At 70.8% G+C, this 55,404-nt stretch carries 46 protein-coding genes and 1 pseudogene; 24 read left to right on the top strand and 23 right to left on the bottom strand.

What is annotated here, in order from left to right; translation table 11 throughout:
- From SSOG_RS28760 to SSOG_RS28785, 6 genes and pseudogenes are all read left to right on the top strand, one after another.
- Positions 1-252: pseudogene (locus SSOG_RS28760) on the top strand (hypothetical protein); the annotation flags it as partial.
- Positions 249-2,045: a hypothetical protein gene (locus SSOG_RS28765; RefSeq protein ID WP_009717775.1), complete on the top strand. Its 1,797-nt coding sequence runs from the start codon at positions 249-251 to the stop codon at positions 2,043-2,045. The pseudogene SSOG_RS28760 and the gene SSOG_RS28765, both read left to right, overlap by 4 nt.
- A 158-nt stretch (positions 2,046-2,203) precedes the next feature.
- Positions 2,204-3,364 (top strand): Gfo/Idh/MocA family protein, encoded by a 1,161-nt coding sequence (locus SSOG_RS28770; protein ID WP_039938932.1) that lies wholly within the window; start codon positions 2,204-2,206, stop codon positions 3,362-3,364.
- Positions 3,361-4,518, top strand: a complete 1,158-nt coding sequence (locus tag SSOG_RS28775; protein WP_009717777.1) for a dihydrodipicolinate synthase family protein — start codon at positions 3,361-3,363, stop codon at positions 4,516-4,518. Before SSOG_RS28770 ends, SSOG_RS28775 begins: the two co-directional genes overlap by 4 nt.
- Complete coding sequence (locus SSOG_RS28780) at positions 4,515-5,345, top strand: sugar phosphate isomerase/epimerase family protein (protein WP_009717778.1); 831 nt, start codon at positions 4,515-4,517, stop codon at positions 5,343-5,345. Before SSOG_RS28775 ends, SSOG_RS28780 begins: the two co-directional genes overlap by 4 nt.
- Positions 5,346-5,368: 23 nt before the next feature.
- Positions 5,369-5,776 (top strand): DUF6336 family protein, encoded by a 408-nt coding sequence (locus tag SSOG_RS28785; RefSeq protein ID WP_009717779.1) that lies wholly within the window; start codon positions 5,369-5,371, stop codon positions 5,774-5,776.
- On the opposite strand, the gene SSOG_RS28790 is transcribed toward SSOG_RS28785, so the two are convergent.
- Positions 5,764-6,162 carry a cupin domain-containing protein gene (locus SSOG_RS28790; RefSeq protein ID WP_039941891.1) on the bottom strand — a complete coding sequence of 133 codons (399 nt, stop codon included), beginning with the start codon at positions 6,160-6,162 and terminating at the stop codon, positions 5,764-5,766. The two genes, SSOG_RS28785 and SSOG_RS28790, sit on opposite strands and share 13 nt — an antisense overlap.
- A gap of 95 nt (positions 6,163-6,257) precedes the next feature.
- Here SSOG_RS28790 and SSOG_RS28795 point away from each other — a divergent pair, with 95 nt between their 5' ends.
- Complete coding sequence (locus SSOG_RS28795; protein ID WP_039938934.1) at positions 6,258-7,133, top strand: hypothetical protein; 876 nt, start codon at positions 6,258-6,260, stop codon at positions 7,131-7,133.
- 179 nt (positions 7,134-7,312) lie between these two features.
- Complete coding sequence (locus tag SSOG_RS28800) at positions 7,313-7,828, top strand: GNAT family N-acetyltransferase (RefSeq protein WP_009717782.1); 516 nt, start codon at positions 7,313-7,315, stop codon at positions 7,826-7,828.
- 6 nt (positions 7,829-7,834) lie between these two features.
- Here the strand turns inward: SSOG_RS28800 and SSOG_RS28805 are convergent, their stop codons facing one another.
- The 3 genes from SSOG_RS28805 to SSOG_RS28815 form a co-directional block, all read right to left on the bottom strand.
- Positions 7,835-8,176 (bottom strand): hypothetical protein, encoded by a 342-nt coding sequence (locus tag SSOG_RS28805; protein WP_009717783.1) that lies wholly within the window; start codon positions 8,174-8,176, stop codon positions 7,835-7,837.
- Positions 8,173-8,772: a SigE family RNA polymerase sigma factor gene (locus tag SSOG_RS28810; RefSeq protein ID WP_009717784.1), complete on the bottom strand. Its 600-nt coding sequence runs from the start codon at positions 8,770-8,772 to the stop codon at positions 8,173-8,175. The genes SSOG_RS28805 and SSOG_RS28810 overlap by 4 nt, the downstream gene beginning before the upstream one ends.
- A gap of 101 nt (positions 8,773-8,873) precedes the next feature.
- Positions 8,874-9,074 carry a hypothetical protein gene (locus tag SSOG_RS28815; RefSeq protein ID WP_009717785.1) on the bottom strand — a complete coding sequence of 67 codons (201 nt, stop codon included), beginning with the start codon at positions 9,072-9,074 and terminating at the stop codon, positions 8,874-8,876.
- A gap of 366 nt (positions 9,075-9,440) precedes the next feature.
- Between SSOG_RS28815 and SSOG_RS28820 the strand changes: the two genes are divergently transcribed.
- Positions 9,441-10,631 carry a serine hydrolase domain-containing protein gene (locus SSOG_RS28820; RefSeq protein ID WP_009717786.1) on the top strand — a complete coding sequence of 397 codons (1,191 nt, stop codon included), beginning with the start codon at positions 9,441-9,443 and terminating at the stop codon, positions 10,629-10,631.
- Between the two features lie 160 nt (positions 10,632-10,791).
- On the opposite strand, the gene SSOG_RS28825 is transcribed toward SSOG_RS28820, so the two are convergent.
- The 7 genes from SSOG_RS28825 to SSOG_RS28855 form a co-directional block, all read right to left on the bottom strand.
- Positions 10,792-12,117: an LCP family protein gene (locus tag SSOG_RS28825; protein WP_009717787.1), complete on the bottom strand. Its 1,326-nt coding sequence runs from the start codon at positions 12,115-12,117 to the stop codon at positions 10,792-10,794.
- A gap of 33 nt (positions 12,118-12,150) precedes the next feature.
- Complete coding sequence (locus tag SSOG_RS28830) at positions 12,151-14,253, bottom strand: bifunctional polysaccharide deacetylase/glycosyltransferase family 2 protein (RefSeq protein WP_009717788.1); 2,103 nt, start codon at positions 14,251-14,253, stop codon at positions 12,151-12,153.
- 409 nt (positions 14,254-14,662) lie between these two features.
- Complete coding sequence (gene rbsD, locus SSOG_RS28835) at positions 14,663-15,061, bottom strand: D-ribose pyranase (RefSeq protein ID WP_009717789.1); 399 nt, start codon at positions 15,059-15,061, stop codon at positions 14,663-14,665.
- A complete protein-coding gene (locus SSOG_RS28840) occupies positions 15,058-15,984 on the bottom strand; it encodes a ribokinase (RefSeq protein ID WP_009717790.1) in 927 nt (308 codons plus the stop codon). The genes rbsD and SSOG_RS28840 overlap by 4 nt, the downstream gene beginning before the upstream one ends.
- Before the next feature lie 154 nt (positions 15,985-16,138).
- Complete coding sequence (locus tag SSOG_RS28845; protein ID WP_009717791.1) at positions 16,139-18,088, bottom strand: ABC transporter permease/substrate-binding protein; 1,950 nt, start codon at positions 18,086-18,088, stop codon at positions 16,139-16,141.
- Entirely contained in the window at positions 18,078-19,637 is a 1,560-nt protein-coding gene (locus tag SSOG_RS28850) for a sugar ABC transporter ATP-binding protein (protein ID WP_050800359.1), read from the bottom strand. Before SSOG_RS28850 ends, SSOG_RS28845 begins: the two co-directional genes overlap by 11 nt.
- Before the next feature lie 89 nt (positions 19,638-19,726).
- Positions 19,727-20,743, bottom strand: a complete 1,017-nt coding sequence (locus tag SSOG_RS28855; protein ID WP_009717793.1) for a LacI family DNA-binding transcriptional regulator — start codon at positions 20,741-20,743, stop codon at positions 19,727-19,729.
- Between the two features lie 210 nt (positions 20,744-20,953).
- Between SSOG_RS28855 and recD2 the strand changes: the two genes are divergently transcribed.
- Both recD2 and SSOG_RS28865 read left to right on the top strand, forming a co-directional pair.
- The gene (gene recD2, locus SSOG_RS28860) at positions 20,954-23,161 is read left to right on the top strand and encodes an SF1B family DNA helicase RecD2 (protein ID WP_039938935.1); all 2,208 of its coding nucleotides are present in this window, start codon (positions 20,954-20,956) and stop codon (positions 23,159-23,161) included.
- A 174-nt stretch (positions 23,162-23,335) separates the two neighbouring features.
- Positions 23,336-24,640, top strand: coding sequence for a citrate synthase (locus tag SSOG_RS28865; protein ID WP_199844216.1), 1,305 nt, complete (start codon positions 23,336-23,338; stop codon positions 24,638-24,640).
- A 394-nt stretch (positions 24,641-25,034) separates the two neighbouring features.
- On the opposite strand, the gene SSOG_RS28870 is transcribed toward SSOG_RS28865, so the two are convergent.
- The 3 genes from SSOG_RS28870 to SSOG_RS28880 all read right to left on the bottom strand — a co-directional run bounded on the left by SSOG_RS28870 (position 25,035) and on the right by SSOG_RS28880 (position 28,331).
- Positions 25,035-27,323: a heavy metal translocating P-type ATPase gene (locus SSOG_RS28870; RefSeq protein ID WP_009717796.1), complete on the bottom strand. Its 2,289-nt coding sequence runs from the start codon at positions 27,321-27,323 to the stop codon at positions 25,035-25,037.
- Entirely contained in the window at positions 27,320-27,541 is a 222-nt protein-coding gene (locus SSOG_RS28875) for a heavy-metal-associated domain-containing protein (RefSeq protein ID WP_039938936.1), read from the bottom strand. The genes SSOG_RS28870 and SSOG_RS28875 overlap by 4 nt, the downstream gene beginning before the upstream one ends.
- A gap of 139 nt (positions 27,542-27,680) precedes the next feature.
- Entirely contained in the window at positions 27,681-28,331 is a 651-nt protein-coding gene (locus SSOG_RS28880; RefSeq protein ID WP_039938937.1) for a TetR/AcrR family transcriptional regulator, read from the bottom strand.
- A 176-nt stretch (positions 28,332-28,507) separates the two neighbouring features.
- On the opposite strand from SSOG_RS28880, the gene SSOG_RS28885 reads away from it, so the two are divergent.
- A complete protein-coding gene (locus tag SSOG_RS28885) occupies positions 28,508-30,919 on the top strand; it encodes an MMPL family transporter (RefSeq protein WP_009717799.1) in 2,412 nt (803 codons plus the stop codon).
- Here SSOG_RS28885 and SSOG_RS28890 read toward each other — a convergent pair.
- The 7 genes from SSOG_RS28890 to SSOG_RS28920 form a co-directional block, all read right to left on the bottom strand.
- Positions 30,916-31,125: a helix-turn-helix transcriptional regulator gene (locus tag SSOG_RS28890; RefSeq protein ID WP_039938938.1), complete on the bottom strand. Its 210-nt coding sequence runs from the start codon at positions 31,123-31,125 to the stop codon at positions 30,916-30,918. The genes SSOG_RS28885 and SSOG_RS28890 overlap by 4 nt on opposite strands.
- A 157-nt stretch (positions 31,126-31,282) precedes the next feature.
- Positions 31,283-32,140 carry a sugar phosphate isomerase/epimerase family protein gene (locus tag SSOG_RS28895; protein ID WP_009717801.1) on the bottom strand — a complete coding sequence of 286 codons (858 nt, stop codon included), beginning with the start codon at positions 32,138-32,140 and terminating at the stop codon, positions 31,283-31,285.
- Positions 32,141-32,235: 95 nt separating this feature from the next.
- Positions 32,236-33,255 carry a Gfo/Idh/MocA family protein gene (locus SSOG_RS28900; protein ID WP_009717802.1) on the bottom strand — a complete coding sequence of 340 codons (1,020 nt, stop codon included), beginning with the start codon at positions 33,253-33,255 and terminating at the stop codon, positions 32,236-32,238.
- A gap of 71 nt (positions 33,256-33,326) precedes the next feature.
- Positions 33,327-34,247, bottom strand: a complete 921-nt coding sequence (locus tag SSOG_RS28905) for a sugar phosphate isomerase/epimerase family protein (RefSeq protein ID WP_009717803.1) — start codon at positions 34,245-34,247, stop codon at positions 33,327-33,329.
- A 228-nt stretch (positions 34,248-34,475) separates the two neighbouring features.
- Entirely contained in the window at positions 34,476-35,348 is an 873-nt protein-coding gene (locus tag SSOG_RS28910) for an ATP-binding cassette domain-containing protein (RefSeq protein ID WP_039938942.1), read from the bottom strand.
- 5 nt (positions 35,349-35,353) lie between these two features.
- On the bottom strand, positions 35,354-36,424 hold the full coding sequence (locus tag SSOG_RS28915) for an ABC transporter permease (RefSeq protein ID WP_009717805.1): 1,071 nt from the start codon (positions 36,422-36,424) through the stop codon (positions 35,354-35,356).
- A 7-nt stretch (positions 36,425-36,431) separates the two neighbouring features.
- Positions 36,432-37,442, bottom strand: a complete 1,011-nt coding sequence (locus tag SSOG_RS28920; protein WP_039941895.1) for a sugar ABC transporter substrate-binding protein — start codon at positions 37,440-37,442, stop codon at positions 36,432-36,434.
- Positions 37,443-37,734: 292 nt separating this feature from the next.
- Here SSOG_RS28920 and iolC point away from each other — a divergent pair, with 292 nt between their 5' ends.
- The 9 genes from iolC (at position 37,735) to SSOG_RS28965 (ending at position 50,619) form a co-directional block, all read left to right on the top strand.
- Positions 37,735-38,679: a 5-dehydro-2-deoxygluconokinase gene (gene iolC, locus SSOG_RS28925; protein WP_009717807.1), complete on the top strand. Its 945-nt coding sequence runs from the start codon at positions 37,735-37,737 to the stop codon at positions 38,677-38,679.
- Positions 38,680-38,732: 53 nt separating this feature from the next.
- Complete coding sequence (locus tag SSOG_RS28930) at positions 38,733-39,611, top strand: Cgl0159 family (beta/alpha)8-fold protein (RefSeq protein ID WP_009717808.1); 879 nt, start codon at positions 38,733-38,735, stop codon at positions 39,609-39,611.
- A 76-nt stretch (positions 39,612-39,687) separates the two neighbouring features.
- A complete protein-coding gene (iolB, locus tag SSOG_RS28935) occupies positions 39,688-40,602 on the top strand; it encodes a 5-deoxy-glucuronate isomerase (RefSeq protein WP_009717809.1) in 915 nt (304 codons plus the stop codon).
- Complete coding sequence (iolD, locus tag SSOG_RS28940) at positions 40,599-42,476, top strand: 3D-(3,5/4)-trihydroxycyclohexane-1,2-dione acylhydrolase (decyclizing) (protein ID WP_009717810.1); 1,878 nt, start codon at positions 40,599-40,601, stop codon at positions 42,474-42,476. The genes iolB and iolD overlap by 4 nt, the downstream gene beginning before the upstream one ends.
- A gap of 28 nt (positions 42,477-42,504) precedes the next feature.
- Positions 42,505-44,001, top strand: coding sequence for a CoA-acylating methylmalonate-semialdehyde dehydrogenase (locus SSOG_RS28945; RefSeq protein ID WP_009717811.1), 1,497 nt, complete (start codon positions 42,505-42,507; stop codon positions 43,999-44,001).
- 142 nt (positions 44,002-44,143) lie between these two features.
- Positions 44,144-44,596, top strand: coding sequence for a hypothetical protein (locus SSOG_RS28950; RefSeq protein ID WP_009717812.1), 453 nt, complete (start codon positions 44,144-44,146; stop codon positions 44,594-44,596).
- An 83-nt stretch (positions 44,597-44,679) separates the two neighbouring features.
- Positions 44,680-46,800: an FUSC family protein gene (locus SSOG_RS28955; protein WP_009717813.1), complete on the top strand. Its 2,121-nt coding sequence runs from the start codon at positions 44,680-44,682 to the stop codon at positions 46,798-46,800.
- Between the two features lie 146 nt (positions 46,801-46,946).
- On the top strand, positions 46,947-47,708 hold the full coding sequence (locus SSOG_RS28960; RefSeq protein ID WP_009717814.1) for a thioesterase II family protein: 762 nt from the start codon (positions 46,947-46,949) through the stop codon (positions 47,706-47,708).
- Between the two features lie 85 nt (positions 47,709-47,793).
- Entirely contained in the window at positions 47,794-50,619 is a 2,826-nt protein-coding gene (locus tag SSOG_RS28965; RefSeq protein WP_039938943.1) for a helix-turn-helix transcriptional regulator, read from the top strand.
- 23 nt (positions 50,620-50,642) lie between these two features.
- Here the strand turns inward: SSOG_RS28965 and SSOG_RS28970 are convergent, their stop codons facing one another.
- Both SSOG_RS28970 and SSOG_RS28975 read right to left on the bottom strand, forming a co-directional pair.
- Positions 50,643-51,272, bottom strand: a complete 630-nt coding sequence (locus tag SSOG_RS28970) for a response regulator transcription factor (RefSeq protein ID WP_009717816.1) — start codon at positions 51,270-51,272, stop codon at positions 50,643-50,645.
- Positions 51,265-52,509, bottom strand: a complete 1,245-nt coding sequence (locus SSOG_RS28975) for a sensor histidine kinase (RefSeq protein WP_063631601.1) — start codon at positions 52,507-52,509, stop codon at positions 51,265-51,267. The genes SSOG_RS28970 and SSOG_RS28975 overlap by 8 nt, the downstream gene beginning before the upstream one ends.
- 191 nt (positions 52,510-52,700) lie before the next feature.
- Here SSOG_RS28975 and SSOG_RS28980 point away from each other — a divergent pair, with 191 nt between their 5' ends.
- The 3 genes from SSOG_RS28980 to SSOG_RS28990 all read left to right on the top strand — a co-directional run bounded on the left by SSOG_RS28980 (position 52,701) and on the right by SSOG_RS28990 (position 55,378).
- Positions 52,701-53,246: a hypothetical protein gene (locus SSOG_RS28980; protein WP_009717818.1), complete on the top strand. Its 546-nt coding sequence runs from the start codon at positions 52,701-52,703 to the stop codon at positions 53,244-53,246.
- A 78-nt stretch (positions 53,247-53,324) separates the two neighbouring features.
- Positions 53,325-53,825: a PH domain-containing protein gene (locus SSOG_RS28985; protein WP_009717819.1), complete on the top strand. Its 501-nt coding sequence runs from the start codon at positions 53,325-53,327 to the stop codon at positions 53,823-53,825.
- Positions 53,822-55,378, top strand: a complete 1,557-nt coding sequence (locus tag SSOG_RS28990; protein WP_106516471.1) for a PH domain-containing protein — start codon at positions 53,822-53,824, stop codon at positions 55,376-55,378. The genes SSOG_RS28985 and SSOG_RS28990 overlap by 4 nt, the downstream gene beginning before the upstream one ends.
- Positions 55,379-55,404: the final 26 nt, after the last annotated feature.

Consider the following 55,404-nt stretch of genomic DNA (forward strand, 5'->3'; position numbering starts at 1 on the left):
GCGCTGCTCGTCGTGGGCGGACTGCTCACGGTCGTCCTGCTGCGCGCCTGCGCCCGCCCCGAATCGGCGACGAGCTGGCGCACGGCGCTACGCTCGGCCGCGTACGCCAGCGTGCGCACGCCCCGCGCGAGCCTCGTCCTGCTGCTGGCCGTGGCCACCGCCGCCGTCTGCGCCTGGGCCTACCCGCCCCTCCTCTTCCTCGTCCCCGGCCCGCTCGCGATCGCCGCCAGAGCCACGGAGCACCACCTATGAGCCTGCTTCGCCGTCACCTCCTCGCCGGAACCGCCATCGTGAGCGGGTTGCTCGCCTCCGGTGTGCCCCAGGCCACGGCCGCCGCCAGCGGCCGTACCGACAAGCCGTTCCTGGATCTGCTCACCAAGGCCGCCGACAAGCGGGTGGCCGAGGTGGTGGACGGGCTCGACGCCACCCTCGCCCAGCTGAACAACCTCGGCCAGGCCCGCCCCGCCGCCCGCAGCCTGCGGCTGCTCACCTCGGTCCATGTGTGGGCCGACGCCGAGCACCACCACGACGCGGCGCTCATCGCGCCCATGACCCGGCTCGCCGACGCGCTGGCCGCCGCCCAGTTCGACGACGGCCTCTTCGACCAGGGCGCGGTGCACTCCCCGCCCGACACCGCGTTCTCGATCGTCGACCTGGGCCTGCTGTACGGCCTGCTGGACGATGACGACCACGCGTCCACCGCGAAGCTCCGCGCCACCCTGAAGAAGATCCTCCGCAAGGCCGGGGCGGGGCTGTCCACCGGCGGACTGCACACCCCCAACCACCGCTGGAAGGTGTGCGCCGCGCTCGCCCGTATCAACTCCTTCTGGCCCGACGCCCGCTACACCCGCCGCATCGACGCCTGGCTGGCCGAGGGCATCGACCAGTACGAGCGCGGCCAGTACAGCGAGCGCAGCGCCACCTACGCGCCCATCGTCACCAACCCCGCGCTGCTGACCCTCGCCCGGCTCACCGACCGGCCGAAGCTCTACGACAACGTGCGCCGCAACCTGGAGGCCACGCTCCACCTCGTGGAGCCCAACGGCGATGTGGAGACGGTGCATTCGCGCCGCCAGGACCAGAAGACGGTCAAGCATCTGTCCGAGTACTGGCTCCAGTACCGGGCGCTGGCGCTGCGCGACAAGGACGGGCGCTTCGCGGCCATGGCCGAGACGGTCCAGCGGCGCGGGGCGGACCAGACCTTCGACGAGACCCCGCTCGGGGACTTCCTCGCCGAGGTGCTGGACGAACCGGAGCTGGCCGCGCCGCTGCCCAAGGCCACCGCGGCGCCGTCGGAGTTCACCTGGCACGACAAGGACAGCGGGCTGGTGCGGATCGGCCGGGGCGCCACCCGTACGTCCCTCTTCGGCGGCACGGACTTCCCCGACGTCCACGCCATCTCCTCGGGCCTGTCCACCAACCCGACCTTCTTCAAATGGCGCAAGGGCGCGGCCATCCTGGACTCGCTGCGGCTGTCCCCGCAGTTCTTCTCGCTCGGCCACTTCCGCGCCGAGAACGTCGAGCGCACGGCGGACGGCTGGCGGCTGTGGGCGGACGTCCGCGCCGGATACCATCTGCCGCTGCCGCCGCAGCACCGCCGCCCCGACGGGCGCTACCCGCTGACCGACGACGGCCGCTTCTGGTCCGCGATGGACTTCCCGCACCGCCCCAAGGAGTGGCGCACCCTGCACACCGAGGTGCGCGCGGCCGAGGCCGACGGCGGCTGGAACCTGGACGTCGAGGTCGGCGAGTCCGCCGTCCCGCTCGCCCTCGAACTCTGCTTCCGGGGCGGCGGCACCCTCACCGGGGTCGAGCCCGTGCCCGGCCAGAAGGATACGTACCAGCTGGTCAAGGGGTACGGGACGTACACCTCGGGCGATGACGTGATCACCTTCGGCCCGGGCAACGGCAGCGGCCCGCGCCAGCCTGCCGTGGTGGACCCGGGGGAGCGCTACACCTGGATGGGCGGCGATCTGCCGGTGTCCGGGCTGCGCGTGCTGATCACCGGTCGTTCGCCCCTCGCCTATCGCTTGACTCTGCGATGAAGCGCTGACTGTCCCTGTGCCGCCCCTGTGTCCGCCCTGTACAGGGGCGGCCGGGGCGGCTAGCGTAGCTATTAGTAAGCGCTTACTGTGAAGCGCTTACTGCGAGACCTTTGGTGAATACGAGACCTCTGGTGACTCTGGTGAGGAGACGAAGCCACGTGACACGCAAGACCGTGCGGATCGCCATGAACGGTGTGACCGGCCGGATGGGATACCGCCAACACCTCGTCCGGTCGCTCCTCGCCATCCGCGAACAAGGCGGCATCGACCTCGGCGACGGCAGCGTGCTGTGGCCCGAACCGCTGCTCGTCGGCCGCCGCGAGCACGCCCTGAAGGACATGGCCGAGCGCCACGGCCTCGACCCGGTCGCCGACGTCTCCACCGACCTGGACGCCGTGCTCGCCGACGACAGCGTCGACATCTACTTCGACGCCCAGGTCACCGCCGCCCGCGAGGACGCCCTCAAGAAGGCCATCGCGGCGGGCAAGCACATCTACACCGAGAAGCCGACCGCCACCGGCCTCGACGGCGCCCTCGAACTGGCCCGGCTCGCCCAGGCCGCGGGCATCAAGCACGGCGTCGTCCAGGACAAGATCTTCCTGCCGGGGCTGCTGAAGCTGAAGCGGCTCATCGACGGCGGCTTCTTCGGGAAGATCCTCTCCATCCGCGGCGAGTTCGGCTACTGGGTCTTCGAGGGCGACTGGCAGAGCGCCCAGCGCCCCTCCTGGAACTACCGCGCCGAGGACGGCGGCGGCATCGTCGTCGACATGTTCCCGCACTGGGAGTACGTCCTGCACGAGCTGTTCGGCCCCGTCCGCACGGTCCAGGCCCAGGCCACCACCCACATCCCGAACCGCTGGGACGAGCAGGGCAAGCCGTACGACGCCACCGCCGACGACGCCGCGTACGGCATCTTCCAGCTCGAAGGCGGCGCCATCGCCCAGATCAACTCCTCCTGGGCGGTCCGCGTCAACCGCGACGAGCTGGTCGAGTTCCAGGTCGACGGCACCGAGGGCTCCGCCGTCGCGGGCCTGCGCAACTGCCGCGTCCAGCACCGCTCGGCCACCCCCAAGCCGGTCTGGAACCCCGACCTCCCGGCCACCGAGTCCTTCCGCGACCAGTGGCAGGAGATCCCGGACAACGACGCGTTCGACAACGGCTTCAAGGCCCAGTGGGAGCTGTTCCTGCGCCACGTCGCCCTCGACGAGCCCTGGCGCTGGGACCTGCTGGCCGGCGCCCGCGGCGTCCAGCTCGCCGAGCTGGGCCTCGCCTCGTCGGCCGAGGGCCGCCGCCTCGACGTCCCGGAGCTGAACCTGTGACCCTCCACCTCCCCGGGCCGGGCGGCGCGACCCGCCCCTACGAGCCCCGCACCGAGCCGCTCTCCCTGACCACGGGAGCCCCGCTGACCTCCCGCGTCGTGTTCTCGGCCGCCCATGTGGTCGCCGACCCGTACGCCGACGTCAGCCCCGACAGCCCCGCCGCCGTCGACTGGGACGCCACCCTCGCCTTCCGCCGCCACCTGTGGTCCCACGGGCTCGGTGTCGCCGAGGCCATGGACACCGCGCAGCGCGGCATGGGGCTGGACTGGGCGGGCGCCGCCGAGCTGATCCGCCGTTCGGCGGCCGAGGCCAAGGCCGTCGGCGGCCGCATCGCGTGCGGCGTCGGCACCGACCAGCTGGCCCCCGGCGACCGTACGACGGCCGAGGTGCGGACCGCGTACGAGGAACAGCTCGCCGTCGTCGAGGAGTCCGGCGCCCAGGCGATCCTGATGGCCTCCCGCGCCCTGTGCGCCGCCGCCAAGACCCCGGACGACTACCTCGACGTCTACGGCCATCTGCTGCGCCAGGCGCGCGAGCCGGTCATCCTGCACTGGCTGGGCCCCATGTTCGACCCGGCGCTGGAGGGCTACTGGGGCAGCTCCGACCTGGACGCCGCCACCGACACGTTCCTCGACGTGATCGCCGCCCACCCCGACAAGGTCGACGGCATCAAGGTCTCCCTGCTCGACGCCCAGCGCGAGATCGACCTGCGCCGCCGCCTCCCGGACGGGGTGCGCTGCTACACCGGCGACGACTTCAACTACCCCGAGCTGATCGCGGGCGACGACCGCGGCTTCAGCCACGCCCTGCTCGGCATTTTCGACCCGCTGGGCCCGCTCGCCGCCGAGGCCGTACGCCGCCTCGACACCGGCGATACGGAGGCGTTCCGCGCCCTGCTCGACCCCACGGTGGAACTCTCCCGCCACCTCTTCCAGACCCCGACCCGCTACTACAAGACGGGCGTGGTCTTCCTGGCCTGGCTGGCGGGCCACCAGTCGCACTTCACGATGGTGGGCGGCCTCCAGTCGGCCCGTTCGCTGCCGCACCTGGCGCGGGCGTACGAACTGGCCGACGGGCTGGGCCTGTTCCCGGACCCGGCGCTGGCGGAGTCCCGTATGAAGCACCTGCTGTCCGTCCATGGAGTGGCCCAGTGAATGCAGTACCGCGTCTCAGCCTCAACCAGGAGACCATCAAGCAGTGGTCGCTGCCGGAGCTGGCGGAGGGCTGCGTCAAGGCGGGCGTCACGGGCGTCGGCCTGTGGCGCGAACCGGTCCAGAAGTACGGCGTGGAGGCCGCCGCCCGGCTCATCCGGGACGCGGGGCTGACCGTCACGTCGCTGTGCCGCGGCGGCTTCTTCACCGCGACCGACCCCGGCGAACGCGCCGCCGCCCTCGCCGACAACCGCGCCGCCATCGACGAGGCCGCCACCCTCGGCACCGACACCCTGGTCCTGGTCTCCGGCGGCCTCCCGTCCGGCAGCCGCGACCTGTTCGCCGCCCGCGAGCGCATCGCCGACGCGCTGGGCGAGCTGGGCCCGTACGCCGCCGAGCGCGGCGTCCGCCTGGCCATCGAGCCCCTGCACCCGATGTACGCCTCCGACCGCTGTGTCGTCTCGACCCTCGCCCAGGCCCTCGACCTGGCGGAACGCTTCCCGGCCGACCAGGTCGGCGTCGTCGTGGACACCTACCACCTGTGGTGGGACGACACCGTGGCCGCCCAGATCGCCCGCGCGGGCGCCGGGGGCCGTATCGCCGCGTTCCAGCTCGCCGACTGGATCACGCCGCTGCCGGAGGGCGTACTGCTGGGCCGGGGCCAACTCGGGGACGGCGCGGTCGACTTCCGCTGGTTCCGCGAACAGGTCGACGCGACCGGCTTCGACGGCCCCATCGAGGTCGAGATCTTCAACCCGGACCTCTGGGCCCGCGACGGCGCCGAGGTCCTGGCCGAGGTGGCCGACCGCTACCGGGCGCTGGTGCTGTAACCGGGCCCGGGTAGGGTGCGGCCATGAACTCGGGGGAGCGCGGAATCACCCAGCCACGGCTGCGGGTGCGTGACGTCCTGCTGCGCGGTGCGCTGTACGGACTGGCATCGATCGTCGTCCTGCTGATCGCCATGTGGCGCGTCGGCGACCACAACGACCGGGAGGAATCCCTCGCGGTCGTCGGCGGCATCGCGCTCGTCTTCGGCGGGGTATTCGTCGTGTTCGGCGCGTTCCTCTGGGCGTGCTGTCGCGGCGACATCCGCCGGTGGCGCGACTTTCGCTCGCTCACCAGCCAGTACGAGGGCGCCACCATCATGGCCCCGACCATGGTCCGCTGCGGCGTCACGGCCCTGGTCCTGGCGCCCGCCGCGATGGGGCTGTACGGCTTGGTCGACGAGGCGGCGATCGGGAGCTGGCTCTACGGCTCCTGACGCCCGTTCGCCTTGTCCTCCTCCGGCGGCACCGCGTATCCGGGCACCGAAGGCCACCGCACGGTCAGCACCACCGACTCCTCCTCCGCGATCCAGGAGTGGTCGACTCCGTGCCCCCACACCACGTAGTCACCCTGCTGCTCCAGCAGGACGCTGCGGCCGGGCAGCTCCACGCGGAAGCGGCCGCTGATGAGCACCAGCAGCGCCGTCCGCTCCTCGCCCCGCACCCACTGCGCCCGCTCGTCCCCGGGCGGGTGGACACCCCACTTGATCTCGACGTCTTCACTGTGGCGGGGGTCGTCGGCATCCTTGAAGTGCCCGAGGATCCAGCCCCGGTCCAGTGCCGCGTCCTTGCCCGCGTTGCCCACGTACACGCTGTCGCTCATGCTGTCGTTCACGTCTCCGGAAGCTAGCAGCCGGCCAGCGCAACCTTCCTCCGGGCATATCGGTCGAACGAGCGTCGGCGAGCCGCGGAGGCGTCATGGACAGGCGGAGAGCGCATGGGGCGGGCGCGGTGGTCCTCGCCGCCGTTTTATCGGTGGCGGGTTGCGGGGGAGCGGACGACCCCCCGCTCGTGATCGAGGGCGAACCACCGGCCACCCCGTACAGCGGCCCGCTGAGGGTCCCGTTCAAGGACGCCGACACCGACGACAGCGAGAGCCCGAAGGCCCTGCTGGCCGAGTCGGGCGCCGCCGGGAGGGCCCTGGAATGCGACGGGGACATCTACTCCGGCGGCCGCGGCGACCGGTGGAGCGAGGGCGACGGCGGTTCGAGCCCGGAGGGCGGCCTCAAGGCGTACTTCGACATCGAACAGCCCGACGTCCCGCAGGAGGGCTACCGCGTCGAGCGCACCGCGAGGGACCGGGTGCTCTACTCGCTCGATGTGCGCGGCAGGACCAAGGTCGCCGTGATCGTCGCCAAGGACCAGCCGCACCGCCCCGGCTGGGGCCCGGAGGCCAGCGCCTCCTGCGACCCGGCGGAGCTGCCGCGGAGCTTCACCGACCGGCAGGAGTACGAGATCTGGACGGATGAGAACGGAGACCGCGTACCCGTCTCCCTCCTCAGCAGCTCCGAAGGCGCGGCCCACTGCGACTGGCAGAAGGCGCACTTCCTCGGCATGGGCCGGGGCTCGGCCCACAAGCTGTACGCACGCGACCCCGACGGCGTCCTGCCGCCCGTGATGCTCACCTCCCGCTACGACGGGGACGCGACCCTGCCGCCCGGCGCGAAGGACACCGGCTACCGCCTGGACGACTGGCGGCTGTGGCTGGCGGCCGACGGATCGAAGGCGTACGTCCGGACGCCACGGGGCGTCGAGGCGTGGCCGAGGGTCAAGCGGGGGATGGGCTGCGACTGACCCCACCGCTCAACTCCGTTGTGGGGACCGCGGAGTGTGGCTAGGGTCTTCGCGGCGCGAGAGACGCGTGCTCATCGGTGACGAGGGAGCTTGATGAATATGGGTGCCGGTAGCCCTCATCAGCATGTCCTCGTCCGGCCCGCGCACGGCCGGGTCCTCCGAACGACCAGGAGCGCCACGTGTCCTCTCCCGCCCCACCGACTCATCCCGACCTGACCACCGACCGCCTCGTTCTGCGGTCATGGACGCCCGCCGACGTCACCGCCGTGCAGGACGGCGCCCGGGCGTCGCACTGGGCCGACGACTTCCCCGCCGAGGGCGACCGGGTCATCGCCGGGCTCTTCGCCGAGCACCCCGCCTGGCTGGGCCCGTACGGCCACCGGCTGATCACCGAGCGGGCCACAGGGCTGGTGATCGGCTCGATCGGTCTGTTCTGGCCGCCGAGCGACGGCGCCCTCGAAATCGGCTACGGCATCGTGCCCTCCCGCCGCGGCCGCGGCTACGCCCCGGAGGCCACCCGCGCCCTCACCACCTTCGCGCTCGGCGCGCCGGGCGTCAACGCGGTGCACGCCACCGTGGAGCTGTCGAACCCGCCCTCCATCAGGGTGCTGGAGAAGTCCGGTTTCCGGCGCCACAGCACTCCACCCGACCAGACCCGACCCGATCAGAACGTGGCCCGCTACCGGGCGCACTGACCGGCCTCAGCGCGGTTGGGAGGGGGAAGGACGCGACCGGGGCTCGCCCGGTGACGGGACGGGCTCCGGTGTGCGGGGGGTGGCGGCCGGGTCGCCCGCGGGCGGTGCCGGATGGTGACGGCGCTCGGGAGAGCCGGAGTCGGAGCCGGACGGCAGGAGGAAGGTGATGGCGGCCGCGGCCGCCGCCGCGGTCACCGCTACGGCCGACACGACGCGGCGTATCCGCCGGGTCCCCCAGGCCCGGCCCGTGGGGGGACGGGCCGGGGACAGATCATGGGCGCTGATGAGCCGCGCACGGGCGTCGAACGCGGCCCGCAGCCGTTCCTCGATCGGCGAGCGAGTACTCATCGGTCCACCTCCAGCAGCTTCTCCAGGGTGGCGAGCGCACGGCTCGCGGTCGACTTCACCGTGCCACGGGACACGCCGAGGGTCTCGGCTATCTGCGCTTCGGTCAGATCGGACCAGTAGCGCAGCACCAGCACCTCACGCTGGCGCGCGGTGAGTTGCCCGAGCGCGTCGAGGACCTGCCGGTGTTCCTCGGCGAGCAGCAGCGGCTCGTCCACCGGCGCCCCGGGCCCCTGGTACGGCGGGGTGTACGCCCGGGCCGTACGCCGTCGGCGCAGCACCGAGCGGGCGGCGTTGACCACCGCGGTGTGCAGATAGGCGTGCGCGTCCTGGAGGTCGTCCAGCCGTGCGCCGTGTCTGCGGCAGACGGCGGCGAACGCGTCCTGGACGACATCCTCGGCGGTGTGCAGATCGTCCACCAGGAAGATCGCCAGCCGGATCATGTCGAGCCGCCGGGCCCGGTAGAGGTCGGCCAGCGTGGGCGGCGGCTCCTCGTCGTCCTGACCGTCCACCGGCCGCAGCAGCCGGAGGCGTACCCCTGGTGCCGGGAAAAAAAAATAGGGCACGGCGAAGCAGCCGGGCCCACCAGGGCGGGACAAGAGTGAGCTGCATCGTCCTCGTTCACCTAAAACGGTGCGGCAGGGCCGACTCCGGATCCGGCCCTGCGCCTCCGTTGCTGACGGACTGCCCCGGCTGACGGTCAGCGGTCGGCCGGGACCGGCTTCGGCTGGGTCGAGGCCGGGACGGAGGGCACGGGCTCGGGCTCGGCGGGGTCCGAGGGGACGGACGGGACGGGCTCGGGCTCGGTGGAGGCCGGGACGGAGGGCACCGGCTCGGGCTCGTTCGCCTCCGGGCCGTCCGGGACCGGCTTGGGCTCGTGCGCCTCCGGGGCCCAGTCCACGCCTTGGGCTCCGCCGGTCGTGAGTGGTCGGCGGTGACCGCCTGGGCGGCCATGCCGCCGCCCACGATCAGGGCGATACCGGCGGCCGACCCCAGAACCCAGGTGCGCACGGGGCGGTTCAGCTTCTTGGCGCGGATGTGCCGCATAGGTCAACGACTCCAGGAAGGTCGGAAAACGCTGATGGGTCAGGCGGCGCCGGGAATCGGAAGACCGTTCCCGGAATCCGCCTTCACACCACCAGACGTGCGGCCCCACCCCAGGTTGTCGCGGCACCCGGAAATTCTTGGACCAACCCCGTGGGCGCGGGCCGCGTCTGTCACACCGCAGGGGCCGCTCAAGGCTCCGCGACGACCGGGAGGTCCACGGATGAGACAGCGAACGGCACGCACCGGCTTATGCGCCCTGGCAGTGAGCCTGGCCGTGGGCGCGGCAACCCTCACGCCCGCGCACGCGGCCACGCCCGCGCACCCCGCCACGGCCGCCACGAAGGACGGCCACGAGGCGACGCGGGACGCGCTGCGGCGGTGGGTGGAGGAGGGCGGGATGCCCGGGGTGGCGGCCATGGTGCGGGACGGCAGGGAGACATGGTTCGGGTCGGCGGGGTACGCGGACACCGACACCGGTCGGAAACGGTCACCCGAGGACCACTTCCGGGCGGCGAGCATCACCAAGATGTTCATCGCGACCGTCCTCCTCCAACTGGAGGCGGAGGGACGGCTGAGCCTGGACGACTCGGTCGAGACCTGGCTACCGGGGGTGGTGCGGGGCAACGGCACCGACGGCGCCGAGATAACCCTGCGGAGCCTGCTCAACCACACCAGCGGCCTCTACAACTACACCGAGGACCCGGACTTCCAGGTCAACGCCTCCGGCAGCGGCTTCCCCGAGCACCGCTACGACACCTACGCGCCCGAGGACCTGGTGGCCGTCGCGATGAAGCACACGCACTCCGCACCGGGCGGGGAGCCGTCGTACTCGAACACCAACTACGTCCTCGCGGGCATGGTCATCGAGAAGGTGACGGGACACTCCTACGCCCAGGAGGCCAAGCGGCGGATCATCAAGCCGCTGAAGCTGCGCGAGACGTTCTTCCCCGGCACCGGGCCGAAGGTGCCGAAGCCGCACCCCGTCGCGTACTCCACGCTGCACGACGACTCCCCCGACGCCCCGGTCCACGACGCCACCGAGCAGAACATGAGCTGGCTGGGCGCGGCGGGCGAGCTGATCTCCACCGCCGGGGACCTCAACCGCTTCGACCGCGCCCTGATGCGCGGCCGGTTGCTGCCCCGCCCCCAGCTGGGCGAGATGCTGAACACGGTGCCCTCGGACGGGGGGATCAGGTACGGGCTCGGGGTCGAAGTGGCCAAGCTGTCCTGCGGTGTGACCGTGGTGGGCAAGACCGGCCGCACCAATGGCTCGCTGTCGGCGGTGGTGGGCACGGAGGACGGCACGCACCAGCTGGTGTTCAACGCCAACGGCGACTGGCTCCCGGACTCCTCCCGCTACTTCGACGTGATCGAGGCGGAGTTCTGCGGCCGCGCGGTCACAGATCGATAACTTCGGAAAATCGTGCAACCCTTCCCCGCCCCGGTAGGTCGTACCTGGCATCGGGCTTCCTGGGAGGGGATCTGGGGGGATTCAGAGGGAGCCCTGTGGAGGGGGAAACGAGGGGCCTGGTCGACGGACCAGGCCCCTCGAAACGTGTCCGCGCCCCGTCTCAGCGCAGCTCGCGGCTCACCGGGCGGTCGTGCCGCAGCTCGCCGAAGAGCTTCTTCGCCCGGGCGGTGTTCCACCGGACCGCGTCGCCCTTCGAGGTCCGGAAGTCCGTGCTGGAGACAGGGACGTTGACCCGCTGCCCGTCACCGGCCGTCACGCCCTTCATCGCCCGGAACAGTGACAGGAGATCGGGCATCTCCATGCCTTTGTCGACAATGAGCGTGTCCAGCCCCGCGCGCATCGTCGGATACATCGTGAACGGGTCGAGGGCGACGCCGGGTGTGGCGGCCTTGTGGGCGAGCGCGGCGAGGAATTTCTGTTGATTCTTTGACCGTCCGAGGTCGCCCTCGGCCTCTTGATGGCGCTGCCGGACGAATGCGAGTGCCTTGGAGCCGTCGAGGTTGTGACAGCCCTTCGTGAGATTCAGGCCCGATTTCTCGTCCCGTACATTCTTGTTCACGCACATGTTCACGCCGCCGACCGCGTTCACCAGGCCCACGAATCCCGCGAATCCTATTTCCGCGTAGTGGTTGATGCGCAGGCCCGTGTTGTGCTCAATGGTGCGGATGAGCAAATCGGGGCCGCCGAGGGAGTACGCCGCGTTCAGCTTGTTCCGGTCCGCGCGGTAGTGCTTGCCGGTCTCGGGGCGGATGAACGAGGGAATCGTCACCCAGGAGTCACGCGGGAGGCTCATCAGCGTGCTGCCGTGGGCACCGGTGTGGAGCACCATCATCGAGTCGGTGCGGCCGCCGTCGGCGGAGCCGGTGTGCAGCTGCTTCTTGGCCGCGCCGGACAGCCCGTTGCGGCTGTCGGAGCCCACGATCAGGTAGTTGGTGCCCTTGCCGAGCGGCGGGCGGTCCGCGGCGGCCTTGCCGAGGTCGACCTTGCGGTCGAGCGTGCTGTCGGCCCAGACGTAGGTACCGGCGGAGACCAGGAGCGGTACGGAGACCAGGAGGGCCACCGCCCGTGTTATCCGGCGGCGGCGACTGGCCGGTTGCTTGGGCGGTCTCCGTCTGAGGGTCGGGCCGCCGCCGGAGCCCGCACCGCCCGAGCCCGCCGCCCCGCCCCCGCGCTGGGACGGGATCCCTGGCCGCCCCACGGTGGCCGGGGCGGAGAGGGAGATCACAGTGGCGGCCGGGGGCGGGGGCGCCTGTTGTGCGTACTCGCCGTAGCCCCACGCCTCGCCCGTGAGGACGTGCGGCGTGTCCGTTCCGCGGCCGTAGCCGCCGTAGCCGCCGTAGACGCCGTAACTGCCGTAGCCGTCGTAGGCGCCGTTTCCGCCGCTGTACTGGTTCCTGTCGGTCCGCCCGTCCGCCCACTCGTTCATGGCGCGCCAGTCTGCATGTTCACCAGTCCTACATCAAATAGACGACAGTTCTTCATGATCGTGAGACCGGAGTTGCTGGGCGGCGGTGCCCGAACGGTGCATGCGGTGCCACGTCAGCCGGGCGCCGAGCAACGCGGCGACCACGGACTGGATGACCACCAGGTACATCAGCTGCCGGTAGACGAAGAGCTGGAACGGCATCGCCCACAGCGACCGCATCCGTTCACCGTCCAGCCGCAGGGCGTATCCGGCGCATATGAGCTGGACGGCGAGGAACGCGCACCAGATCCCGGCCGACTGCACGGGGCTGAGGAAGAGCGCGCCGTACAGGGCGAACAGATCGACGATCGGCGCGATCAACGGCAGCAGCACCTGGAAGAGGACCAGGTACGACAGCCCCCGGCGCCCGAAGCGCCCGGCCGGGCCCAGTTCGACGGCGGCCCTCCGGTGCTTCCACATGGACTGGAGCGTGCCGAAGCACCAGCGGTAGCGCTGCCGCCACAGCTGGCGCAGCGAGGTGGGGACCTCGGTCCAGGCGACGGCCGTCTCCTCGTACACGACCCGCCAGCCGGCCCGCCACAGCGACATCGTGAGGTCGGTGTCCTCGGCGAGGGTGTCCTCGCTGACCCCGCCGACGCCCATCAGCGCGTCCCGCCGGAAGGCGCCGATGGCGCCGGGCACGGTGGGCATGCACTCCAGCACCTCGAACATCCGGCGGTCGAGGTTGAACCCGAAGACGTACTCCAGGTGCTGCCACCGGCCCAGCAGGCTGCGCCGGTTGCCGACCTTGGTGTTCCCGCTCACCGCGCCGATCGCCGGGTGGGCGAGCGGCTGGATGAGCTGGTGGACGGCATCGGCCTCGAAGACGGTGTCGGCGTCGACCATGACCACGATGTCGTGCGCCGCGTGCGCGAGACCGGTGTTGAGGGCGGTCGCCTTGCCGGAGTTGATCTGCCGGATCACCGAGATCCGGGGGTCGTCGATCCAGGTGGCGAGGTCCGCCGTCCGGTCCGTCGATCCGTCGTCGACCACGATGATCTGGAGATGCGGATGGGTGGAGGCCAGCAGCGAACGGACGGTGGCCTCGATGCCCGCCTCCTCGTTGTACGCGGGGACGATCACTGTCACCGGGTCGTTGACCTCGCGCAGCCAGGGGGAGCCGGGGCGGAAGCGGGTCAGCCGCCGGACATGGGCGCGGGCGAAGAAGACGAGCGTGACCAGCCGGAGCAGGCCCAGCGCACCGGCGATCGCGAGCACCCAGGCCATGGCGTTGGTGAACGTCCGCCCGATGGCACCGGCCCACAGCAGCGCATGGCCCTCCAGGCGCTCCCACAGGGACGCCGGTGTGGACGCCGGGGTGTCGCCCGCCTTCGCTCCGACCCCGGCGGTCACGGTGGTGAACCGGTCGACCCGCCGGTCGCCGAGCAGCTTCTGCGCCTCCTGGTACGCCGTCTCGTTCTGGCTGAACTGCCGGACCACGCCCTGCGACGGTTTGCGGTACCACTTGTCGGCGGTGACCAGGGTGTATCCGTCCGCGGCGACACGCTGCGCCGCCTTCCACTCGCCGCCGCACAGGGTGTCCATCGCGGTCGTCTGGGGCATCCGGAGCAGCCCGGTGCGGACGCCCGAGGAGCCCGCCAGCGCCGACTGCGTGAGCGACAGCTCGAGACCGGTGCGCGCGGATGACGAGGTGCCCAGGTCGGCGCCGGTGTAGGTGTTCGACCCGATCTCATGGCCCGCGGCGCGGATCTTCCGCACCAGGTCCGGGTGCTCGGCCGCCTTGGCGCCGTAGAGGAAGAAGGTGGCGTGCGCGTGGTGCTTGCGCAGCAGGTCGAGCAGGCGCGGCGTCCATACGGGGTCGGGGCCGCCGTCGAACGTGAGCGCCACGGTGCGTGCGGGCATCGAGGCCGACGACACCTTGCCGTCCTTGATGCGCAGGACCGGGCCGCCCTTGTCCACGGCCCTGGGCACGGGGGTGGTGCAGGGGCGCCGCGTCTTCGCGGTGTCGATCTCGTTGTCGGTCCACCCCTGGAACATCAGCATGGCGAACATCACAGGGAGGACGATGATCAAAAACAGCCAGTGCCCGCGCGGATCACGGGCCGCGGCATGCCGCCGTCTGGTCTTGCGGCTCATCCGCCGACGCCCGGAGCCACCCGGCGGAGCACGCGGACGACCCGTCTTCGGCCCGGCGCGGGGCCGGGCGCGGTGATCACCACCAGGGCGCGGCGAGATGTGGCTATGAGACGGATTTTTTGTCGCTTGCGGTTCCGGCTGGCCTTACACATGTGGAGGGAGTGTAGCGATCAGTCATTTCGGCGCGACCCCCAGATTTCTTACCGACCAGTTGGCCCGCGTGACATAGAACTCACTTATGGCGGAAGGGCGGCGGCGCCGCCGAGGGCGGTTGACAGGCCGCGGTATTCGATGATCGAATCGCCAGCCCCGTCAACCGCGAGCCGGATTATGGGAATTCACGTCACCGTTGAATGTATTTCGCCGGTGCCGTGCCGGATGAATGCCGACGCCGCACCAGCGGTTGAATTCAGAACGGCACGCCGCAGCGCAGCAGCACGTTCGCGTAAGGCCGCGCCTCGCCGGTCCGCACGACCAACTTCGCCGTGGCGGTACGGGACTTCAGCTCCTCGTGCGAGACGAGATCCAGCGCGGGGTACGGGAAGTAGGCGTCGAGCAGGGCCATCGCCGCCGGGTTGTACTCGCTCACCTCCTGCGCCGCTACGGCCCCCTCGGTCACCAGCTCGTCCAGCAGCCCGGTCAGCACCTCCTCGAAGGACGGCACCCCCGCCCTGAAGGCGAGGTCGACGACGAGCGGGCCGGAGGACGGTATCGGCAGGCCCGCGTCGCACACCATCACCGTGTCGGTGTGGCCCAGCAGCGCCAGACCCGCGCTCAGGTGACGGTTGAGGATCCCCCCACGCTTCACAGGGCGGCCACCTCGTCGGCGGTCGGGAACGACACCTGCGCCCCGGCCCGCGTCACCGCGGCCGCGCCGACGCGCACGGCGTACCGGACCGCGGTCTCCAGGTCGTCGCCGACGCCCAGGCGCCAGGCGAGCGCACCGGTGAAGGCGTCACCGGCGCCCGTGGTGTCCACGGCCTCGACCGGCAGGCTGGGGATCCGCACCGTACGGTCGCGGTCGGCGACGAGCGCGCCCGCACCGCCCAGGGTGACCACCACCGAGCGCGGGCCGCGCGCCAGCAGCGCCGCCGCCCACGCCTCGGGGTCGGTGGCGTCCCCGTCCGGATCGTCGCCCAGCAGATACCGCGCCTCGTGCTCGTTGACGACGAGGGGATCGCACGCGGCCAGCACATCGGCGGGCAGGGGCGCGGGCGGCGAGGGGTTGAGCACCACACGCGGCCCGGACCGGTCGCCGAAGCCCGCCTCCGCGGTGCGCACCACCTCGGCGACCGTCTCCAGCGGGATCTCCAGCTGGAGCGAGACGACGCGGGCTGCGGCCAGCAGGCTCCCGGCGTCGCGTACGTCCGAGGGGGTGAGCCGGGAGTTGGCGCCGGGGGAGACCACGATGCTGTTGTCGCCCGAGGGGTCCACCGTGATCAGCGCGACCCCGGTGGGCGCGCCGCCGACCAGGACGCCGACGGTGTCGACCCCGGCGGCCCGCTGCGAGTCCAGCAGCAGGCGGCCGTGGTCGTCGTCGCCGACCCGGGCCAGCAGGGCCGTACGGGCTCCGAGGCGCCCGGCGGCGACGGCCTGGTTGGCGCCCTTGCCGCCGGGGTGGACGGCCAGGTCGGAGCCGAGGACGGTCTCCCCGGCCCCGGGGCGGCGGTCGACGCCGACCACCAGATCGGCGTTGGCCGATCCCACGACCAGCAGGTCGTAGTCGTGCATGCGGTATGTCCTTTCAGGCGGGCGATTTTGTCAGCCGTCACATGTCAGTCGTCAGCTGATAGGTGTCAGCCGTCACATGTCACCTGTCAGCCGATACCTGTCAGCTATCACGTGTCAGCCGACACCTGTCAGCCGTTCCGTGTCGGCGGCGGGATCACTTCGCCGCGACGACCTTCACCGGGACCTTGACCGACCCGGCGATCTTCTGACCCTTCGCGGCCTTGATCGCGTTCCGTACGACCAGTCGGCCCAGCTCCTCGGGCTGCTGGGCGACGGTCGCGGTCAGCGTGCCGTTCTTCACCGCCTTGAGGCAGTCCGGTTCGCCGTCGAAGCCGACGACCTTGACGGACTTGCCCGCCTTGGAGCCCAGCGCCTTGATCGCGCCGAGCGCCATCTCGTCGTTCTCGGCGAAGACGCCGTCGACACCGGAGTGGGCCTGGAGCAGGTTGGTGGTCACGTCCAGGGCCTTGGTGCGGTCGAAGTCCGCGGGCTGCTTGCCGACGACCTCGATGCCCGGGTACGCCTTCAGCCCCTCCGCGAAGCCCTGGCCGCGCTCGCGCGAGGCCGACGTACCGGCGACGCCCTGGAGGACCAGGATCTTGCCCTTGCCGCCCAGCCGCTCGGCCAGCGTCTTGGCGGCGAGCTTGCCGCCCGCGATGTTGTCGGAGGCCACCAGGGACTCGATGTCCGCCTTGTTGACCGTGCGGTCGGCGGCGAGCACCGGGATACCGGCCTTGTTGGCGGTCTTCACGGACGGGCTCGCCGCGTCGGAGTCGACCGGGTTGATGATGATCGACTTCATGTTCTGGCTGGTGAAGTTCTGTATCTGATTGGCCTGCTGGGAGGCGTCGTTCTGGGCGTCGGTGACGGTGAGGCTGATCCCCGCGCGCTTGGCCTCGGCCTGCGCGCCCGCCTTGAGCTGCACGAAGAAGGGGTTGTTGAGGGTCGAGAGCGACAGCCCCACCTTGGGCTTCGAGCCGCCGTCCGAACCGGAGTGCCACAGCGACGAGCCGAAGGCGAACGCGGCGACGACCACGGCGGCCACCGCGAACTTCCCGGCGTTCATGGCCGCCTTGCGGCCGCCACCGGACGGCCCGCCCGCCGACGCGCCCGGTGCCGCGGGCCGGGCCCCGGCGCGCCGGCGCACCGTGTCGAGCAGCACCGCGAGCGCGATGACGACACCGATGACGACCTGCTGCCAGAAGGCGGAGACCTCCAGCAGGTTGAGCCCGTTGCGCAGCACGGCCAGGATCAGCGCGCCGATGAGCGTGCCGGACGCCTTGCCGACACCGCCGGACAGACTCGCGCCGCCGATGACGACCGCGGCGATCGCGTCCAGTTCGTAGCCGACCGCCGCCTGCGGCTGCGCGGAGGAGAGCCGGGAGGCGAGCACGATGCCCGCGATCGCGGCGAAGCCGCCGGACAGGGCGTAGATGACCAGCTTCTGACGGCCCACCCGGATACCGGAGAGCCGGGCCGCCTCCTCGTTGCCGCCGATCGCGTACATCGCGCGGCCCGCGTACGTACGGCCCAGCAGGCCGGAGGTGATCAGGCCCATCGCGACCATCACGAGCACCGGGACCGGCAGCCAGCCGCCGAGCGTGTCACCGAGGCCGGAGACCGAGTCGGGGACGGAGATCGGGCTGCCCTGCGAGATGACCAGGGCGAGGCCCCGGCCGACCGAGAGCATCGCGAGCGTGGCGATGAACGGCGGCAGCTTCCCGAAGGACACCAGCGCCCCGCTGACCAGGCCGCACGCGACGCCCGTGGCGACGGCGAGCAGCGCCGCCAGCCACACCGGCAGTCCCTGGGAGGTCGCCGACCAGGCGAGCACGGTGGCGGACAGCGCGGCGACCGAGCCGACCGACAGATCGATGCCGGCGGAGACGATGACGAAGGTGACGCCGAAGGCGAGGATCGCGGTGACCGCGGCCTGCACGCCGACGTTGAGGAGATTGTCGGTGGTGAGGAAGTCGCCGGACAGCAGCGACATGGCCACTACCAGCAGCACCAGGGCGCTCAGCGCGCCGTTGTCGAGCAGCACGCGGCGCAGTACGGCCGGGCCCCCGGGGTCCGTCGTGGACGCGAGCGTGTCAGTGGCCACGGGAGCCCTCCTTTTCGTTGACGCCGACTCCTTCGACGGCGCCGTCTGTGCTTCCTTCGACGCCCTTGACGTCCTTCACCGCCAGGGCCATGACGGCGTCCTGGGTCGCTTCCCGAGCGGTCAGCTGTCCGGCGATCCGGCCCTGGGCCATGACCAGGACGCGGTCGCTCATGCCCAGCACCTCGGGGAGGTCGCTGGAGATCATCAGGACGGCGTGGCCGGACGCGGTGAGTTCGTTGATGAGCTGGTAGATCTCGACCTTGGCGCCCACGTCGATGCCGCGGGTCGGCTCGTCGAGGATGAGCACCTTGCTGTCGGCGAGCAGCCACTTGCCGATGACGATCTTCTGCTGGTTGCCGCCGGAGAGCGTGCGCACCTGCTGGTCGAGCCCGGCCATCCGGACCGCCAGCTGCTCGGCGATGCGCTCCGCCGCCCGGCGCTGCCCGGCCCGGTCGACCAGCCCGGCGCGGGTGGCGCCGCGCAGCGTGACCAGGCCCAGGTTCTCCTGCACGGACGCGTCCAGGACCAGCCCCTGGCCCTTGCGGTCCTCCGGTACGAGGCCGATCCCGGCGTCCATCGCGGCGACCACGTCATGGCGGGGCAGCGGCACGCCCGCGACCTCGACGGTGCCGGTGTCGTACGGATCGGCGCCGAAGAGGGCCCGTACGACCTCGGTACGGCCCGCCCCGACGAGCCCGGCGAGGCCGACCACCTCCCCGGCGTGCACATCGAAGTCGACGTCCTGGAAGCTGCCGCCGCGGCCGAGCCCCCGGACCTTCAGCAACGGCTCGCCGTCGCTCCCACCGTCGTCTCCGGACGCGGGGCGCTCCCTCGGGTACTGCTGCTCGATGGACCGCCCGACCATCAGCCGCACCAGTTCGTCCTGATCGGTGGCGGCCGGGACCTGGGTGACGCTGCGGCCGTCGCGCAGGACGGTCACGCGGTCGCCCAGGGCGGCGATCTCCTCCAGGTGGTGGGTGATGAAGACGACGCCCACCCCGTCCGCGCGCAGCGCCCGGACGATCCGGAAGAGCTTGTCGACCTCCTCCGTGGTGAGCACGGCGGTCGGCTCGTCCATGATCAGGACGCGGGCGTTCAGGCTGAGCGCCTTGGCGATCTCGACCATCTGGAGCCGGGCGATCCCCAGGTCGCGGATGCGGGTCCGGGGGGAGACGTCCACGCCGACGCGGGCGAGGAGTTCGGCTGCCTGCTCGTCCATCTTCGTGCGGTTGACGATGCCGAAGCGGCGCGGCTGGCGGCCCAGGAAGATGTTCTCGGCGACGCTGAGGTCGGGGACGAGGTTGAACTCCTGGTAGATGGTGGCGATGCCCAGCCGCTCGGCGTCCTGCGCCCCCTGGATACGGACCGGGCTGCCGTCGACCAGGACGCGTCCCCCGTCGGGGCGGTGCGCCCCGGACAGCATCTTGATCAGCGTGCTCTTGCCCGCGCCGTTCTCGCCGAGGAGGACGTGCACCTCGCCGCGGCGGAGGTCGAAGTCGACGCCGTCCAGCGCGACCACGCCCGGGAACGTCTTCCGGACCCCCTCCATCCGCAGGATCTCCGCCCCGTCGTCCGCGGGCGCGGGCCGGTCCGCGGGTGCGGGCGGCGCCGGTTCCGGCTCGGGGCTGGGCGTCGTGGTCATGGCGTGCTCCCTTCGGGCTCGCCGCAGGAGCGGCGGGGGACCAGGCGGGCGGACAGGGTCACCGATGCGGCGGGCCGCCCCTCGATGCGGTCGATCAGCGCGCCGACGGCGGCGTGGCCGAGGTCTCCGGTGGGCTGGGCGATGGCGGTGATCGGCGGATCGGTGTGGACGAACCACGGGATGTCGTCGAACGCGGCGAGTGCCACGTCGTCGGGCACCCGCAGCCCGCGGGAGCGGATCTCGTCCATCGCGCCGAGCGCCATCAGATTGTCGGCGGCGAAGATCGCTTCCGGGGGGTGGGGCAGATCGAGGAAGCGGGCGGTCACCCGCCGCCCGCTGTCGGCCTGGAAGTCGCCCTGGCCGATGTGATCGGCGGGCAGGGCGAGGCCGAACTCGCGCAGGGCGGAGCGGAAGGCGTCCACCCGTTCGCGTCCGGTGGTGGTGGCGGCCGGGCCCGCGATGATGGCGAGCCGGCGGTGGCCGAGGGCGTGCAGATGGGCCACCAGATCGCGGACCGCGGCGCCGCCGTCGGTGCGGACGACGGGCACCTCGTCCAGCCCCTCGCCCTCGATCCAGCGGTCGACGAAGACCATGGGCGTCCCGGTGCGGGCGGCGTCCAGCATCAGCGGGGAACCGCCGTCGGTGGGGCTGACCAGCAGGCCGTCGATGCGGCGGTCCACCAGGGTGCGGACGTGGTGGTCCTGGAGGTCGGGCCGCTCGTCGGCGTTGCCGATGACCACGCTGTAGCCCCGGTCCCGGGCCGCGTCCTCGACCGAGCGGGCCAGCTCGGTGAAGAACGGGTTCAGCACATCGCTGATGACCAGCCCGAGGGCGCGGGTCTGATGGGTACGCAGCGAGCGGGCGACGGCGTTGGGCCGGTAGCCGAGGTCGGCGACGGCGGCGAGCACCTTGTCCCGGGTGTCCGTACGGACGGCCGGGTGGTCGTTGAGCACCCGGGAGACCGTCGCGACGGAGACCCCGGCGCGCTGCGCCACGTCCTTGATGGCCGGCATCGCCCCACCTCCTCGTGGAATCGATTACATCGATGACGCCGAGGGAGATTGGAATCGATTACACGAGGGCGGGGCAAGACGCCGGAACGGGCCGCAACCGGATTGTGATGATCCGCTCTGCCCCCCTGTCCCGGAGTGCCCGTCGCATGGTTATCCACAGGCCGCGCTTCGCCCCGGCCCGGTGTCCGCGCCCGGCGGTACGGTCGGTGCATGCTCAAACTCGCGGTGGTCGAAGGGGTTCTGGAGCGGATCACCTACGCCAATGAGGAGAACGGGTACACGGTCGCCCGGGTCGACACCGGTCGCGGCTCGGGTGATCTGCTGACCGTCGTCGGCTCGCTGCTGGGCGCGCAGCCGGGTGAGTCGCTGCGGATGGAGGGCCGCTGGGGTTCCCACCCGCAATACGGCAAACAGTTCACCGTCGAGAACTACCAGACCGTCCTGCCCGCCACCGTCCAGGGCATCCGGCGCTATCTCGGCTCGGGCCTCATCAAGGGCATCGGCCCGCGCATCGCCGACCGGATCACCGAGCACTTCGGCGTCGACACCCTCGATGTCATCGAGGAGCAGCCGAAGCGGCTGATCGAGGTCCCCGGCCTTGGCCCCAAGCGGACCAAGATGATCGCCGCGGCGTGGGAGGAGCAGAAGGCCATCAAGGAGGTGATGGTCTTCCTCCAGGGCGTCGGCGTCTCCACCTCCATCGCGGTGCGGATCTACAAGAAGTACGGTGACGCGTCGATCGCGATAGTGAAGAACGAGCCGTATCGGCTGGCCGCCGACGTCTGGGGCATCGGCTTCCTCACCGCCGACAAGATCGCCCAATCGGTCGGCATCCCCCACGACAGCCCCGACCGGGTCAAGGCCGGTTTGCAGTACGCGCTGTCCCAGTCCGCCGATCAGGGCCACTGCTATCTCCCCGAGGAGCAACTCATCGGCGATGCCGTGAAGTTGCTCCAGGTCGACACGGGCCTGGTCATCGACTGCCTGGGCGAGCTGGCCGCCGAGGACGAGGGCGTGGTGCGCGAGCCGGTGCCGGGCCCGGAGGGCGGCGAACCGGTCTCGGCGGTCTATCTGGTGCCCTTCCACCGCGCAGAGATCTCCCTCGCGGGGCAGGTGCGGCGGCTGCTGCGCACCGAGGAGGACCGGATGCCCGCCTTCCAGGGCGTGGACTGGGACGCGGCGCTGGGCTGGCTCGCCAAGCGCACCGGCGCCGATCTGGCCCCCGAGCAGAGCCAGGCGGTGCGGCTCGCGCTCACCGAGAAGGTCGCGGTGCTCACCGGAGGCCCCGGCTGCGGCAAGTCGTTCACCGTGCGGTCCGTGGTGGAGCTGGCCCGCGCCAAGAAGGCCAAGGTGGTGCTCGCGGCCCCCACCGGCCGGGCCGCCAAGCGGCTCGCCGAGCTGACCGGGGCCGAGGCGTCCACAGTGCACCGGCTGCTGGAGCTGAAGCCCGGCGGGGACGCGGCGTACGACAAGGACCGTCCGCTCGACGCCGACCTGGTGGTCGTCGACGAGGCCTCGATGCTCGATCTGCTGCTGGCCAACAAGCTGGTCAAGGCGGTCCCGCCGGGCGCCCATCTGCTGTTCGTGGGGGATGTGGACCAGCTGCCGAGCGTCGGCGCCGGGGAGGTGCTGCGCGATCTGCTGGCCGACGGCAGCCCGGTGCCCGCCGTCCGGCTGACCCGGATCTTCCGCCAGGCGCAGCAGTCCGGGGTGGTCACCAACGCCCACCGGATCAATTCCGGGACTCCGCCGATCACGCAGGGGCTGTCGGACTTCTTCCTCTTCGTGGAGGACGACACGGAGGAGGCCGGGCGGCTCACGGTGGATGTCGCGGCCCGTCGCGTGCCCGCGAAGTTCGGCCTCGACCCCCGTCGTGACGTGCAGGTCCTCGCCCCGATGCACCGAGGCCCGGCGGGCGCGGGCACGCTCAACGGACTGTTGCAGCAGGCCATCACCCCGGCCCGGCCGGACCTCCCGGAGCGGCGTTTCGGCGGCCGGGTCTTCCGTGTCGGCGACAAGGTGACGCAGATCCGCAACAATTATGAGAAAGGGGCCAACGGGGTCTTCAACGGCACGGTTGGAGTCGTCACCTCCCTCGACAGCGACGAGCAACGGCTGACCGTGCTGACGGACGAGGACGAGGAGGTGCCGTACGACTTCGACGAGCTGGATGAATTGGCTCACGCCTATGCGGTGACCATCCACCGCTCCCAGGGCAGTGAGTACCCGGCCGTCGTGATCCCGGTGACCACCGGGGCCTGGATGATGTTGCAGCGGAACCTGCTGTACACGGCGGTGACCCGGGCCAAGCGCCTTGTGGTGCTGGTCGGCTCGCGCCGCGCGCTCGGGCAGGCGGTGCGTACCGTCTCGGCGGGCAGACGCTGTACGGCGCTGGATCACCGGCTCGGCGGGACATAGGAGTCGAGCGTGTCAAGAGGGTTTCCGAACGGTGACGAACGGGGCAGGATGGCCGTGTAGGCGGCACTCAGTGCCGCCAAAAGGCCCTTCAAACGACCCCGAGTGCACACTCATCACCCGAGTAGGGGAAGGTGGGGGGAGTCAGGGCACCTCGAGGAAGAGAACCAGACGTCGGTGAGGGATGACGTGAGCGACGACAACTCTGTAGTACTGCGGTACGGAGACGACGAATACACCTACCCGGTGGTCGACAGCACCGTCGGCGACAAGGGCTTCGATATCGGCAAGCTGCGTGCCCAGACCGGTCTGGTGACCCTGGACTCCGGTTACGGCAATACCGCCGCGTACAAGTCCGGCGTCACCTACCTGGACGGTGAGCAGGGCATCCTGCGGTACCGCGGGTACCCCATCGAGCAGCTGGCGGAGCGCGCCTCCTTCGTGGAGGTGGCGTTCCTCCTGATCAACGGCGAGCTGCCGACGGTCGATGAACTCGCGGCGTTCCGTGAGGACATCACCCGGCACACGCTGCTCCATGAGGACGTCAAACGGTTCTACGACGGCTTCCCGCGTGACGCTCACCCGATGGCGATGCTGTCCTCCGTGGTCAGCGCGCTGTCGACGTTCTACCAGGACAGCCACAACCCGTTCGACGAGAAGCAGCGCAACCTCTCGACGATCCGGCTGATGGCGAAGCTGCCGACCATCGCGGCGTACGCGTACAAGAAGTCGGTCGGCCACCCGTTCGTCTACCCGCGCAACGACCTCGGTTATGTGGAGAACTTCCTCCGCATGACCTTCTCGGTCCCGGCGCAGGAGTACGACCTCGACCCGGTCGTGGTCAGCGCGCTCGACAAGCTGCTGATCCTGCACGCCGACCACGAGCAGAACTGTTCGACCTCCACGGTCCGGCTCGTCGGCTCCTCGCAGGCCAACATGTTCGCCTCCATCTCGGCGGGCATCAACGCCCTGTGGGGCCCGCTGCACGGCGGCGCCAACCAGTCGGTGCTGGAGATGCTCGAGGGCATCCAGGCGTCCGGCGGCGACGTCGACACCTTCATCCGCAAGGTGAAGAACAAGGAAGACGGCGTGAAGCTCATGGGCTTCGGGCACCGCGTCTACAAGAACTTCGACCCCCGGGCGAAGATCATCAAGTCGGCGGCGCACGATGTCCTCTCCGCGCTCGGCAAGTCCGATGAGCTGCTCGACATCGCGCTCAAGCTCGAGGAGCACGCGCTCGCCGACGACTACTTCGTGGAGCGCAAGCTCTACCCGAACGTGGACTTCTACACCGGTCTGATCTACCGGGCGATGGGCTTCCCGACCGAGATGTTCACCGTGCTGTTCGCGCTCGGCCGGCTGCCGGGCTGGATCGCCCAGTGGCACGAGATGATCAAGGAGCCGGGCTCCCGCATCGGCCGCCCGCGCCAGATCTACACGGGCGTCGTCGAGCGCGACTTCGTCCCGGTCGAGCAGCGCTAGCAAGCACTGCCAGGGCGGCGCCGAGATAAGCCAGAAGCGCCCCGCTGCCGATCCCCCCACGGGTCGGAGCGGGGCGCTTCCCTTGTCCCGGTTCGGATTCCCCCCACGGGATCCGGCCCGGGCGTTCAGAGGGCCGTACGGGCTCGTACGGACGCGATCTGCCGGGACGCGTACGTACGGGAGGGCCGCTCAAAGCTCCCCGAGTACGTCGCCCCGGCCACGCGTAGCAGGATGCGTCCCCCAAGACGTATCCTCACCGCCCCATTAGACTCGCGACCCCCCTCAATGGTTACGTTGGGTTGCCTGTGATCTGCGTCTCCAACCATATGGGGGCGTAAAAGGGCAAGAGCCTCGATTCAAATATCGAGGCACTTGTGTATGGGTGTTGTGCGGCTTATGGGGACTTGGTGGAGACCGTGGATGCCGTGAAGGTACGCAGTCGCAGACTGTTGCTCACGACGAACACGGAGGAGAACGCCATCGCGGCGCCCGCGATCATCGGGTTGAGCAGACCGGCCGCCGCGAGCGGCAGCGCGGCGACGTTGTAACCGAACGCCCAGAACAGATTGCCCTTGATCGTGGCGAGGGTCCGGCGGGCCAGCCGGATCGCGTCGGCGGCCACCCGCAGATCGCCCCGGACGAGGGTGAGGTCGCCCGCCTCGATCGCCGCGTCCGTTCCGGTGCCCATGGCGAGCCCGAGGTCGGCGGTGGCCAGGGCGGCGGCGTCGTTGACCCCGTCGCCGACCATGGCGACCGTGCGGCCCTCGTCCTGGAGCCGCTTCACCACGTCGACCTTGTCCTCCGGCAGGACGTCGGCGATGACCTCGTCGATGCCGACCTCGCGGGCGACCGTCTCGGCGACGCGCCGGTTGTCGCCGGTCAGCAGCACCGGGGTGAGGCCGAGGGCACGCAGCTGGGCGACGGCTTCGGCGCTGGTCTCCTTGACGGCGTCGGCGACGGTGAGGATGCCGCGGGCGTGCCCGCCCCAGGCCACGGCGACCGCCGTACGGCCCGCCGCCTCGGCCGCGGCCTTGGCGGAGGCCAGCTCCTCCGGCAGGTCGATGGACCACTGGCGGAGCAGCGCGTCGCGGCCGACGAGCACCGCGTGCCCGTCCACGACGCCCTGGACACCGAGCCCGGGCACGGAACCGAAGCCCTCGAGCACCGGGAGCGGTCCGGTGCGCTCGGCCGCGCCGTCCGCGATGGCGCGGGCGATGGGGTGCTCGCTGGCGTGCTCCACCGCGCCCGCGAGCCGCAGCAGCTCGTCCTCGCCGGTGCGCGGCGCCGGGATGATCTGGTGCAGCCGCATCCTGCCGGTGGTCACGGTGCCGGTCTTGTCGAGGACGACGGTGTCCACCCGGCGGGTCGACTCCAGCACTTCGGGGCCCTTGATGAGGATGCCCAGCTGGGCGCCACGGCCGGTGCCGACCATGAGCGCGGTCGGGGTGGCCAGGCCCAGGGCGCACGGGCAGGCGATGATCAGGACGGCGACGGCGGCGGTGAAGGCGGCGGTCACGTCGTTCGTCGTCAGCCACCAGACCAGCAGGGTGCCCACGGCGATCAGCAGCACGATCGGCACGAAGACGCCGGAGACCCGGTCGGCGAGCCGCTGCACCTCGGCCTTGCCGTTCTGCGCGTCCTCCACCAGGCGGGCCATCCGGGACAGCTGGGTGTCGGTGCCCACCCGGGTGGCCTCCACGACGATGCGGCCCGCCGTGTTGACGGTCGCGCCCGCGACCGTGTCGCCCGCCGTGACGTCCACGGGGACGGATTCGCCGGTCAGCATCGAGGCGTCCACGGCCGAGCTGCCCTCGACCACCGTGCCGTCGGTGGCGATCTTCTCGCCGGGGCGGACGACGAAGCGGTCCCCGACCGCCAGTTCGCGCACCGGGATACGTACTTCCTGTCCCCCGCGCAGCACGGCGACGTCCTTGGCGCCCAGCTCCATCAGGGCGCGCAGGGCCGCTCCCGCCCGCCGCTTGGACTTCGCCTCCAGATAGCGGCCGATGAGGATGAAGGTGGTCACCCCGGCCGCCGCCTCCAGATAGATCGAGGACGAGCCGCTCGCGCGGGTGACGGTGATGTCGAAGCCGTGCTGCATACCGGGCATGCCCGCGTCGCCGAAGAACAGGGCCCACAGGGACCAGCCGAGCGCCGCGAGGGTGCCGAGGGAGACAAGGGTGTCCATGGTGGCCGCGCCGTGCCGGGCGTTGGTCCAGGCGGCCTTGTGGAAGGGCGTCCCGCCCCAGACGACGACGGGCGCGGCGAGGGTGAGGGAGAGCCACTGCCAGTTGTCGAACTGGAGCGAGGGCACCATCGCCAGCACCACGACGGGCAGGGAGAGGACGAGCGAGACGAGCATGCGGTGACGCAGCGGGTCGTGCTCGGCCGGTGCCTCGGGCGCGGCCTCGGGGCTGTCCGCGGCGGCGGGCTCGGGCTCGGCGGGAGGTGGCTCCTCGGCGGTGTAGCCGGTCTTGATGACCGTGGCGATGAGGTCGGCGACCTCGATCCCGTCGCCGTACGACACCTGGGCCTTCTCGGTGGCGTAGTTCACCGTGGCGGTGACGCCGTCCAGCCGGTTGAGCTTCTTCTCGATGCGCGCCGCGCAGGAAGCGCAGGTCATGCCGCCGATGGCCAGCTCGACCCGTGCCTCCTGCCCGACGACGGGAGCCGTGATGGTCATGCGAGTTCGTAACCTGCTTCGTCGACGGCGGCGCGGACGGCGTCGTCGGCCAGCGGGGCGGCCGAGACGACGGTGACCTGGCCGGTGGAGGCCACGGCCTTGACGGAGCTGACGCCGTCGAGGGCGCCGATTTCCTCGGCGACGGCACCTTCGCAGTGGCCACAGGTCATGCCGGTCACCTGGTAGACGGCGGTAACGGTGTTCGCCTCGGAGCTCATGGTTTCTCCTCTGTGGGGGAGTGGCTGACGGTACGCGAGGGGCGCCGGTTGGCGCAGCGCCTCCTGACTGTTTCAACTCTATACCCCTAGGGGGTATTCCCGGAAGCCAGGGGTGCGCCGGCTCCGTGCGCGGTGGCGGTCAGTGCCGGGCGGAGGCGGCCTCGGTGCCGATGACGGGGGCCAGGTACCCGTAGAGGCAGTTCTTCACCTCGGTGATGTACGCCTCCCGGTCCTCGCCCTCATGGGAGAGGATCAGCTCCAGCCCGGCCTTGAACAGGGCGAACGCCATGGTCGCGATGCGCGTACGGCGCTCCGGGGCCAGCTCGGGGACGTAGGTGCCGATCAGCTCCTCGACCCGGGTCTGGAGCGCGGCGTGCAGCGCCGCGTGCTCCTCGGCGACCGCGCCCGGGGTGTCGGAGGAGCAGATCAGGGTGAGGAAGACGGGGTTGGCGCAGTTGAACTCGATCAGCGGGTCGAGGACCACGTCGAGCATCTCGCCGAGCGGCAGTGCGGCGTTCTTGTCGGTGAAGGCCACGCCGTGGGTGTCCCGCATCTGCTGGGTGAGGCGGTCGCCCAGCTCGACGGCGATGGCCTCCTTGTTCGGGAAGAACTGGTACAGCGTGCCAGGGGAGACCCCGGCCTCGCGGGCGATCGCGTTGGTGCTCGCGGAGGTGTAGCCGGTGCGGCAGAAGACGCTGGCGGCGGCGTCCAGCAGCTGCTGGATCCGGCGCTCGCCGCGCGCCTGCCTGCGGCGGGGGTTCGCGGGTCGGGCTACCTGGCTCTCGGTCACAATCCCCAGCTTCCCATGAGCGATTGACAAACACGAGTGGCCGCTCGCATTCTTGAGAAATGCGAGCGGTCGCTCGTGTTTGCCAGTCCGTGGCAATCAGCGACCCATGCTGCCTGCCTGCCCGCTTGCCCGAGCGGGGGCGGCCGCATGGGCACAGGTGGAGGGGACACCGCGTCATGACCGATGCCAATCGGCCGCCCGGCGAGCGGATCGGAGGATGGACCCGCCTGGTCACCGCCAGGCCGCGGCTGTCCTTGCTGATCGCCCTGGTCTTCACGGCGCTCGCCGTCGTGGCCGGGAGCGGAGTCGCCGACCGGCTCTCGGGCGGCGGCTGGGAGGACCCGGCGTCCCAGTCCTCGTACGCCACCAAGGCGCTGGAGAAGCGCTTCCCCGCCTCCCAGCCCAACCTCCTGCTGCTCGTCGACAGCGGCGGCAAGAAGGTGGACGACCCGGCGGTCGCCACCGAGGCCCGGGCGCTCGCCAAGAAGCTCTCGGGCGAGAAATCGGTCACCGGCGTCACCTCCTACTGGGACACCGGCGCCTCCGCCCTGCGCAGCAAGGACCGCGGCGAGGCGATCATCGCCGCGCGCATCACCGGCGACGAGACGGCCGCGGGCAAGGCGCTGGAGCGCATCGCCCCCGACTACCGCGGGCAGCACGGACCAGTCGAGGTCTCCGTCGGCGGACCGGTCGCGGTCAAGCAGGAGATGCAGACGACCATTCAGGAAGACCTGTTGCGGGCCGAGATGATGGCCCTGCCCGTCACCCTGGTGCTGCTCGTCATGGTCTTCGGCAGCGCGGTGGCCGCGCTGCTGCCGCTCGGCATCGGCGTCATCGCGATCCTGGGCACGGACGCCGTGCTGCGCGTGCTCACCGAGTTCACCGATGTCTCGGTCTTCGCGCAGAACCTGACCACCGCGCTCGGCCTCGGACTCGCCATCGACTACGCCCTGTTCATCGTGCGGCGCTTCCGCGAGGAGCTGTCGGCGGGCGGGGAGACACTCCCGGCCGTCGCCGCCACCCTGCGCACCGCCGGGCGGACCGTGCTCTTCTCGGCGCTGACCGTCGCCGTCTCGCTCGCCGCGATGATGGTCTTCCCGCAGTACTTCCTGCGCTCCTTCGCCTACGCGGGCATCGCCGTGGTGCTCATCGCCGCGGCCGCCGCCCTGGTGGTGCTGCCCGCCGCGCTCATCCTGCTCGGCGACCGGGTCAACAAGTGGGATCTCACCCGGCTGCTGCGCCGCGGCCGCCGCGCCGACGCGGCCGAGGAGGGCGCCGAACCGGGCGCGGGCTGGGGGCGGTTCGCCCGGCTGGTGATGCGGCGCGCCCCGGTCTTCGCGCTGGCGACCGTCGCCGGGCTGGTGGCGCTGGGGCTGCCCTTCCTGCGGGTGGAGTTCGGCACCGCGGACGACCGCCAGCTGCCCTCCGGTGCCGAATCCCACGTGGTGCAGCAGCACATCCGGGACGGCTTCGCGGGCGGACCCGGCGGCGGGGTGGAGATCCTCGCCGAGGGCAAGCCCGGTGCCGCGGCGCTCGCCGACTACAGCGCCAAGGTCTCCAGCCTCCCCGGGGTGCTGCGGGTGGACAGCCCGGCCGGTCGCTTCGCGGACGGCCACCAGGTGGGCAAGCCCGGCCCGGCCGAGGCGGCGCGCGCGGCCGGTGGCGCGGCGTATCTCAGCGTGCAGCCCAAGGGCGAGCCCGTGGAGCCCGCCACCCAGGACCTGGTGCGGGACATCCGCGCCCAGAGTCCCCCGTTCCAGACCTCGGTGACCGGCACCGCCGCCGTCCTGGTGGACACCAAGGAGTCCCTGGGCGACCGCACCCCCTGGGCGGGCGCGATCATCATCGCGGTCACCCTGCTGCTGGTCTTCCTGCTCACCGGGAGCCTGCTGATCCCGCTCCAGGCCGTGCTGCTCAACGCGCTCAGCCTCACCGCGATGTTCGGCGCCATGGTGTGGGTCTTCCAGGAGGGGCATCTGTCCGGGCCGCTGGCCTTCACCAGCTCCGGAGACATAGAGACCACCCTGCCGGTGCTGATGTTCTGCGTCGCCTTCGGGCTCTCCATGGACTACGGCGTCTTCCTGCTCTCCCGCATCAAGGAGGAGTACGAGCGCACGGGAGACCATGAGGCGGCGGTGGAGTTCGGACTGCGGCGCACCGGCGGGCTGATCACGGCGGCGGCGCTGATCCTGGCCGTGGTCATGGTGGCCATCGGCACCTCAAAAAGTCACCAACACCAAGATGCTCGGCCTCGGTATCGCCCTGGCCGTGCTGATGGACGCGATGGTGGTGCGCAGTCTGCTGGTTCCGGCGGTGATGAAGCTGACCGGCCGGGCCACCTGGTGGGCCCCGGGCCCGCTGCGGCGGCTGCACACCCGGTTCGGGCTGAGCGAAGGGGAGTCCGCGCCCGGCTCCGATGCCCCCTCCGGCGGCTCCTCCGGCGATTCGCCAGGCGGCTCCTCCGGCGGAGCCGAAGGGGAGGCGAACGGGGACAAGGACGCGGACCCGGGGAAGGGCCGCCGCCGGGACCGGGTGAGCATCCGGTGACCCCCGCGGCCCGGGCACCCGCCACGCGCTGGTCCCCCTAGTCCTTGGGGTCGCGCCGGGCGCGGCGGTTACCGGGTCTGCGGGCCACCCAGGCCCGGATCGTATCCGCGTACCAATACGGTTTGCCGCCCTCCACCAGATCGGGGGGCGGCATATGACCGTGCTTGCGATAGGACCGTACGGTGTCGGTCTGCACGCCGATATGTGCGGCGATCTCCTTGTAGGACCACAGCCTTCGATCGGTCATCACTCGCGCCCTTTCACTCGGCCTGTGTCCGGTGTCCGGTGAACGACGTCGGGTGACGGGCGGCTAGGGGCTGTTGAACACCTGTGACGTAAGACGCGCGGAGATGTGACGCCTGTGACCGGCGAGTGACGCGCGGCCCCTGCTTCCAGGAGAACGGCTACTTCCAGGTGGACAGGTATTCGTCGATCTTCCGGCGCATGAACACGGACGATTCGCGGGCCCGGTCCTCCCAGGCGAAGACGCAGGAGGTCAGCGTGCCGTCGAAGTTGTTGTCGCGCAGCGCGCCGAACAGCGCGTCGAAGTCGACCTCGCCCTGTCCGATGTCCAGGTGCTGGTGGATACGGGCCGCGGAACCGGGCGGGTTGATGATGTAGCGCAGCCCCGAGGACGCGGTGTGGTCGAAGGTGTCGGCCAGATGCACGTTGGTGAGCAGATCGCCCGCGTGCTTGATCAGACCGGGGGCGTCATTGCCGTGGTGGAAGGTGTGCGGGGCGCAGTAGAGGTAGGAGACCTGGGGGTGGTTGATGCCCCGGATCATGTTGATCGCCTCGTACCCCTCCTCGATGAAGTCGTCGGGGTGCGGCTCCAGCGTCAGCCGGATGGACTCGCGCTCGAAGACCGGCAGCAGCTCCTCGATCGACCGCCAGAACTGGCCCTCGCTGCGGCTGGGGTCCTCGGGGCGGCCGTTGAACTCCGAGATCATGCTGTCCACGCCCAGATCGGCGGTGATCTGGATGGCCCGCTTCCAGTAGCGGACGGCGGCCTGGCGCTCGTCCTCGTCCGGACCGGACCAGCGGAACAGCGGCAGTACGGAGGAGATCTTCACCCCGGCGGCGTCCAGCGCCTTGCGGAACTGCCGCACCGTGCCGTCGTCCACCCGCGGATGCTTGAAGAACGGGATGAAGTCGTCGCGGGGAGACAGCTCGATGTACTCGAAGCCCAGCTCGGCGACCAGGGCCGGGAGTTCGAGCAGGGGCCCCTTGCGCAGCATATGCGGGTCGAGGGCGATCTTCATAAGAAGGAGAAACCTTTCCAACAGGGAGAACGTGAGGGTGTGGAACAAAGAGGGGCGGGCCGGTCGTGGCGGCGACCGGCCCGCGCCCGGGAGCGTCAGGCGTAGAAGGCCGGGCGCACGATCATGTCGACGGGCGTGCGCTCGCCGGTGACCTGCGCCCGCACCCCCGCCTCGCAGACGGCGGCCGCGGCGTAGCCGTCCCAGGCGCTCGGGCCCTCGACCTCGCCGCGCTTGGTGGCGTTGACCCAGGCCTGCACCTCGCGGTCGTACGCCTCCTCGAAGCGGGCCACGAAGTCGGGGGCGATCTCGCCGCCCCAGGTGCCGGGGCGGTTGACGAGCATGCCGTGGGCGTCGCCGACGCGCGCGGTGCCGCGCTCGCAGACCGCCTCGGCCTGGACCTGGTAGCCGAAGCCGCAGCTGGCGAAGATCTCGACGTTGACGATCGCTCCGCCGGTGGTCTCGAAGATCACCAGCTGCGGGTCGGCCAGACCCTCGGGGGCGTTCGAGTTGGGGGTCGGCTTGAGCACGGTGACGTTGGCGATCTCCTGCTCCAGCAGCCAGCGCGACTGGTCCATCTCGTGCACCACCGAGTCGTTGATCAGCATCTCGGTGGTGAAGTACGAGTGCACCGAAGCGTTGCGGTGGCGGCAGTGCATCAGCAGCGGGCGGCCCAGCTCACCGGAGGCGAGCAGGGTCTTGAGCTTCATGAACTCGGTGTCGTAACGGCGCATGAAGCCGACCTGGACGCGGCGGTGACCGAGCCGCTGCTCGGCCTCCAGCACCCGCAGCGCGGACTCCGAGTCCGGGGTCAGCGGCTTCTCGCACAGCACCGGCAGATCGTGCTCGAACGCGCTGAGCAGCGCGGCCTCGTGGGCGGGTCCTGGCGAGGCGATCAGTACCGCGTCCACGCCCGGCGCGGCCATGGCGGCGGCCGGGTCGGTGAACGCCTGGCAGCCCTCGGACAGATCGGCGACGGCCTTGGCGCGCGCCTCGTCGATGTCCACCACGGCCGCCACCCGGGCGCCGCTGATCACGTCGTTGATGCGGCGGACGTGGTCGGCGCCCATCTTGCCGGTCCCGATGACGGCGATCCCGAGCGTGCCCTGCTGGGTCATAGGTGTCTCTCTTCTCTTTCTGCTCGTTCGGAGGATCGAAGGGGATCGAAGGGAGCGAGGGAGGCGGAAGGTCAGGCGCCGCAGGAGCGCAGGAAGCGGCGGGTGCGCTCGGCGATCGGGAACGGCTGGTCCGGCGGGCAGGGGTACATGTCCTGCTCGACGATGGCGAACAGGTCCACGTCCAGCTTCTGGGCGGCCGCCAGGACCGGCTCCAGCTCCGGAACGCCCTTCGGCGGCTCGCACATCACTCCGCGCTTCACGGCCGGGCCGAACGGCACGCCGTTCTTGACCACGTCGGCCAGGATCTCCGGGTCGACCTGCTTGAGGTGGAGGTAGCCGATGCGCTCGCCGTAGGTCTCGATCAGCTTGACGCTGTCCCCGCCGCAGTAGGCGTAGTGGCCGGTGTCCAGGCAGAGGTTGACCAGGTCGGAGTCGGTGGCGTCCAGGAAGCGCGCCACGTTCTCCTCGCCGTCGATGTGGGTGTCGGCGTGCGGGTGGACGACGATGTCGAGCCCGAAGCGCTCGCGTACCTCACGGCCGAGGCGCTCCATGCCGGTGGACAGGTGGCGCCACTGCTCGGCGGTCAGCTCGGGCGGCTCGATGATCTCGGCGGTCTTGTCGTCGCGCCAGAAAGAGGGGATGACCACGAGGTGCTTGGCGTTCATGGCCCTGGTCAGCTCCGCTACCTGGGAGACGTGCTCCCAGGTGGCGTCCCAGACCTCGGGGCCGCGGTGCAGGGAGGTGAAGATCGTGCCCGCCGAGACCGTGAGGTTCCGGCGGGTGATCTCCTCGGTGAGCCGGGCGGGGTCGGTCGGCAGATAGCCGTACGGGCCCAGCTCGATCCACTCGTAGCCGGCCTCCGCGACCTCGTCGAGGAAGCGCTGCCAGGGGACCTGCTGCGAGTCGTCGGGGAACCACACCCCCCAGGAGTCGGGGGCCGAGCCGACCCGGATGCGGTCCAGGGCGGGTACGGGGGAGGCGGCGGCAGTCATGGAAGAGGGTCTCCTCTCGCCGGTCGCGAAGACCGGGGAAGGGGGCAGTGCGGGTCGCTTGCTCGCGGTGGTGGTCGGGGCCCGCGTTTCATGCTGTTTTGGGCAGCTTTACGGGCCGGGCCGGGGGTCGTCAAGACTTCGTCAGGACATTCGGACGTAATGTCAGGCCGGGAGGGTCGGGATGTCAGGTCCAGAGGGCCGGAATGTCAGGGCGAGAGGGCCGGCATGTCAGGTCGAGGGGCTGTTGACGACCTCGGGAAGCTCCTCCACATCGACCCCGCGCACCTGCGCGAGTTCGTGCTTGAGAGCGGCCAGCTCGGTGCCGCCGGCCATGTGGTTGGTGAGTTCCTCCAGGCTGACGTCGTCCCGGGCGGCGTTCAGCTCCAGGGCGCCGAGTCTCAGCACCGAGAAGTGATCGCCGACCATGTACGCGTGGTGCGGGTTGTGGGTGATGAAGATGACGCCCAGGCCCCGCTCGCGGGCCGCCGCGATGTACTTCAGGACGACGCCCGACTGCTTGACGCCCAGCGCCGCGGTGGGCTCGTCCAGGATCAGCACTCTGGCGCCGAAGTACACCGCCCGCGCGATGGCCACGGACTGCCGCTGGCCTCCGGAGAGGGTGCCGATGGGCTGTTCCAGGTTGTCCAGGTGGATGCCCATGGCGGACAGCTCGGTCTGGGTGGTCTCCTTCATCCGCTCGATGTCGAGCCGCCGGATGGGCCAGGGGCCGCGGGTCAGCTCGGAGCCGAGGAAGAAGTTCCGCCACACCGGCATCAGGGGCACCGTGGCCAGGTCCTGGTAGACGGTGGCGATGCCGAGGTTGAGGGCCTCCCGCGGGTTGTGCAGCCGCACCGGCTTGCCGTCGACGACGTACTCGCCCTCGTCGTGCTGGTGCAGCCCGGAAATGATCTTGATGAGGGTGGACTTCCCGGCGCCGTTGTCGCCGAGGACGCAGGTCACCTGGCCCGGCCGGACGTCGAGGTCGATGCCCTCCAGGGCCCGGACGTTGCCGTAGAGCTTGCCGACGCCCTTGAGCTGGACGACCGGCTCCGTCGTGCCCTCCGCGGCGGGGGTGGGCTTCGTGAGGTCGTTGGTGGTCATTCCCATCACCTCCTGGCGGCCTGACGGCGCACCCACAGATTCACGAGCGTCGCGAGCAGCAGCATCACGCCGACGAAGAACTTGAACCAGTCCGGGTTCCAGTTGGCGTAGACGATGCCCTGGTTGACCATGCCGAAGATGAACGCGCCGAGGAGCGCGCCGATCGCGGAGCCGTAGCCGCCGGTGAGCAGACAGCCGCCGATCACCGCCGCGATGATGTAGTAGAACTCGTTGCCGACGCCCTCACCGGCCTGCACGGTGTTGTACTCGAAGAGCAGGTGCATGCCGACGAACCAGGCCGCGAAGCCCACGGTCATGAAGAGGGCGATCTTGGTGAGGTTCACGGGGACGCCGACCGCCCGGGCGCTCTCCTTGGAGCCGCCGGCCGCGAAGATCCAGTTGCCGAACTTGGTGCGCAGCAGGACCCAGGTGGCGAGGCCCGCGAAGGCCAGCCAGTAGAACACGGTGATGTTCACATCGACGCCGAAGACCGTGACCTCGGAGGCGAAGACCGCCTTGGCCGACTCGAAGCCGTCCATGTCGTTGATGGCGTTGGTGGCGACGTTGTCGGTCAGCAGCTTGGTGATGGCCAGGTTGAGGCCCTGGAGCATCAGGAAGCTGGCGAGCGAGACCAGGAAGCTGGGCAGCCCAGTCTTGATCAGCAGCAGACCGTTGATCAGGCCAACCGAGAGCGAGATGACCAGGGCTACCCCGACGCCGACCCAGACGTTGGCGGTGAGCTGGAAGCTGAGCATGCTCGCGGCCAGCGCCGAGGAGGTGACGGCGACACCGGCCGACAGGTCGAACTCGCCGCCGATCATCAGCAGGGACACGGCGAGCGCCATGATGCCCAGGGTGGAGCCCTGGTAGAGCACGGTGGCGAACGAGTCCGCCTGGCGGAAGGTCGGGGCGACGGCGAAGAAGAAGATGTAGACGCCGACGGCGGCGACCAGGGCGCCGATCTCGGGCCGGGCGAGCGCCCGGCGGGCCAGCGAGCGTTCGGCGGTGCGGCTCTTGGGGGCCGCCGCCGGGGAGGCCGGTGGCGTGGCGGCGGCGGGTGGGGCGGCTTGGGTCATGGCCGGATCACCGGGTGCCCTTCTGCGCGAACTTGGCGATCTTCTCCACGTTGTCCTTGGTGACGAACGCGGGTCCGGTCAGCACGGGCTGCTCGCCGCCGCCGCTGAAGTTGCCGTTGTTCTTGTAGAGCCACAGGGAGTCGACGGACAGATAGCCCTGGAGGTAGGGCTGCTGGTCCACCGCCAGCTGCACATCCCCGCTCTTGACGGCGGCGATGAGGTCCTTGTTGAGGTCGAAGGTGGCGACCTTGGCCTTGCCGCCCGCGTCCTTGGCGGACTGCACGGCGGTCAGGGCGAACGGCGCGCCGAGCGTGACGACGTAGTCGATACTCGAGTCCTGCTTGAGCTTGGCGGAGATCGTGGACTTGACCGAGGGCATGTCGGTCCCGTTGACGTAGAGGGTGTCCGTCTTGCCCTTGAAGGTCTTCTTCACACCCGCGCAGCGGGCCTCCAGGGCGACATGGCCCTGCTCCTGGATGACACAGATGTTGTGCTTGGCGCCCATCTGGTTGAGGCGCTTGCCGAAGGCCTGACCGGCGAGGTTCTCGTCCTGGCCGAAGTATTCGAGCAGCCCCTGGGACTTCCAGTCCTCCAGGCCGGAGTTGAAGCCGACGACGGGGATCCCGGCCTTCTCGGCCTTGGCGATCGCGCCCTTCATCGCGCCGGGCTTGGCCAGCGTGACGGCGATGCCGTCGACCTTCTGGTTGATCGCGTTCTGGATGAGGTTGGCCTGGTCGCCGCCGTTGGGATTGCTGGAGTAGACCAGTTCGACGTTGTCTTTGGCCGCGGCCGCCTTGGCGCCCTTGCGGACCGTGTCCCAGAAGGTGTCACCCGGGGCGGCATGGGTGATCATTGCGATCTTCATCCGGGGGGTGTTGGCCTTGCCCGCGGAGATGTCGTCCGCGGAGTCCTGGGCCTTCTTGCCGCCTTGACTGCTGCACCCCGTTGCGAGGAGAACCGTGACGACGGCGATGGTGGCGAGTCCCGCCCTGCTGCGTCGGTCGAATCTGAGGTCCATCTGTTCCAGCACCTCTCAAGCCAGGTCCGGTGTTAACACAGCCGTTGCATGAGGGGGAGCCAACTCCTCACGGCCACTGCCTGTCAAGGGTTTGTCATGACAACATTTCATCTGGACGTAACGAGACCATAACGCGTCCCAGAGCGGCTCTCGTGGTTACGTCCGAATGTAATGACAAATGCTTGACACGGGGCTGTGCGCGCGTCTAGACCTGAAGGGGCCGGGCGGGACCCGGTGTTCGCGCACGACAACCCTGAGCTGCGTCTTTCCCGAATTTCCCGAAGGGGCACGCATGAGTGAGCCGTACGACCTGATCACGATGGGCCGCATCGGAGTGGACCTCTACCCGCTGCAAACCGGAGTGCCGCTGCCGCAGGTCGAGTCATTCGGAAAGTTCCTGGGAGGCTCGGCGACCAACGTCGCGGTGGCCGCGGCCCGGTTCGGCCACCGCTCCGCGGTGATCAGCCGCACCGGCGCCGACCCCTTCGGCGAGTACATCCACCAGGAACTCCAGGGGTTCGGCGTGGACGACCGCTTCGTCACCCCGGTCGAGGACTACCCGACCCCGATCACCTTCTGCGAGATCTTCCCGCCCGACGACTTCCCGCTCTACTTCTACCGCCGCCCCAAGGCCCCCGACCTGGAGATCCACCCCGACGAGCTGGACCTCGACGCGATCCGCGCCGCCCGGATCTTCTGGATGACCGGCACCGGCCTCAGCGAGGAGCCCAGCCGCGGCAGCACCCTCACCGCGCTCGCCCACCGCGCCAAGAGCGGCATCACCGTCTTCGACCTCGACTGGCGCCCCATGTTCTGGAAGGACCCGGAGACGGCGCGCCCCTTCTACGCCGAGGCCCTGCGCCACGCCACCGTCGCCGTCGGCAACGTGGACGAGTGCGAGATCGCCACCGGTGTACGGGAGCCGCAGGCCTGCGCCCAGGCCCTGCTGGACGCGGGGGTCGAGCTGGCCGTCGTCAAACAGGGCCCCAAGGGAGTCCTCGCCGTGCACCGCGACGGCACCTCCACCGAGGTCCCGCCCGTCCCGGTCGACGTCGTCAACGGCCTCGGCGCGGGCGACGCCTTCGGCGGCGCCCTGTGCCACGGGCTGCTGGCGGGCTGGGACCCGGAGCGGATCATGCGCTACGCCAACGCCGCGGGCGCGATCGTCGCGTCCCGCCTCGCCTGCTCCTCAGCGATGCCGACGGAAGCCGAGGTCGACGCCCTGCTCAGCCAATAGCGACGCGGTGCGCCCGCTTCGCCACCGAGCCTCAAACAAGAGAGGACCCTGCTTTGAGCATCAGCATCTCCGACCTCGTGACGGTGCGGAGCCGCCACCCGGAGGCCATCGCCGAGGCGGCCGCCCGCCGGGTCCGCCGCCCGCTGATCGGCGACAGCGGCCGACTGATGATCGTGGCCGCCGACCACCCGGCGCGCGGCGCCCTCGCCGTCGGCGGGCACAAACTGGCCATGGCCAACCGGGCCGATCTGCTGGAGCGGCTGTGCGTGGCGCTGTCCCGCCCGGGCGTCGACGGCGTACTGGCCACCGCCGACATTCTGGAGGACCTGCTGCTGCTCGGCGCCCTCGACGGCAAGGTCGTCATGGGCTCGATGAACCGCGGCGGGCTGGCCGGTGCCTCGTTCGAGCTGGACGACCGCTTCACCGGCCACCGCCCCCAGGACATCGCCCGGCTCGGCTTCGACGCCGGAAAGCTGCTGCTGCGGGTCGACTACGACGACGCCGGGTCGCTCAACACCATGCTCACCACGGCCCGCGCCATCGACGAGATGGCGGAGCGGCGGCTGCCGGTGTTCGTCGAGCCGTTCATCTCCCGCCGGATAGACGGCAGGGTCTCCAACGACCTGAGCGCCGAGGCCGTGACCAAGTCCATCGCGATCGCCTCCGGGCTCGCCGGGACCTCCGCGTACACCTGGCTGAAGGTGCCGGTCACCGAGGACCCGGACGAGATGGCCGCCGTCATGGAGACGAGCACGCTGCCCGCGGTGCTGCTCGGCGGCGAGGTGGGGAAGGACCAGGAGGGGGCGTACGAGAAGTGGCGCAAGGCGCTGCGGCTGCCCACCGTCCAGGGCCTGGTTGTCGGCCGCTCGCTGCTCTACCCGGCGGAGGGCAGCGTGGAGACCGCCGTGGACACCGCCGTCGGCCTGCTGTGAGGTGGCCCTTGAATCGGCCCGCAGCTGAATCGGCCCGCTCTGCATCGGCCCCGGAACCGGAGGAAACACTGACGCCATGACCACCAACGAACCTTCCCTTGGCTTCCATGTGCAGGCCGGTAAGGCGGCCGACGGCCCGTATGCGCTGGACATCGATCCCGGGCGGGCTGGCTGGGGCTACTCCAGCCTGCGCGTGCTCGACCTGCCGCCCGGCGGCTCGCACCAGCTGGCCACCGGCGACAGCGAGTGGATCGTGCTGCCGCTCAGCGGCGGCTGCACGGTGATCACCGAGGGCGAGACCTTCGAACTCCACGGCCGGACAAGCGTGTTCAGCGGGGTGAGCGACTTCGCGTACGTCCCGCGCGACGCCCACGCCACCATCGCCAGCGGCGCCGGGGGCCGCTTCGCGCTCACCGGCGCCCGCTGCGAGCGGCGGCTGCCTGCCCGCTACGGACCCGCCTCCGCCGTCCCCGTCGAACTGCGCGGCACCGGCAACTGCTCGCGCCAGGTCAACAACTTCGGCGCCGCCGGCGTGTTTGAGTGCGACAAGCTCATCGCCGTCGAGGTGCTCACCCCCGGCGGCAACTGGTCCTCGTACCCGCCGCACAAGCACGACGAGTGCCGCCCCGGCGAGGAGAGCGAGCTGGAGGAGATCTACTACTTCGAGATCGCCGAGGCCCACGGCAACGAGGGCGTCGGCTACCAGCGGGTCTCGCCCTCCGGCCACGGCCGCAACACCGATGTGCTGGCCGAGGTCCGCTCCGGTGACGCCGTCCTCATCCCGGACGGCTGGCACGGCCCCTCCATCGCCGCGCCCGGCCACGCCATGTACTACCTCAACGTCATGGCGGGCCCCGGCGAGGAGCGCGCCTGGCTGATCTGCGACCACCCCGACCACGGCTGGATCCGCTCCACCTGGCCCGACCAGCCCGTCGACTCCCGCCTTCCGCTGTACGAAGCCCCTGAAGCTCCCGCAGGAGACGCCCGATGACCACCCGCCGCCTCACCGTCGCCCAGGCCCTGGTCGAGTTCCTGGCGCACCAGTACACCGAGCGGGACGGGCAGCGGCACCGTCTGATCAACGCCACCTGGGGCATCTTCGGCCACGGCAATGTGGCCGGGCTCGGCCAGGCGCTGCTGGAGGCCGGGCAGGACACCATGCCGTACCTCCAGGGCCGCAACGAACAGGCCATGGTGCACGCCGCCGTCGGCTACGCCCGCCAGTCCAACCGGCTCGCCGCCCAGGCCGTCACCACCTCCATCGGACCCGGCGCCACCAACCTGGTCACCGGCGCCGCACTGGCCACCGTCAACCGGCTGCCGGTGCTGCTGCTGCCCGGCGACGTCTTCACGACCCGGCCCGCCGACCCCGTCCTCCAGCAGCTGGAGGTGCCGTACGCGGGCGACGTGTCCGTCAACGACGCGCTGCGCCCGGTCTCCCGCTACTTCGACCGCGTCGTACGCCCCGAGGCGCTGATCCCGGCCGCGCTCGCCGCGATGCGGGTGCTCGCGGACCCGGCCGAGACCGGCGCGGTCACCCTGGCCATGCCGCAGGACGTGCAGGCCGAGGCGTTCGACTGGCCGGAGGAGTTCTTCGCCGACCGGGTGTGGCGGGTGCGCCGCCCCGCCCCGGAGCACGCCGAGACCACCGCCGCCGCGCAGGCGATCCGTGCCGCCCGGCGCCCGCTGGTCGTCGCGGGCGGCGGCGTCCACCACAGCGAGGCCGAGGGCGCGCTGAAGGCGTTCGCCGACGCCACCGGCATCCCGGTCGCCTCCACCCAGGCGGGCAAGGGGTCGCTGCGCCACGACCACCCCGCCGACATCGGCGGCATCGGCCATACCGGCACGGCCGTCGCCGACGACCTGGCCCGCACCGCGGACCTGATCATCGGGGTCGGCACCCGCTACAGCGACTTCACCACCGCCTCCGCGACCCTCTTCGCCGACCCGGACGTCCGGTTCCTCAACCTCAACATCACCGGCTTCGACGCCCACAAGCTGGCCGCCACCACGCTGGTCGCCGACGCCCGCGCCGGTCTCGAGGCGCTGACCGCCGAGCTGGCCGGTCACCGGGTCGACGAGACGTACGAGGCCGAGTACCGCACCGGCAAGGCCCGGTGGGAGCGGCTGGTGGACGCCGCGTACGCCGCCGAGGACCCCTCCGCGCGCCCCTCCCAGACCCAGGTGCTGGGCGCGCTGGACGCGACGGTCGGCGACGACGACGTGGTGATCAACGCCGCGGGCTCGCTCCCCGGCGACCTCCACAAGCTGTGGCGGGCCCGCTCGCCCCGCCAGTACCACCTGGAGTACGGCTACTCCTGCATGGGCTACGAGATCCCGGGCGCCATCGGCGTACGGCTCGCGGCCCCCGACACCCCGGTGTGGGCGCTGGTCGGGGACGGTACGTACCTGATGATGCCGACCGAGATCGTCACCGCGGTCCAGGAGGGCATCAACATCAACATCGTCCTCCTCCAGAACCACGGCTACGCCTCGATCGGCGGTCTGTCGGAGACCACCGGCGCCGAGCGGTTCGGCACCGCCTACCGCTTCCGGTCCGCCGACGGCATGTACACCGGCGATCCGCTCCCGGTGGATCTGGCCGCGAACGCCGCCTCGCTCGGCATGGACGTGCTGCGCGCCGCGACCGTGGCCGAGCTGCGGGAGGCGCTCGCGGCGGCCCGCGCCTCGGACCGTCCCACATGTGTCTATGTGGAGACCGAAACGGGCGACACAGTGTCGGGCGCACCCGACGCACAGGCGTGGTGGGATGTGCCCGTAGCCGAGACAGCGACCCGACCGGCTGCCGTGAAGGCCCGCGAGGAGTACGACCGGCACGCCGCAGGCCGCCGCCGCCACCTCTGACGTTTTTCGAGAGAAAGGCTCCGTACCCATGAAGACCGTCAACCACTGGATCGGCGGAAAGTCCGTCGAGGGCACGTCCGGCAACCACGGCCCGGTGTACAACCCCGCCACCGGTGCCCAGGACACCCGGGTCGCCCTCGCCTCGGTCGAGGACGTCGACGCGGCCGTCGCCGACGCGAAGGCGGCGTACCGGTCCTGGGGCACCGTCTCGCTGTCCAAGCGCACCGCGATCCTCTACAAGTACCGCGAGCTGCTGGACGCCCACCGCGACGAGATCGCCGAGCTGATCACCGCCGAGCACGGCAAGGTGCACTCGGACGCGCTCGGCGAGGTGGCCCGCGGTCTGGAGATCGTCGAACTGGCCTGTGGCATCGCCGAGAAGCTCAAGGGCGAGCTGTCCACGCAGGTCTCCACCGGCGTCGACGTCTCCTCGATCCGCCAGCCGCTGGGTGTCGTCGCGGGCATCACGCCGTTCAACTTCCCGGCCATGGTGCCGATGTGGATGTTCCCGGTGGCCATCGCCTGCGGCAACACCTTCGTCCTCAAGCCCAGCGAGAAGGACCCGTCGGCGTCCTACCGGCTGGCCGAGCTGGCGGCCGAGGCGGGGCTGCCGGAGGGTGTGCTCAACGTCGTCAACGGCGACAAGGTGGCCGTGGACCGGCTGCTGGAGCACCCGGACGTCGCCGCGGTCAGCTTCGTCGGCTCCACTCCGATCGCCAAGTACATCCAGGCCAAGGCCGTCGAGCACGGCAAGCGGGTGCAGGCGCTCGGCGGCGCCAAGAACCACATGCTGGTGCTGCCCGACGCCGACCTGGACTTCGCCGCGGACAACGCGATCAACGCGGCCTACGGCTCGGCCGGTGAGCGCTGCATGGCGGTCTCCGTCGTCGTCGCAGTCGGCGACATCGGCGACGAGCTGGTGAAGAAGATCGCCGACCGCGCCGCCAAGCTCCGCATCGGCCCCGGCAACGACCCGTCTTCCGAGATGGGCCCGCTGATCACCAAGGAGCACCGGGACAAGGTCGCCGGTTACGTCCACGGGGCCGCCGCCCAGGGCGCCGAGGTCGTCGTGGACGGCACCGGCTACACGGTGGACGGCCACGAGGACGGCTTCTTCATCGGTGTCTCGCTGCTGGACAAGGTCCCCGCCACCGCCGACGCCTACCGTGACGAGATCTTCGGCCCGGTGCTGTGCGTGGTCCGCGCCGAGACGTACGACGAGGCCATCGAGCTGATCAACTCCTCGAAGTGGGGCAACGGCACCGCGATCTTCACCCGCGACGGCGGTGCCGCCCGCCGCTTCCAGCTGGAGGTCGAGGCGGGCATGGTCGGCATCAACGTGCCGATCCCGGTGCCGGTGGGCTACCACTCCTTCGGCGGCTGGAAGGACTCGCTCTTCGGCGACCAGCACATCTACGGCAACGACGGGGTGCACTTCTACACCCGCGGCAAGGTCGTCACCACCCGCTGGCCGGAGCCGTCGGAAGAGGTCGGCATCAACCTGGGCTTCCCCAAGAACCACTGATCGCTGACTGTCACGTCCCCCGCCGGTCCCCGACCGGCGGGGGACGCGCGCGTGTCACAGCACAACCATCCACCCCTGGTGTAGGTCTTCTTGAGTGTTCGCCCGAACAATGGGCACACGACCACATTCAGGGGGATCTCCTATGCTTCGCACCCTTCGCTGCTCCGCGGCAGCGGCCGCGCTCGGCCTCGGGCTCGTGCTGGCCGCGGGCGCACCCGCCACCGCCGCCCCGCACGGCGTGAAGAAGACCGATCCGAACGGCCGCTTCACCGCCGAGGAGATCCACCACTTCCTGGAGGGCTTCTACGGCAACCACGGGCCGCGCCCCTGGGAGCGCGAGAACCTGGTCTCCGACCAGCTGAAGGAGCGGATCGCCCAGACCCCCGACTACGACCTGCTGCTGTGCGCGCAGAACGAGCCGCGGGACATCGAGGTCGGCGAGGTGACCACGGCTCAGTCGGCACGGGTCGGCTGGGCGACGATCACCACGTACTGGGGCCAGGGCTCGCCCAGCTCCTTCACCGCGTACGTCGACCTCGACGCGAGCCGGCCCATCGAACTGCTCGATGTGGACTGCGCAACACCCGAGGGCTGACGCGGCCGAAAGGGCGGGAAAGCGAGGAATCGGCCTAAGACGGCCGGTTCCTCGCTTGCAGATCAAGGTCGTAGTCTCGCCGTATGAGCTGGTCACACGCGCTGAAGCAGACGGCCCAAGCGGGTTTGACGATCGAGCGCATCCGGCTGGAGCCGCTGGTCGCGGTCCGTGGCGCCTGCGGTGTGGCGATCGTCGTGGGGCTGACCCTCTGGTTCGGCTCGCCGACCCTCGCGGTGTCGTCGGCGTTCGGCGCGTTCTCCGCCGGGATCGCCATCTTCCAGAAGAGCTGGCGCCCCCGCCCGGAGCTGGCGCTGGCAGCGGCGTCCCTGCTCGCGGTCTCCACCTTCCTCGGCTATCTGGCCGCCGCCCACATCGCCACCTTCGTCGTGATGCTCGCCGTGTGGACGCTGCTGACCGGCATGTCGTGGGCGGTCGGCCCGGTCTCCGGGCTGGTGTCGACCCAGATGGTCGCGGTGATGCTGGTCACCGTCACCCTCCCCACCTCGGTGCTCGGCGCCCTGGAGCACGCCGCGCTGATCGGGGTCGGCGGGGTCGTCCAGGCCGCGCTGATCGTGCTCTTCCCGGTGCGGCCCTGGGGCGTGCAGCGCGACGCCCTCGCGGACGCGCTCGCCGGGGTGGCCGACTACGCCCGGCGGCTGCGCCACGATCCGCAGGCGCCGTTCGATCCGCAGCCGCTGATGGACGCCCGCAGCGCCGCCGCCGTCACCCCGCGCGCGGCGAAGCGGCGCCCGAGCCAGCTGCGCGGCTACCGGCTGCTGGCCGAGCGGATCCGGCCGGTGCTCGCCTCGATGGCCGACCCGGTGGTCGGCGCCCCGATGCTCGGGCCCGAGCGCGACCGGGTGCGCGAGCTGCTGGCCGCGACCGCCACCGTGCTGGACGCGGTGGCCCACGCCGTCCGCCGGAGCAGGCCGGTCCGGCTGCCGCCCGAGGCGATGGCTGTGCTGGAGGTGCCGGAGAGCGGCCCGATGCTCAACGGCGCGGCCCGCCGCGCCGCGCTGAAGCTGATGGCCCTGGTGAACGACGTCGTGGAGTCCTCGGACGAGCGGGTGGAGGCGGTGACCTCCGAGGGCACCAAGGACCGCCGCCATCTGCCCCGCCCCACCGTCCCCGGCCTGGTGCCGGTGGCGCTGCGCGCCCTGCGCCGCGAGGCCCGCTGGGACTCGCGCATCCTGCGGCACGCTGTGCGCCTGACCGTGGTGGCGGTCGGCGGCTATCTGCTGGGCGCCGTCCTGCCGTTCGGCCACGGCTACTGGGCGCCGCTGACCTCGGTGATGGTGCTGCGCCCGGACTTCGGCCAGACCTTCTCGCGCGGGGTGGCCCGCTTCTTCGGCACCCTGGCCGGGGTCCTGATCGGCGGGCTGGTGGTGACGCTGGCCCACCCGGACCCGTATGTGAGCGCCACGCTGGCCGTGGTGTGCGCGGCCTTCATGTTCATGCTGCTGCGCACCGGCTTCATCGTGGCCTCGCTGTGCGTGAGCGCGTACGTGGTCTTCCTGCTCGGCATCGCGGGCGCGGAGGTCGGCCAGACCGTTCAGGCGCGGGTGGCGCTGACGCTGCTGGGCGGGCTGATGGCGATGGCCTCGTACGTGGTCTTCCCCGCCTGGGAGACCCCGCTGCTGCGCGACCGGCTGGCCGACTGGCTGACCGCGGGCGGCCGGTACGCCATCGCCGTCTTCGACGCCCACGCCCGCCCCGCCGAGCGCCGCCCCCGCCAGGTGCGGGAGGCGCTGCTGGACCAGCGGGCGGCCCGCAGTGAGTACGAGCAACTGGAGGGCCGGGCCCGCCGGGAACCGGTGCGCCACCGCGGGCTCGGCCCCCGGGCGGCGCAGGCGGCACAGACCGCGCTGTCCACCGCGGGCCGGGTCACCATGCTGCTGGAGGCACACCTTCCGGACCGCGACGCGGCCCCGTCGCCGGAGGCCGGGGAGTTCGCGGCGGCGCTGCGGACGGCGGTTCCGAAGGCCGTGGAGGCGGTACGGGAGCGGCGGCCACTGGACTGGACCGCCGTACAGGAGTCGCTGGAGCACTGGCAGGAGCGCGCCGGGGAGCGGCAGGGGGTCGCGGTGCGCAGTGCCGAGCTGCTGGTGGAGGCGCTGGACGACCTGGCGGAGGCGCTCGCGGGGGGCGCGCGGCAGCAGCGCGCGCTCCAGGACCCCACTCGTGGGGGTGACCCCACGCATTAGGGGTGCCCCCTACATCATTTGTCGTGTTAGAACACTTAGGGGCAGCCTCTTACGGCACATCTTCCGGCGCGTCATCTTCTGGTGCGTGACGGTGTGTTGAGCGGCTGTCGCGACGGCGAACGATGAGGGAAAGACTTTTCACGTACATGGGTGCTCAGCAAGAAGACAGCGTCTGGATACGACGGTTCCATCCGGCACCCGACAGCCGTGTGCGGCTGGTGTGTCTGCCGCACGCCGGGGGTTCGGCGTCGTTCTTCTTCCCGGTGTCCCAGGCGCTTTCGCCGACTGTCGACGTCCTCTCCCTTCAGTATCCGGGGCGTCAGGACCGGCGTCTCGACCCGCGGATCGAAAACATCGGCGAGTACGCGGACGCCATCGCCGCGGAGTTGAAGCCCTGGCTCGATCTGCCGATCGCCTTCTTCGGCCACAGCATGGGCGCCGTCCTCGCGTTCGAGGTGACGCGCCGGCTGGAGGCGGCCGATCCGGAGTTCACCCCGGTCGCCCTCTTCGCCTCGGGCCGCCGGGCGCCGTCCCGTTACCGGGACGAGAATGTGCACCGGCGTGATGACGACGGCATCGTGCGCGAAATGAAGGTGCTGAGCGGAACCGACGCACGGGTCCTCGGAAATGAGGAGATCCTGCGCATGGTGATGCCCGCGATTCGCGGCGACTACAAGGCGATCGAGACCTACCGCTCCGAGCCCGACGCCGCCGTCCGCGCACCGATCACCGTGCTGACCGGCGACAGCGACCCCAGGACCAGCCGGGACGAGGCGGAGGCGTGGCGGTCGCACACCACCGGCGCGTTCGACATCAGGGTGTTCCCCGGGGGTCACTTCTTCTTGGCCAACCATCAAGCGGAGATCACGAGTCTCGTGTCCGGCACGCTTTCGGTATCGAGGCCCTGACCCGGCCGATTCGTATCAGCGCGATTCATGCCCTCGGCGCCGACCGGCGACCGGCCGAGGGCATCACGTGATGCTTCACCGGGGGATGAATACTGTGCCCGCAAATCTTTTCGAATGGGAGAGCCGCCTCTCCGTCCTGCGTGAAATGCTGCACGGCGCCACACAGGGCAGAGGCCGGCTGGCGCTCGTCAGTGGCGCGGTGGCCAGTGGGAAGACCCGGCTGCTGAACAGCTTTGCCGAACAGGCAATCGAGAGCGGTGCGTTGCTCCTCGAAGTGACCGGTTCACGGGCCGAACGTGAACTGCCCTTCGGTATTCTCCGGAAGATTTTCGATAACGCCGCGATGCCGCCGGACGTCCGCTCCGAGGCGGTCACCCTGCTTTCCGACATCGGTCCGGAGAGTACCGCCGCGGCGCGCATGCACGTGATGTCCCAGATTTCCTCGGTGCTGCTGCGGCTGGTCGACGAACGCACCCTCGTCATCGCCGTCGACGATGTGCACTGCGGCGACGACCATTCCCTGCAATTCCTGCTCCACCTCGCCCGCCGGGTCCGCCAGGCGCGGGTTCTCATCGTCCTCACCGAATCCCCCCGGCTGCGCCAGCAGCAGCTGACCTTCCACGCCGAACTGCTCCGCCAGCCCAACTGCGTGCGGATGCGGCTGCCGATGCTCACCGAGGCGGGCGTGGCCGAGGCGCTGTCGAACACCCTGTCCGCCCCCGTCGCCTCCCGGCTCGCCCCCGAATGCCACCGCCTCTCCGGCGGCAATCCGCTGCTGCTGCGCGCCCTGCTGGACGACTGGCGGGCCGGGGGCGAACACGGCGAGGCCCTCCAGCGCCCCGCGCCCGGCGAGGCGTTCGCCCAGGCCGTCCTCGGCTGTCTGTACCGCGGCGAGCCCGATGTGGCGGCGATCGCCCGCGGTGTCGCGGTCCTCGGCGACGGCCGCTCCCCGCGGTCCCTGAGCGGCCTCCTCGACCTGAACGCCGGCACGGTCGAACAGGGCGTCCAGGACCTGCACGAGTGCGGGATCCTGGAACACGGCCGGTTCCGCGACGAGGTGGCCCGTACCGCCGTGCTCGACGCGGCCCCCGCCGCCCTCCGCCACGATCTGCACGCCCGGGCCGCCCGGCTGCTGCACGCCGACGGCGCCTCCGCGCTCGACGTCGCCCGCCACTTGGTCCGCGCCCGCCAGGACGGCGAGCCCTGGACCGTGCCCGTCCTGCGCGAGGCCGCCGAATACGCGCTGCTGCAGAAGGAAACCGACGTCGCGCTCCGCTGCCTCGAACACGCCCACCATGTATGCGAGCCGGGGCCCACCCGCACCGCCCTCAAGGCGCGGCTCGTCAGCGTCGCCTGGCGGGTCGGCCCGGCCGTCGCCGAGGGGTATCTGCCGTCGCTCACCGAGGAGGCCGAGAAGGGCTGGCTCGCCCCGCGCGACATCGCCCCCATCACCTCGTACCTCGCCTGGTCGGGACGGCTCGACGCGGCCGCCGACGCCATCACCGCGCTGAACCGCACGGCGGGCCCCGGCGCCACCGACGGCGGCGACCCCGCGATGAGCGCCGCCCTCTCGGCCTCCGTCCAGTGGCTGACGATGCTCAGCCCGCCGCTGCGCGACCGCCTCCCCACCCTCGGCGCGGGCGCCGCGAAGACCACAGGATCCCCGCACGACGTGGCCGACCTCGCCCACGCACACGCCGCCGCCACCCTGTCCGCCGCCTTCACCGAGGGCCGGGCCGACCAGGCGGTCATCGAGGCCGAACGCGTCCTCCAGCGCTACCACCTCGGCGACAACACCCTCCAGCCGCTGGTCATCGCCCTGTACGCGCTCGTCGTCGTCGACCGCCTGGACCTCGCCCTGTCCTGGTGCGAACGGCTGCTCGGCGAATGCTCCTCCCGCAGCGTCCCCGCCTGGCAGGCGATGCTGTCCGCCGTACGGGCCGAAATCGCCCTGCGCCAGGGCGACCTCCAGGTCGCCGCGCACCAGGCGCGCAGCGCCCTGGCGCAGATCCCCGCCCCGGGCTGGGGCGTGGGTCTCGGCCTGCTGCTGTCCGCGCTGATCCAGGCCGAGACCGGGATGGGCCACCACGACGAGGCCATGGCGCTGCTCGAACAGCCCCTCCCCGACGGGCTCTTCCGCACCGTTCCCGGGATGTACTACCTGCGCGCCCGCGGCCGCTGCCACCTGGCCACCGGCCGCTACCACGCCGCCCTCGGCGACTTCCAGGCCTGCGGGGAGCTGGCCGAGTCCTGGCGCATGGACACGCCCCTGCTGGCGCCGTGGCGGCTGGACGCCGCCGAGGCGTGGCTCGCCCTCGGCAACCCCGCCCAGGCCCGTTCCCTCGCCGAGGAACAGCTGCGCCGGGGCGCCGGTGAGGCCCGGCTGCGCGGTGGGCTGCTGGTCGTCCTGGCCCGCACCGACCAGCTCAGGCGGCGGCTGCCCCGGCTCAAGGAGGCCGTCGAGGTGCTGGAGGGCGGCGACGACCGCATCCAGCTCGCCATCGCCCTCGGTGAACTGGGCCGCGCCTACCGTGCGCTGGGCGACTTCAACCGGGGCCGGGTCTTCGTCCGCAAGGCCTGGCACGTGGCCAAGACCTGCGGTGCCGAGCCGCTGTGCCGGGAGCTGATGCCCCGGCAGGGGGACTCCGGCGAACTCGCCCCGACCCCTGTCCAGCCGGGCGGCGGCGACGCCGAACCGCAGCGCGATGTGGAGGCGTTGACGGAGGCGGAGGTGCGGGTCGCGCTGCTGGCCGCGCACGGCAACACCAACCGGGAGATCGCCTCCAAGCTGTTCGTCACCGTCAGCACGGTGGAGCAGCACCTGACCCGCATCTACCGCAAGCTGAACGTCAAGCGCCGCCGTGACCTGCCCGCCAAGCTCTCCGACAGCAGCCTGACGGGCACCGTATAGCCACGGTCAGGGCAGCGGGCGGTTCAGGACAGCAGTCCGCGCTCCATGGCCGTCATCACGGCCGCCGTGCGGTCGGAGACGCCGAGCTTCTTGAACGAACGCAGCAGATGCGTCTTCACCGTGGCCTCGGCCACGAACAGCTTGGCGCCGATCTCGGCGTTGGTCAGCCCCTGGCCGACCAGCCGCAGCACCTCGCACTCACGGCCGGACAGCGGCGACGGCTCGGCCACCCGGGTACGCAGCAGCTTGCCCGCGAGGGACGGGGTGAGCACCGTCTCGCCGCGCGCCGCGGTCTGTACGGCGCCGATCAGCTCCTGACGTGAACTGCCCTTCAGCAGATAGCCCGCGGCGCCCGCCTCGACCGCGCGCAGGATGTCGGAGTCGTCCTCGTACGTGGTCACGATGACGACCTTGCAGGCGGGCGCCTTCCGCAGGATCTGCGTGGTGGCCTCGACCCCGTCCATCCCGCCCATGCGCAGGTCCAGCAGGATGATGTCCGGCCGCAGCGCCATCGCCTGGACGACCGCCTCCTCGCCCGAACCGGCCTGTCCGACGACGGTGATGCCGTCGGCGGACTCCAGCATGGCGCTCAGACCCTCCCGCACCACGGGATGGTCATCCGCGAGCAGGACCCGGATCTCCTGGTCAGCCATTCACTGCCTCCCCGGTCAGCGCCGTCGCCGGCACCTTCACCTCGACGGTGGTGCCCCGTCCGGGGCTGCTGGTGATGGACGCCATTCCGTCGATCTCCTCCATCCGGGCCTGCATCCCGCGCAGTCCGTACCCTTCCTGCGTGCCGTCCGGGGTGAAGCCCTCGCCGTCGTCGCGGATCAGCAGCCGGACGCCGGACTCGTCGAAGACCAGGATCACATCCACCGTACGGGCCTGCTCGGCGTGCTTGCGGACGTTCGCGATCGCCTCCTGCACCGAGCGCAGCAGGACGACGCTGACCGCCATCGGCATGGGCTGCTCCTCGCCCATGACCGAGCACCGCACCTCCAGGCCGGTCTCGGCGATCAGCCCGTCCGCCTGACGGCGCACCGCCTGCACGAGCGAGCCGCCGCGCAGCGCGGGCGGGGTGAGGGCGGCCACGAAGTCACGGGCCTCGGCGAGCGATTCCTTGGCCACCCGCCCGGCCAGCGACAGATGGTTCACCGCCTGGTCCGGTGCGCCGTGCACCTCCGACTCCGCCGCCTGGACGAGGCTGATGATGCTGGTCAGGCCCTGCGCGAGGGTGTCGTGGATCTCCCGGGCCAGCCGCTCGCGTTCGGCGGAGATACCGGCCTCGTGGGACAGCCGGGCCACCCGCTCCCGGCTGCGCCGCAACTCCTCGATGAGCAGCCCGCGCTCCTTGCTCTGCCGCACCACCCGCTTGATCCACAGGCCCAGCAGCACCGAGAGCGCGATGCTCAGCAGCGAGACGGGCAGCACGCCCCACACGCTCAGGCCCAGCGCCTCACCGCTGACCGCCACCACCAGGACGGGGCACAGATTGGCGGTCGTGGCCATCGCGACCGCCCACCCCATCGGCAGGCTCATGATCAGCATCGGGATGACCGCGAACAGCGCGAAGGCACCCACCAGGTTGAACGCCGTGGTGACGGAGAACAGCGCCACCAACCCGATCGCGTAGACCAGGTTGCGCGGCCCGTAGGTGTCCTCGATCATCAGGGCACGGCCGAGCGCCGCGTACCAGGGGACCGTCAGCGTCAATGAGCCGATCGCCACGGCGGCGAGCGGCTGGGAGCCGCCGGAGAGCAGCAGCAGGGTCGCGGTGACGAGATAAGAGACGGCGAAGAAGCCGTCCCACAGGCCGAACCAGCGGGTTCCGGACTCGGGACCGTAATACGCGCCGGTCGCCGATTCCTCCCCCGGAGAGTGAGTGCGCACGGGCTCAGTACTACCACGCGTGTCCACCGTGTCCACCGGACGGTTGACAGGGGGAACCCACCGTTCGGTCGTCCCGTGGCACGCGTTCCGCTTCTAGCGTTGGTATCGGTTAGACAGCACGTGTCAAGCCACGAAGCACCTCGTCCCCCTGGCTTGAAAGAAGGTCACCTATGCCACAGATGAGTCAGTTCATGTCAGCGCTCATCGCGAGCGGCACGATTCTGATCATCATCCTCGCGACCGACATCGGCCGCCGCCGCATCACCACGATGCGCATGGCGCGCTCGGTCATCGCGGTCGCCGTGGTCATCGCGATCTTCGTCGAATCGTTCCCGACCAAGGGCAACGACCTGTCCCTCCAGCTCCTCGGCGTCGGCACCGGCGTCATCTGCGGGCTGATCGCCGGTGTCCTGCTGCCCGCCTTCAAGGACTCCTCCTCCGGCGAGCTGTACACCATCGGTGGCATCGGCTACGCCCTGGTGTGGATCGTCCTCTCCAGCGGGCGCATCATCTTCGCCTACGGCGCCGAGCACTGGTTCACCATGGACCTGGTCAAGTTCTCCATCGACTACAAGATCAGCGGCCAGGACACCTACGCCAACGCGTTCGTCTTCATGTCGCTGGCCATGGTGCTGACCCGTACCGCCGTCCTGCTCGTCAAGATGCGCAAGCTGAAGGACGGCGACACCACGGGCGGCCAGTCGGCCGAGCCGGTCACCAGCGGCGCCTCGGTCTGAACCGAGCCTGGTTTCATGGTCCACCAGTCCCGGACGGGGCAGGCGCGACGACGTCTGACGCAGGAACAGGGTGAAGCAGTGGAACACAACGACAACGTGAGGCTCCGGCCTCCTCGCCACCGGGTCGACCGCCGTGCTCTCGGCTGGTGGACACTCCAGTCGTCACTCTTCGCCCTGCCCCTGCCGCTCACCTTCGGCATCCTGTGGGCCTCGATTCCCCCCACGCGGACGTTCTTCATGTGGGCCACGCTGATCTCGCTGGTCCCCGGGATCCTCTACGTGGCGGTCATGCCCGCCTGGCGCTACCGGGTGCACCGCTGGGAGGCCACCGACGAGGCCGTGTACGCGGCCTCCGGGTGGCTGTGGCAGCAGTGGCGGGTCGTCCCGCTGTCCCGCGTCCAGACGGTGGACACCCTGCGCGGCCCGCTCCAGCAGATGTTCGGCCTCTCCGGCATCACGGTCACCACCGCCTCCTCCGCGGCGGCGGTGAAGATCAAGGGCATCGACCACAAGATCGCGGGGGATCTGGTCGAGTACCTGACCAGGACCACCCAGGCCGTACCGGGAGACGCCACATGATGGCCGATACCGATGTGCGGCGGCCCGCCCACGCGGCGGGCCGTGACTGGGAGCGGCTGAACGGTCGGCTGCTCCTGGTCAACCTGTCCATCCTCGCCGCCCCGCTGGCCATGTTCTTCGCCAGCCTCGCGCTCACCGGCGGCAAGACCAACCTCCAGATCATCATCACCCTCGGCTCGCTGTTCGTGACCTTCCTGGTCATCAGCGGCATCGGGCTGATGCGGCTGTTCACCACCCGCTTCCGGCTCACCGAGGAGCGCTTCGAACTCCACTCGGGCCTGGTCTTCCGCAGCCGGCGCTCGATCCCCGTCGCCCGCATCCGCGGCGTCGACATGACCGCCAACCCGGTCCACCGGCTCTTCGGCCTCACCACGCTGCGCCTCGACACCGGGGAGCAGAGCGACAGCGCGGGCCGCCGGTTCTCGCTCGACGGCATCACCCGGGCCGACGCCCGCGAGCTGCGCCGCCGCATCATCGAGCTGCGCGACGCGGGCCAGGCCCGGCCGGTGGCCGACAGCGACGGCCCCCTCTGCGAACTCGACTGGTCCTGGCTGCGCTACGGCCCGCTGACCGTCTGGGGCGTCGGCGGTGTCCTCATCGCCGCCAGCAGTGTGTACCGCACCCTGCACGAGATGCAGGTCGACCCGCTCGAATGGGGCATCGTCAAGGACCTCCAGAACCGCTTCGGCTCCGTCCCCCTCTGGTACGGAATCCTGGTGTGCGTCGTCGTCCTCGTCGCCCTCGGCATGGCGGGCTCCACCGCCACCTTCGTCGAGAACTGGTACGGCTACGAACTGCGGCGCGAGGACGGCGGAATCCTCCGGGTCCGCCGCGGACTGTTCGCCACCCGCTCCGTCAGCATCGAGGAACAGCGGCTGCGCGGCCTCGAACTGGTCGAGCCGATCCCGCTGCGCTGGGCCAAGGGCGCCAAGCTCAACGCCGTCGCCAGCGGCCTGGGCAACCTGGAGGACAACCGCAGGCGCCGCGGCCTCACCCCGCCCGTCCCGCGCGGCGAGGCCCTGCGGGTCGCCGCCGAGACGTTGCCGGTGGGCCCCGGCCTCATCGAACGCCAGGGGCTCACCCGGCACCCGCAGGCCGCCATGTGGCGCCGGGTCAACCGCGCCCTCCTCTGGACGGCCCTGATCATCGCCATCCAGATCGGCCTCGGCGTGTGGCTCGGCTCGTGGCTGATCGTCACGGGCATCTTCTCCGGTGCGGTGGTGATGCCGATCCTCATCGGGTTCGCGCTCAGCGCGTACCGGAGCCTGGGCCATGGCATCCGCGGCCGCTATCTGGTCGCCTCCAGCGGTACGTTCGCCCGCCGCACCGCCGCCCTCCAGCGCGACGGAATCATCGGCTGGACCATCACCCGGTCCGCGTTCCAGCGCCGGAAGGGGCTGCTCACCCTCGGCGCCACCACCTCCGCGGGCGACGGCGTGTACAAGGTCCACGACGTGACCGAAAGCCAGGGAATCGCCCTCGCCGAGACCGCGGTACCGCGGCTGCTGGCGCCGTTCGTCGAGCGGGTGCCCGACGGACACCGCCCCCACTAGACCAACTGGCGATCCCCCGAGAGGTG

Origin of the sequence: Streptomyces himastatinicus ATCC 53653 (assembly GCF_000158915.1) — a bacterium.
Classification (GTDB): Bacteria; Actinomycetota; Actinomycetes; order Streptomycetales; family Streptomycetaceae; genus Streptomyces; species Streptomyces himastatinicus.

Bases quoted from the DNA above. Each gene is read 5' to 3' on its own strand.
- SSOG_RS28890 (WP_039938938.1), bottom strand. From the start codon at position 31,125: ATGACCGATCGAAGGCTGTGGTCCTACAAGGAGATCGCCGCACATATC.
- SSOG_RS28905 (WP_009717803.1), bottom strand. From the start codon at position 34,247: ATGACTGCCGCCGCCTCCCCCGTACCCGCCCTGGACCGCATCCGGGTC.
- SSOG_RS28870 (WP_009717796.1), bottom strand. From the start codon at position 27,323: ATGACCATCACGGCTCCCGTCGTCGGGCAGGAGGCACGGGTCGAGCTG.
- SSOG_RS28850 (WP_050800359.1), bottom strand. From the start codon at position 19,637: ATGGAGGGGGTCCGGAAGACGTTCCCGGGCGTGGTCGCGCTGGACGGC.
- SSOG_RS28765 (WP_009717775.1), top strand. From the start codon at position 249: ATGAGCCTGCTTCGCCGTCACCTCCTCGCCGGAACCGCCATCGTGAGC.
- SSOG_RS28965 (WP_039938943.1), top strand. From the start codon at position 47,794: ATGAATACTGTGCCCGCAAATCTTTTCGAATGGGAGAGCCGCCTCTCC.
- SSOG_RS28785 (WP_009717779.1), top strand. From the start codon at position 5,369: ATGAACTCGGGGGAGCGCGGAATCACCCAGCCACGGCTGCGGGTGCGT.
- SSOG_RS28980 (WP_009717818.1), top strand. From the start codon at position 52,701: ATGTCAGCGCTCATCGCGAGCGGCACGATTCTGATCATCATCCTCGCG.
- SSOG_RS28885 (WP_009717799.1), top strand. From the start codon at position 28,508: ATGACCGATGCCAATCGGCCGCCCGGCGAGCGGATCGGAGGATGGACC.
- SSOG_RS28910 (WP_039938942.1), bottom strand. From the start codon at position 35,348: ATGACCACCAACGACCTCACGAAGCCCACCCCCGCCGCGGAGGGCACG.
- iolD (WP_009717810.1), top strand. From the start codon at position 40,599: ATGACCACCCGCCGCCTCACCGTCGCCCAGGCCCTGGTCGAGTTCCTG.
- iolB (WP_009717809.1), top strand. From the start codon at position 39,688: ATGACCACCAACGAACCTTCCCTTGGCTTCCATGTGCAGGCCGGTAAG.
- recD2 (WP_039938935.1), top strand. From the start codon at position 20,954: ATGCTCAAACTCGCGGTGGTCGAAGGGGTTCTGGAGCGGATCACCTAC.
- SSOG_RS28830 (WP_009717788.1), bottom strand. From the start codon at position 14,253: ATGAGCCGCAAGACCAGACGGCGGCATGCCGCGGCCCGTGATCCGCGC.
- SSOG_RS28840 (WP_009717790.1), bottom strand. From the start codon at position 15,984: ATGCACGACTACGACCTGCTGGTCGTGGGATCGGCCAACGCCGATCTG.
- SSOG_RS28805 (WP_009717783.1), bottom strand. From the start codon at position 8,176: ATGAGTACTCGCTCGCCGATCGAGGAACGGCTGCGGGCCGCGTTCGAC.
- SSOG_RS28855 (WP_009717793.1), bottom strand. From the start codon at position 20,743: ATGCCGGCCATCAAGGACGTGGCGCAGCGCGCCGGGGTCTCCGTCGCG.
- SSOG_RS28790 (WP_039941891.1), bottom strand. From the start codon at position 6,162: ATGAGCGACAGCGTGTACGTGGGCAACGCGGGCAAGGACGCGGCACTG.
- SSOG_RS28795 (WP_039938934.1), top strand. From the start codon at position 6,258: ATGGACAGGCGGAGAGCGCATGGGGCGGGCGCGGTGGTCCTCGCCGCC.
- SSOG_RS28900 (WP_009717802.1), bottom strand. From the start codon at position 33,255: ATGACCCAGCAGGGCACGCTCGGGATCGCCGTCATCGGGACCGGCAAG.
- SSOG_RS28945 (WP_009717811.1), top strand. From the start codon at position 42,505: ATGAAGACCGTCAACCACTGGATCGGCGGAAAGTCCGTCGAGGGCACG.
- SSOG_RS28895 (WP_009717801.1), bottom strand. From the start codon at position 32,140: ATGAAGATCGCCCTCGACCCGCATATGCTGCGCAAGGGGCCCCTGCTC.
- SSOG_RS28990 (WP_106516471.1), top strand. From the start codon at position 53,822: ATGATGGCCGATACCGATGTGCGGCGGCCCGCCCACGCGGCGGGCCGT.
- SSOG_RS28820 (WP_009717786.1), top strand. From the start codon at position 9,441: ATGAGACAGCGAACGGCACGCACCGGCTTATGCGCCCTGGCAGTGAGC.
- SSOG_RS28920 (WP_039941895.1), bottom strand. From the start codon at position 37,442: ATGGACCTCAGATTCGACCGACGCAGCAGGGCGGGACTCGCCACCATC.
- SSOG_RS28955 (WP_009717813.1), top strand. From the start codon at position 44,680: ATGAGCTGGTCACACGCGCTGAAGCAGACGGCCCAAGCGGGTTTGACG.
- iolC (WP_009717807.1), top strand. From the start codon at position 37,735: ATGAGTGAGCCGTACGACCTGATCACGATGGGCCGCATCGGAGTGGAC.
- SSOG_RS28970 (WP_009717816.1), bottom strand. From the start codon at position 51,272: ATGGCTGACCAGGAGATCCGGGTCCTGCTCGCGGATGACCATCCCGTG.
- SSOG_RS28915 (WP_009717805.1), bottom strand. From the start codon at position 36,424: ATGACCCAAGCCGCCCCACCCGCCGCCGCCACGCCACCGGCCTCCCCG.
- SSOG_RS28875 (WP_039938936.1), bottom strand. From the start codon at position 27,541: ATGAGCTCCGAGGCGAACACCGTTACCGCCGTCTACCAGGTGACCGGC.
- SSOG_RS28960 (WP_009717814.1), top strand. From the start codon at position 46,947: ATGGGTGCTCAGCAAGAAGACAGCGTCTGGATACGACGGTTCCATCCG.
- SSOG_RS28950 (WP_009717812.1), top strand. From the start codon at position 44,144: ATGCTTCGCACCCTTCGCTGCTCCGCGGCAGCGGCCGCGCTCGGCCTC.
- SSOG_RS28825 (WP_009717787.1), bottom strand. From the start codon at position 12,117: ATGAACGAGTGGGCGGACGGGCGGACCGACAGGAACCAGTACAGCGGC.